Below are 55,690 nucleotides of genomic sequence, written 5' to 3'. Positions count from 1 at the left end.
TGGCCGTTTTGGGAATTGGTGCCGCTGCGCAGGACGCAACGATTATCGGCGAGGTCAAGAAGATCGACGAGAGCAGCGGCAGCATTACGCTGAAACAGGGTCCTGCTCCGAGCCTTGGCTTCAAGGAAGACATGACCCTGATCTATGACGTCAGGGATCGCGCGATGCTCAAGCAGGTCAAGGTCGGCGACACCGTCAAGTTCGAGGCAGAGAGCGGCGACGGCGGCTTCACGATCACGCGGATCCAGAAAGGCAGGTAGCCTGCGATGGAGTGGCAACCTTCTCGTGCCATTCAAGGGTCTGATCTTCTTCGCTGTGCCGGAAGCGGACATCGCCTGAAGGCGACTATTTTCTCGCCTATAAAAAGCGCTCGGACCGTACCAAGAGATTAGACACCGCGGCGGGATGCCACCTGCCACCTCGCGCAGACTTAATTGCTCGGCGGTTTAGTGCTTCCGCCATCGCTCGCAGCGTCGTGGCGCCTTCAGCTTGTATGGCCCGAACGACGGGGGCCAGTTGCTCAGCGAACGCGTCCGCACTCTCGATCAACGCGGCTCGACCAGAACAGCCCATTTTGGCATAGAATACGGAGATTGCCGGGATTGCAGTTCAAGTATTCCGCCTAAGTTGCACACCAACCGAAAAGGGACTCCGCGTTCAGCGGAGCCTTTTTTGTTGAGTAGCGATCGCGTCAGCTAGCAGGTCCCCTGCGTATCACGAACGGCTTGCAACTAAACGAGGCGGCATGACTGACCGATCAGTATATGGCTACACAATCAAATCATGAACCGCATGGTTATTGGCGTGCCCTGAGTGATCGTGCTGCGCTGAAAGATCAATAGCGTCAGCATCCTGGACTGGCACCGGTCCTTTGTGTCCGACAGCATGCTGACCATCTCCATGTGCTTTCCCGCTTCCATGGCCCAGCTGCTGTACGTGGAGAACGTCTGAAGAAGCATTGTCGGCGCCATTTTTGAAATGAAAGCAATCGCCGAGTTCGGTGCCAACTGCTGATTTGGCCTGACCGGCGCCATCGGAGGAAGCCGCGTCCTTTCCTGCAGACGCGGTGGCCCCTGTCGATAAGCTCATCCACCAGCCAAGCGACCACCCGCTCCGTGCCGCCATAAAGTTTCGGAGGGACGCTTTCGGCCAGGGGAGCAAGCTGGGCAACGCGCATGCAGCTATCCGATCATCCCAAATGCCGTTCGCATGGCGAACACGAGAGCCGCGGACAGGAGGTAAGAAATCGCGAGGAGCGTCCTATCAGGTCCAGCGCTGGCGGCAACAATCCGCTCGAGCAACCCTTCCAGCCGTCTCAACGTTCGTCCCCCGAAAGTCGCGCGAGGTAAGCCAATCCGAAGTTTGCAAGCTCTTGGACGTCACCTTCGCGCGCTTCCGGCCTCCTGGACAGATGACGCTCAAGCAGACAACGACGGTTGTCCGCGGCATCGATGCCATCATTGGTGGCCCGGAAGACGGACCAAGCGGTATCGACCGCATTTCGTAGGGAATCGTCGCCGGCCATCTCGAACTCCGGGTCACGGAAAGATGTGTTGTGATGTCAAACTCGGCTCCGTGACGAAGGTTTCCGCTTTTTCCCGAAACGATACCGAACGGCGTAGTCAGTTAGTCGAATAGTCCACCGAAGCTTTCAAGAGCACGACGAAGGGGGACGGTGACCGGCTGCAAAAGCATGCAGCCCCTCCTATGCAGCGCTCAGCGAGATAAGAATGCACGCATACAGAACCGCCATACTCAGTCCAACCATTCTAGCTTCGTACCGTCCGTCCATTCGGTCCACTTCCAATTGGCTTTCCAGCGAAGAAAAACTCAGACAGTAGTTTTACGTTCCTTTCGGGAACAAGTGGCAATTCTGCAGGTTCTCCAAAACGACAGGCAGCAACGGCCTGACACTATCGGAGGAGGATAGAATGAAGCTGAAGACACTTATCGTCGCCGCAGCCATGGCTGCAGTCGCCGCACCTGCGTTCGCGCAATCGTTCTACGTGGTGCAGGACGTCAAGACCAAGAAGTGCACCGTCACCGAAACGAAGCCGACTTCGACCGATGTGACCGTCGTCAGTGGCGACTCGGTCTACAAGACCAGGGCTGAAGCCGAAACCGGCATGAAAACCGTCAAGGTCTGCACTACTAACTGAAGAACCGATACGCGATTCTGCTTTTTGCGTATATAACCCGTATTGGAATGTCGGGTTCTTGGCGTGACACCTAAACACAGGTCAGGGTCATCCCGCCTACCCGCAAGGGCCCTGCCGGGCAATCCCGGTAGGGCCTTTTGCTACGTCAAAAGAGAGTGCGCGTCAGGAGAGCCAAATTCCCGACCATAAAAAGCCTTCAGCTCTGGAGAGCAGGTTAGCGATAGAGGAAGGATACCATGCTCCTCCGCGAGGGGACTTGATGCCTCGTCGATTGAATGCCTGAGCGATCGACCTGAGGGTCGTAGCCCCCTCCGAGCGGACCGCACGCAGAAGCGGCGCAAGTGTGATAGCCAGGTCATCGGCACTTTCGATTAGGGCGACCCTGCCGATAGAACCCCCTTCCGCCAGATTGCATGGATTACCCAGCACGGCCCCCGCAGCTCGTTTTGCCGCCAATGCAGCCTTGGTGCGCTCAGATATCAGCCGCCGCTCCTTCTCAGCCAGAGCCGCATAAAGATGCCGCATGAACGGGTCGGCATCCCTCCCAGTTCGGCGACCATGAACGGCACGCGCTGGGCCATCAGGCCCGCCACAAAGGCTACGTCGCGCGATAACCGATCAAGCTTGGCAACAACTACGCTGCACTTCGAAGCCTTCGCAGCGGCCAACGCTGCGGCCAACTGAGGGCGCCTGTCGAGGGCGTCACTCCTGTGCGGCCTCTTCCTGTTGCGGCGCGGGTTCGGGCGCAGGATCTGCTGCTTCCCATTCGCGCCGCCACGTCACGCCAATGCGGCCGTCGTCGAACTTCGTGCTCGACACGATGTCGAGCCCGTCGCTGCCGCCGAGCCGCTGCGCCGCTTCGTTGCGGCTGCCGTAGACCGCGCGCAAAGTGTTTTCCGTTCCGCCCTCGCCGGCTTCGATCGTGACGTAGGTTGTGGCTGATTGCTTCATATTTTCCCCCGATCAGGCGACTTCGAGCGTGCCCGCCGCGTTGATCCCGTTCGTGGTGGCGGCCGCAGCGGACGCTACTACCTGCAACGACAGCAAATCGCCCGCCACGACCGAAACGGTGTGCGTGAGATCCGAGGCGCTGATGGCCGCCCCGGTGATCGTGGCGGTAATGCCTGTCGCCACGCCGTTCTTGCGCAGCGTGATCGTCAGCGTCTGCGCGCCGCCCGGCGCGACGGCCGTTGCGAAGTAGAAGTTCTTCAGCGTCCCGGCTTGCGAGATCGGGAACTGAACGGTGTTTTCTGCGGTTGCTGCCGCGGCATGGCCGACGTAGCGGGTATCGCCGCCGTTGATGTTGAAGTTGGTGCTCGAAAAATGTACCGGCGACGGCAGCCCGACAGCCGTCCACGTATCTGTGGCGGTTCGCTTAATCCACCCGGCGCTGTTCAGCGCCTCGATCGCAGCGAGATCGTTCGTTAGCGCTAGCGTCGGATCGCCGCCAACGCCACCACCGTTTGTCACACCGATGCCGTTCGCCGGCCCCGTCAGCGTGCGGAACGCATAGGTGCTCGCGGCTGTGCGGGCCAAAATGCCGCTAGACGAGAAAGCCGTGAGCTTGTCGAGCATCGCGCCGCCAGGCGCACCGCCATCAACGAAGTTAGTGCCGTTACCGACGATGAAGTGATTGAGTGCGGCCGCACCCGCGATCTGGAAGCCTGTCGTGACATTCCACACGCCGGACGGGCTCAAACCGGCTGCGAAACTGTAACCGCCCCCGTTTACTTGGTAGTACCATTCAAGGAAGCCAGTCGGGCTCGCCGCGCCCTGCACAATCCGAACGTAAGCCGCAAAGTCGACCGTCTGAGACGATCCGCCGCTGTTGGTCGCCCAACCCGTACCACTCCAACGCGTTCGCGGCGAATATTGCTGAGCGCCGGGCGCCGCCGGCGTGGTGTTCTCGACAACGGCGCCGTCGACAGCCGCGGCGCCGATGCCGTCACGGGTGAACTGCCCGGTCTTGCCGACGAACGCTCCCTGCCATTTGACGCGGTTCGAAACCGTTGTGCGGATATCGATGTTCGAACTGTCGCTGACGAGCAGCGTCGAATTGATGCCCTCCGCGGCCGAGCCGGTGATCCTAACGCCGCGGCTGTTCGCAGTGCCGGTAAACGGCGCGCCGTTGTTCTCCGAATAGTAGCCGGGCGCTTCAAAATACTCGCAGTGATCGATGCGCACCGCGGCACCGCCGTGGTTCTGCGACAGCAAACCTGGCGCATAGACGTTCGCGTAATCGAACCACGCACCATCGCCGCTCGACAGCGAGTTCGCCTTGCAGTCGATAAGCGACATTGACTGGATGTTGTACGAACCGTCTCCGTCGTTGCCGTTGAACGAATAGTCGGTGATCGCGTTGCCGCTGAACGTCAGCCGCGCAAAGACGGCCTCGATAACGCCCCACGAAGGCGTCACGCCAGCGCCAGGGCAGTTGCCCTGCACGCACAGACCGCCCGTCTCGCCGGTCGCATTCGAGATCGTCAAGTCGCGGACGATCGGCATCCCGCCGGACGATGTCGCGCCGAAGCCGTGGATCTTGAGCGCATTCCCGCATAGCGAATTGGCATTCAGCCGCAGATTGGCGATCTCGAAGCCGAGCACGGCGCCGAGCGCTGGCGGATTGACGAGCTTGATAAGCCCTTCCGGAGAGGCGTTGCTGCCGAACGACCGGATGACACACTGAGTTTGACCGCCGGAGGGGCCGAGCAGGAACTGCGGCAGCGGGCAGACGGTGTACGGATAGAGGAAGGTCGCTGTCGACGCGAGATCCTGCGCGTGGCTGACGCGATACGTGCCGCTGCCGCCTTCCGTGCCCGTCAGTTGCTCGATCAGCGTCGTGCCGTTCACGGCGCCGACGATCGCAGAAGGCAAATAGACCTTGCCCGACGTAACGGTGACGACTGCGGTGTCGTCTGAGATCGAAACCGTGACCTCCGGCGACGTCACGGTCATGTCGACCGGCCCGACCGTCTGTGGCGACCCGTCGACGGTATACTGGCCGATGCCGCCCGCCGCCTTCCCGATGTCCGCAACGATCTTGCAGGCCGTCACCCCGACGCCGGTAATGGTCTGGCCGCGCGCCAGCGGAATCGTCGGCGTATTCGGCACCGTCAACGTGTTGCCGGAGATCGACGCGCCGTGCGCGATACCGCTCGTCCGATACTGATCGCCGAATTGCATTGGCGTGACCGAATACGCCGGGCCGGAAAGGAAGCGCAGGCCGTAACGGTTGGCGGCCGCGTATTCGGCCGCTGCTGCGATCGCAACCGTGTCGTTGCTCGTGCCGTTGCGCGTCGCATTGAACGGTGACTGGTCGGGCGTCGCGCCGAGCGTATTGTTGTTCTGCGCCGCAATCGCCAGCATCGTGCCGAGCGCGGTCATGTAGCGCTCGTTGTCGATACCCGTGACCGCATCCTCTTCGGTCGCCTTGATGGCGTTGTCCGGCGCGACGACGAGCCGGCCGTCCGAACGGATTGCGCCCTTGATGAAGGTCGTCCATTCCGTCAGGCTCGCGCGCAAACCGGCGAGATCGTTGTCGAGCTGGGTGCCGGGAAACGAATTGTTGGCCTGGCCTTGCTGGAAGCCGGTGTAACTGTAGTCGAGCGTATAAATTACCGGATAAGCCACGCGCCGCCCCCAAGAATGCTCGCCAGCGCGTGATCGAGTGGCACCGCAGGGATCGCCGATAAGGGGCTGTTGGCTTGGAAGGTGCCACAGCTGTAGGAGAGGACATTCAGGGGAGGATCGGCCATGAGGGATCACCGCGAGCCTAACGGCTCGTTTTGTTTTTCGGGGTGATCGGTCGCGAGCCGAATAGATATCGCTAGGCAGAACGTAATCTGATTTGACTAATATTTTCTTTCGTGCGGTCTGGCGCGCAACCCGTCAGATCGGTTCGCTACGATCGTGCTCGAAGGTGACGCGATTAGGCTGTGCCGAGCGCCCACGTTTTGGCCGCTCAGAAAGGCGGCGCCCGACTGATCGCACTTGACGGGTAATGAAGTACAATAGGCTCTGGGAGTTGGAAAAATCGCTAAGCCGCCGAGAAGCAAACGTTTGTGTGGCTCCGCGATATCCGGATGTATGTCATCGAAAGTTTGGTTGACGCACAATTTTGTATGGGTGTCCGGCGACGTTTCCGCTTACACGTTCGGGCCGTACCCAGGGGGGCGGGTCGCGGACCAGCCACCAGGCGGGCGCGTCGCCGCTGGCGCCAAGCGCCGCGGATCTCAGCATATCGGGTGCGAGCTGCCGCGCGAATCATTCCGCCTTAACTGCACACTGCGCCCTGCTCGGAGGCGCAACAGCAACCAGGCATGCATGGCCAAAGCTTGCAATTATGCCGGCCGGTATGCGCGAATGATTTGCGCCCGATCGCCAGCCCACCGCGGCAGCGGCGGCGCTAAAACGACCGAATGGCATATACTATGCCATTTCAGGCGTTGATATTGCTTGCGTTCGCCGACAACTTTGGGCGCGCCTTGCGCATTTCACGCGATTTGTGCGGCGCAATCACGTCGACATGAGGCTTCCCGCAAGAAAAAGGGCGCTTGTTAAGCGCCCCTTTCATTGCCCCTCGCCGCGGTCGAACTTAGGCGCCGCGGAGTATTTCTTCACACCGCGATCGAACCAGCCCGCTTTCCGTATGTTTGTGATGCACCAGTATTTCGTCCAAGCATTCGAGCACGTCTTCAAATCGGGACTCGGCGCGAGCTGCCCTAAGGTCGATCTCGATTGCGTCAACGAGGTTGAGAGCGCGGCGATCAATGTTGATCATCTGTAGCTTCCTTTCTGTGTCGCGTTCTAGGCGACAAAATATAACCCGGGGCTAGAAACACCAGCTACAGTTGGTCCTCGCACGTCTTTAGGCATTTGCCCTGGACATTCACGCCGAGACCCCGGATCAAAGGTTTGCGTTCCTGTTGCACGGGGTTTCTAGTCCCGCGCAAAGACGATACGGGGCGCTATTTGTGTATGTCAACGCACAGGTTGTAATGCGCGACATGATACAACTTTGGCTTTGACAGCGCTCATTCAACGTCGTTTCATGCGCGGCAGACGTTGAGTCCCGAGGGCAAATTATGCTGCAAAAGGTTTTGCTTGAGAGCGAAGCGGCTGAACTGTTGCGACGCGCGCCGTCGTACATCAAACGCATGCGGCTCGAGCGTCGGTTATCGTATTACAAGGGCCGGCCGGTGACGATCTCCGAAAAAGATCTGCAAATATTTGTTGCCAGCGCCAAGGTCAGGCGCTTCCGGCTGCCGCAAGTCGAGATCAAACGCAACGTAGAGCCCACGAGACCAACTCCTCAGTTTTACTATGCACCGGAGAATGCGGCAGTCCGCCCCTTCAAGCTTCTCACAATCAAGGAAGCTGCCGAAAAATTTGAACGCAAACCGCGCGCGATCCGATACCTTTGCATGGCTGGGCACATTCCTTACATCCTGGGCCGGCCGCCGTTGATCGACGAAAGCGACCTAGCATCTTACCTAGAAGCGCGTCGCAAGGCTCGAGAGAAGTTTACGCCCCCGCCAGCCGATACACCGGAAGGCCGCGCTTTCATCGAAGCCCGGGCGCGGAAGAAGATCCGTCTGAGACGACTGAGGCAATCCATGGCTGGAATTATGCGCGACATCGCGGCCCGGAAGGCGGCTGGAACGTACAAGCCTGGGGGCTTGTCCAAGCGCAAGCCACGCAAGAAATGAGTTTCTAAAAGGCGTGGCAAATTTTCTATTATTGAAGAAATTTTCCATGAGAACTTTGATCTGCCTTGCCCTTATAGCTTGCTTCGTAGCTTGGCTGAATTTTCCTCTCTACTATTTTGTTTGGGGCCCGACGTACGCGAGGCTTCCCCAACACATTCGAATGTCGGCCTCATTCAGCAAGCCAGAGTGCGAATCGCTGGCACAGGATTTTCATCGAGTGGCCCCGAACAGCGGGGTGTTCTGCGAGCGCGTTCCTAGATGGAAGCATTTGTGGAATCTCGCGTTGAACGTCACGTACCAACTTACCGAATTGATGGAACCCAGTAGGCGCTAATCGAAAATGTTTCGTTCGGCCGGCAACATATCGGTTTCCCCTCCTCGTTCTGCGTTCGCCAAGGCGGATTTGGCCTTTTCGTAAGCACGCGACAGTTCTGCGGGTGTCATTTGAGCGAGATCTTTCTCACCGGCAGGATCGTGATTCACGAAAAAGCCCGCAGCGCGAAGCAGCGAGTTCACCGCTGACGCTTTCGCCGCGGCAGGCGCTTTAGGATCGTCGCAAAGCTTCATTGCGGTTTTAACCGCTTTTGCCGCGCCCGTTGTTCGCAAACGATGCAGAAGCTCTTCACGGATGTCCAGTTCGTTCATCCCGTCGAATTCGTCGTTTTCGTCTTCGTCGTCGATCATCCAAATACCCCTTTGTCGGCCTCGATTCGGGCTTCCAACTCGGCAAGCCTTGCCCTGGCAATGCTCAACGCGTCGCGGATCTGAAGCGTTTCAGGGTCTGTCGTCGCCTGAGAAGCCCCCTGAGCGACTAAACGGCGAAGATCCGCGTTCTGGCGCGCCCTCTCGCGTTCGGCGCTCCTCGCGGCCTTGGAAAGGCCAGAGCGATGCGTTCGGTGCCACTCGTCATACGCGGCCCGAGCTTCCGGCGACAGATTGGCCAGCCTTGCAGCCCGCTTCGCCGCGCGTCGTTCTAGGTCGCGCAGCTTTCGATTGAATTTGGCCTCGTCGGCGGGATATTGAACGACATGCCATTGTCGGCCGCTCGGCGTCTTACCGCCATGTATGCCGCAGCGGCCATTTTTCATGGCGGGATTCGCACATGGCTTTCCGTCACGCTTACGCTTGGCGCCGCAGCGCGGCGCGCTCCTGAACTTGCGCAGGTTGGCTTTTGCGCTCTGGCGGGCAATCTCACGAAACGTGCCTGACTTGCGCCACTGATCGAGCTGCGAGGTTTTGCGCCGGCGCGCCATCAGCACCACCCCGCCGATAGGGGCCGATAAAGTATGCCGCGCGCTTCTCTGATCGAGCCTTGATTTCGGCCTCGCTCGCGACCCCAAAACACCAAGGGAGGAAGGCCCGCAGCCACAAGGCGGCGTGCGCCGGGCCTTCCCCCGTAGGGGTGGGACTTTGCAATTCGACTTTGCAGAGCTTTGCAAGCCTGAAAACATTGAACTTTGCAGAGCTTTGCAACACTTTGCCGATTGGAGCTTTGCAACGACTTTGCAATCGACCGAAAATAACGTGGATTCAGATACTTATCTGGGGTCATTGCAAAGTGGATGGGGGACTTTGCAAAGCGCCGGCAGGGGACTTTGCAATTCGAGCCTGTCGCGCCCGCGTATGTCTGAACAGCATACATCCTGATTGCTCCTAATCGAAAACCGCGGCTGGTTGTTCAGCGGTGGGCGGCGGAGCGATCTTCTCCGGCACAACGACATACCCGTGGACCGCCCGCCCGTGCTCGGTGCTGCCGACACGCTGTTCTCGAATGGCCTCGCGGCGTTCCAAGTTGCGTATCGCAGCCACCACCTTGTCGTCAGGAAAAGGTGCGAACCCTTCGGGGTCGAGACCGCGCAGGACCTTGACCGCGTAGTATTGACTGTTCGACGCCATGCTCAGCCGCTCATTCGGGTACGCCATTAACACCGAGACGACGGCCCGCTCGGCAGCCTCGCCTATGCTCACGACCTCCGGAGCGGCCGCTGTACCATCCCGTTGAGCAGCCGGCTGCGAGCCGGCCAGCATTTCGAACGCTCCACGATTGTAGCGCACGATCAATTGCGAGCCCTTCGGCCCGTAGTTGGACTTACGACCTTCGAGCACGCGCGTGTTGCCGCCCTCGGCGCCTTTGGGGTGCTTTAAGTACAGTCGAGACCTGACGGCGTTGTTCCACGCGGTCGACCCAGACGTGCCCTCGCCTGACTGCTTTCCTGCTACGGAAGGATGACCGAGGGCGAGCACCGTGGCGCCGATCTCTTTTCCCAAGCGCCCCAAGACGCCCTTCACGAAGGCGTTCACTTGCACCCGGTCGATTTCGGAGCCGGCGTAGACATCCGCAATCGTATCAACGATGACGACACCCGCGTCAAACTCCTTCGCCGCAGCGACTAGTTGATGCCACACGGGCTGCAGCTTTAGGGCGCCTGTCTGACGATCCCACAACGCGAACACGTTGTCAGAATGCTTGCGGCAAATGAAGCGGAGGCCGGTCAGCTCAGTAAAGTCCACGCCGAGCGCGCGGTTGATGTCGATCTGCCGGCGAAGCAACTCATCTTCACTATCTTCGCAGAAGAAGCCCATGACCCGCGACGGTTGCGTGGCCTGGCCCAGCCACGGCCGTCCCGTTGCGGCACATGTGGCAAATTGCATCGCAAGCAGCGATTTGCCGACACCGCCGTCGCCGTAAAGCAACGTCACTTCGTCCTTTGGCATCCAGCCGTCGACGATCCATTCTCGCGGCCGCGCTTGTTGCCCCGACCAGGCGGTGGGGTCGATTATGATCAGCGGCTCAACTTCCCGCGCGGTGGTCGCCGGGGCAAGCGGTGGCGCGAACAGGCTTTGAGGCTCGTCAGGGACTTCATCGAACCACAGGTCGACGCGGCGAAAATCTTTTGGCGCGTGCTGCTCCGCCAGCTCGTATATTTTTGACGCGCCCACGCGAAACGGAGGCTTGAACCTCTTCCACTCCGCTTCGATGTAATCCGGGGTGTTGCCTGGCTCGACCGGCTTGCCGTTTTCGGTCCAGCGCGCCGACCATTCGGAGAAGATTTCAAACGCCTCTTCGGGGTGGTCCTGGAGCGCGCCTTTGATCGCATAGCCGAAGTCGCGCCAGCTTTCGCGCGTCGAAAATGCTTCGCTCGTATTCGGTGTGGCCGTCACGGCCTTGCGAACCGTTTCGAGATCACCCTTGAGAGATTTTTGATCGACCGTTGTAGTCGCCCCCTCGGTGACGATCGGCTTGGCCGCCGGCAAAATGGAGCGCAGTTCGTTCAGTAGGTCGACGAGTTGCTGCGGCGTGAAGACCGGAAGCTGGTTGAACGGAACGAGCGGGAAAGGCCAAGTGTATATCTTGTCGGTTTTCGGGTGCAGGCCGGCGAATACTGCCTGGCGGCCTTCGGTGAGGATCTCGACGCGTTCGTTGTCGCCGAAATCGAGCCTGACATACTTCATCGGGCCTGTAATGCGGCACAGATAGCCCGCCTTTGGATAGTTTCCAATTCTACAAGGTAGCTTTCCTAGCTTCTGCGCGGTGATTGTGAGGATCAGTCCGGCATGAGTCTTGTTGAGCGTGTCAGCGTCGATAAACGCGAGGCCGAAGCCCATCTTGACTCCAATGCTTGCGCCCATGCGCTGCCAGCGCGCGAGATCATCGAGCGTTGTTTCGTGCTTGATCCAATCGAATGATCTCCACTTTCCGTCAGTGCCGCAAACTCCTGGCGTTTTGCCACGACCGTCTTGCGTCGTGTCGATCCGCTTGAATAACGTAGAGTGCTCGCTGATCTCCACCTTCGGCGGAATTATTGGAAGCAGGTTGCGATAACCAAGTTGCCACAGAGCCTCAAAAGTGAGCGGCATTATGATTGGGGCGTTCATTGCAAATTCCTAGGCGCAGCCGGCAACGTGGCCGGACGCACGAGCCCAAGCAGGCCATGGGAAAACGGCGGCGCGGACGCGACACTTCAGGCGCTTTCGCGTGGTGCCCGCGGAATCTATCGCGATAGCGATGACGGGTACTTCACCGCTAACCGCGAGTTGGGCCAGCTTGGCTCTGAACTCCGGGCAGAGGAATAGAATGCCGCCAACAGATGCGGTTGCTTGGTTATTCCATGCTGGAACGCCACGTCGAAAGCTTTTGCGAGCTCGACGACTCCATTCAGCCCAGCCGTGACAGACGGCTTCGGAAAGCTGCTTCTCGGTGACAGGCAACGCGCATACCACCAAAGCCTGCGCGATCTCGTCGACGCGCAACTCCGTTAGCAACACTCGATCGCCCCACTGCGTGTCGCCTACTGCGATGACGACGCGCTCTCGGTCGACGGCAAATAGCTTGTCATACCGTGGCTGAGCCATGGTCGCATCGATATGCCGTCCGATTTTCTCGAACACCGGCATCAAGCCAGCCAACTGCTGTCTGTAAGGTTCGCAAGCCGTACGAATGGCGCTCAGACCTGGGCCTCCAATCGAGCCCGGTGTGCGCTTCGGAGCGGTTAACTTGGACAGCCGACACGCGTCATTCTGCAATGAGGTCTTCACTGCTGAGGCCGCTTAGCTGTGCGAAGCTCGTGCGATCTCTTTGCGTCTAGCGCGCGCTTGTTCGCCGCGCCTTCGCGGGGTCCAAGCCTTCGCGGTGTTCAGCAGCAGGATCAAGCTTTCCGTGGCAACCAACGTTCGACCGCCAAACTCGCGCAACGTCAATTTGCCTTCGTCTGCAAAGCGATACAGCGTTGCCGGCGACACGCCAGCGATCTCAGCGGCGATTTTGAGCTGGAGCATCGGCCGATCGCGCCAAGGCGTGTATTCGTGGGACGAAGACGGTGCGCTTACTGCACTAACCTGGTTACGAGTCACGGGATTTGCACTCCTGAAGAGGGAGACAAGACTTGTCGCTTCAGGCACACATCAACTCAGGCAAATCAGGCAAATCGCGACCCCGAACTTATCTTCTAGAATCTCTATATTGTCAATAACGTGTTGAAAACACTGGATGAAATGGCATACAAACGACATACTGCGGCGCCGAATTTCCTTTGATCCTTGAGCGCTTTGCGCACACTGCCGCTACTCAGCGGCCTGCAAATTAACGGACGTTAGCGCGATTATTGAACGGCGCGTAATGTCCTCTGTGACTTCGACGATATACGCGGCGTAATGCTTTTCGATCATCTCGACCGAAGTGTCGTGCAGAGCGGCCACGAGCCGTACAGGAAGATTCTTTTTCAGGGCGCGAACAATAGAGCTGTGACGCAGCGAATACATCACGGCGCCCGCCGGCAAGCGCGCTCTATGAACCACCGCCGCCCACTGCTCTTCAGCCTCGTAGGCCTGCCCCAGCGGCCGGAGCCGATCGCGTTCCCATTCTAGCCGCCCCTTTCGCTTGTAAGCCCAACGCCGAAGCAAAAACTCATCTGGCGATCGACGACAGATCCGTATCAAGGCGCCTATCGTTTCGCGCCCAACAGGTACCGCGATATCAGGCTTTGCTTTCCTGCTTCGTCCCTTCTTCGAAGCTGGCACCATGATCCGCGACTGTGCTTTTTGCACGCTTCGCACTTTCATAGCGCCAAGCTGCGAATAGCGCGCTCCGGTCACGGCCAGGAGCAAGACAACATACCCGAAGTCCTCGTCGACTTCGAACGCTGCACTCACGGCAGCCCTTACCTGTTGATCGGTCAACAGGACCTTCGGGGCCGAGGCCTCTTCGATTTCGACCGCTCGCGTTCCGAGTTTTATCTCAAGCGACAGAGAGGCCGGCAACTCGCGTCGATGTTTCTCGACTGCGCGGTTAAGTGCCGCCCGAAGATCGTTCTGCAATCGGTTAATGGAAGTCTTCGCAAGATCCCAAGGCAGGCCCTCTCGCCAAACGTCAAAATCCGCAACGCGTAGCTTGGAAAGACGGATGCTGCTGAACTTCTCATTTGCAAGAACGTGGAGATCGAGACGGCTCTTTGCGTTGCCGCCGGTCGACTTCGAACGCGCCTCTCGGTACGAGATATAGTTGATGACCGCCGATTTGACGGTAGGCGCCTTTGCAAGCGGGTCGGTCCCATCTTTGTTGTCAGCGATTTCGGCCTGCTGTTTCGCCCACGTCAGAGCGGCAGCGGAGGCAGCAGCAAATGAGAGCGCCCCAAACGGCGCGTCGCGATCATCTGCAACACCAAGACGCTCTTCGACCCGCACGCCGTCGAGCGCGAACTTCGCAATCCAAGAGCCCGGGCCTCGCGCGGGCTTTCGATAGCCGAGACTGACGCCGCCGCGGCCGCCCGAGATACCTTGCCAAAAGGGATTTTTACGCGAGCTTAGCCTTGCACGTTTTGCCGCGGTGTCGATATTGTACACGCGTCCCCTCATCCCACATAGGGTCCCACACATAGGCCAATGATGACCAGGATGTCAGTGAAAGGAAAGCGCTTCGTTTCAATATGTTATAGTCATCCCGGACATCCATGAGTGGCGTCCTTTTGCTCTCCGAAGGCAAAGGTCACACGTTCGAATCGTGTCGGGTGCGCCATCGATCAGCCGCCGGCCATACGCTTCCGACATCACCTTCTCCTTCCAGCATCGAGTGACCCTGAATGGCTGACGCCGACCTCGTAACCGTGATCCGTCAAACCGCAAAGGTTCAGAGCAAGACCCTGATGGAGGCTGCCAGGAAGCAGCACGGCCAGTTGATGGCAAAGGCAGCTTCCGCCAAGAGCAAGGAAGCCAAGGCGCGGTTCAAGCTGATGGCCAAAAGCACCATGGAGCATGCAACCGCAACCGCAAAACGATTGCGGAATTCGGCGGAAAACGCCGCCGACAGTTATGCGCGGGCGGTCAAGAAGGCGCTGGACGTGCCGGCCAAGAAGCCCGCCAAGGCGAAAGAGGATTGATCCTCGGCCCGCTTGTTTGAGCATGATTTCCGCGCAAACGCTTCGCGTTTGACACAGGGAAAACCGGTTCCCACTTTCCGGATCATGCTCTATCGCAACAGCAACTCCTTCAGCTTCATCACCGCGCTGTCCGGCGTGGTGAGCACCGGTCTTCCCGCCACCTCAGCCACCTGTGCCGCCGCGGGCGCCATGCTGTATTGGGCGAGCGCGATCAGGTCGCAGTCGCGCAAATCCTTCGACGCCTCGATGACAATGCGGTCATGCTCCGCCCGGTCGCCGCGATCGAGCGCGGCGAGTGCACCTTCGGCCAATTTCGGAACGATCTCGATGAACGCCGGAAATTCCCCCGGCATCGACGCAAGGGTCGGCGCGAAGGTCGAGAGCAGGCCGACCTTGCGGCCCTTTGCAGCAGCCTGCTCGATCATCGCCTCGTTCGGCTTCAGCACCAGCATCGGCGCCCGTTCGCGGGCAACGGCCTCGATGCAGGGTCCGAAGGCCGAGCAGGTGAACAGGATCGCATCCGAGCCGGTGCCGGCCGCATAGCGCCCGAGCTTTTGGAAGCGCCCGGTCATCGCGTCCGTGAGCGCGCCATCGCGCGCCAGATCGGCCGACAGGCTGTCGTCGAGCAGGTTCATCAGGCGCGCGTCGGGCCACAGTCTTGCGAAGGAGGCCTCGATCGGCATGATCGAATGTTTCAGGGCGTGGATCAGGGTGATGCGCATGCTGCTTAGTCTGGTGGCGATGACGTTGGTGTCAACCCTGCCTTTTGTGACCGCTGAGGCACGTCATGAGCGCATTCGTCATCTGATCGGTTAACGACTCCCGGTTGCGTCAGCAGGGTAGAAACCCGTAAGATGCAGCCATAGGGTTGAGGGCGGGTCATGTTCAAGTCGATTGTCGCATCGTGTCTTTTTCAGATCGCCATTGTCACGGTTGCATACGCGGCGGGACCGTTCGGCACGATCCGTGTCGGAAACTGGATTGGCGGGGCCTATACCGACGACAACGGAGCGTTCTCGCACTGCGCCGCCGGCTCCGATTACGCCAGCGGCGTATCGCTGATCGTGGGGCGGAATGCGAACAATGGCTGGCTGCTGGGTTTTGGCAGCCCGCGGTTCAATTTCACCAAGGGCAGCACCACTCCGATCGACGTCACCTTCGACGGCCAGTCGCAGGCGCGGCTGTTTGCGACCGCCAATTCGCCGTCGCTCACCACCGCCATCCTGCCGCCGAACGTCGCGCGTGACTTTCAGAAAGCCAGCCTGATGGTGGCGGTGGCCGGCGGCACGCCCTTGCAATTCAACCTGACTTCGACGGCCCCATTGCTTGCGGCGCTCGCCAATTGCGTCACAAGGGTCAAGGCTGACGGCATCGCAAAGGCCGGCGACTTCAGCGCCGCAAAACCGGTGGCAGCGAAGCCGGCCGATACGCCTGATGCAGCGGGATCGGGAAAGCCGAAGACTTATGGCAAGACCGGCACGGGTTTCGCGATCAGCGCCAACGGGCATGTCGTCACCAACCATCACGTGGTCGACGGCTGCACCGGCGACATCAAGGGCAACCTGACCGGCGAAGCGCCGATCAACCTGCGGCTCGTGTCGGGCGATGAAACCAATGATCTTGCCTTGCTGCAAGCGCCGGCAGGCTCGTTCAAGGAGTTTGCGAAGATCCGGGAACGCTCGATCCGCTCCGGCGATTCCGTCGTCGCGATCGGCTTTCCCTACCACGGCCTGCTGACGTCGGACTTTACGGTGACGACCGGCATCGTGAGTTCGCTGAGCGGCCTGTTCAACAACACCCGCTTCCTCCAGATCAGCGCCGCGGTCCAGCCCGGCAACAGCGGCGGGCCGCTGCTGGACACCAACGGTCAGGTCGTCGGCATGGTCGCGGCAAAGATCAACGCGCTGAAGATTGCCAGGGCCACCGGCGATATTCCGGAAAACATCAATTTCGCGATCAAGACCGGCGCGATACGCGACTTCCTCGACAACAGCGTCGTTCCCTATCAGGTCGCGGAACCGAAGGGCGAGATGAAGACGCCCGAAATCGCCGGCGCGGCGCGCGCCTTTACGCTTCTCATTTCCTGCACCGCGACCGAGAAGACCGCGAGCGCCAAGCGCTGACGCCGCCGCGTCGCGGATCGGCCACGGCCTGTCACGCCGCCTGTCTTGTGCCGACCGGCCGCTCCGGCCGGGAGGACGACATCGATTCCTCCTCGCCATCCTGCGGCGCGCCCCAGAACTCGGCGACGGTCGGGCCGTTCACGGTCAGTCGATCGAGCAGGAAGCCGAGGATTTCGTGCGGCCAGACGCGGCGCCCCATCTGGGTGTACCAGCGCATCGCGTGACGCAGGCCGGCATCGCGCTGGAACAACACCCGCCAGATCGCCTTCGGCCGGCATTGCAGCACCATCTCGGTGAACTTGAACCAGAGCAGCACGCGCCAGGGCGGCATGTGCCGCGTTGCCAGCACCTGATGCTTGTAGTCCCAGCGCCGGCGGTCGGTCTGGATCACCCGGCGCTGCGCGGCCAGCCTGAAATACGGCGTCCAGCGGTGCGGCGTGACGTACAGCAGTTGAACCTGATCGGGGTCATACGACAGTAGCTGACGCAATCCACGCCAGTGGTCGCGGTCGGTTTCTTCCTCGAAGCCGACCACCCAGGTCGCCATCGAGAGAATGCCGTGTTGGCGCATCAGGCGGATGGCCTCGCGGTCGGTCGTGGTGGTGGCGCCCTTGCGGATCAGCTCCAGCGTCTTCTCGTCGGTGCTTTCCATGCCGAGCAGGAAACGCTGCCAGCCTGCTTTCTTGTAGAGGTGCAGGATATCGGCATCGCGCACGATGTCGTCGGCGCGGGTCGAGCCGACCAGGATCAGGTCGACATTTTCCGCGATCAGCGCTTCGAGGAAGGCCTTCCAGGCCTTCTTCGAGACAGTCGGATTCTCGTCGGCGAAATTGATTACCTTGACGCCGTGCTCGCGGTGAAGACGCGCCAGCTCCTTGGCAAAGCGGACAGGATCGCGGTGCCGCCACCGGGTCCAGAAGCCGCGCTGGCCGCAATAGTTGCACAGATGCGGACAGCCGCGCGAGAACTGCACCACCGCCGCACGCAGGCCGCCCCAGTAGCTGTATCTGCCATGATCGATCAGCTCCCAGCCGATCCGGTAAGCGTCGAGATCGCGGATGACAGCCGCCGGCCGCGTCGCGCGCGGCCCGTTGGCGTCGCGATAGGCGATACCGTCGACGCCGGCGAGGCCGTGACCGAACTCCAGGGCGCGCATCAGGCGGCGGGCGGTTTCCTCGCCCTCTCCGCGCACGATGGCGGTGATGTAGGGCTCACCGGCGAGAATCTCGCGCCAATGATAGGTGGGAAACACGCCTCCATACACGATCAGCGTCTGCGGCAGCGTTGCGGCGATGGCGGAGGCGATCTCGGCGATCACGGGATGACCGGAGGTCGAGCCGGAATGGCCGAACAGCACGGCATCGGGGCGGAACGCGATCGTCTGTGCGACGATGTCTTGCTTCGGCATCGGCCCGAACTCGCCATCGATCAGCCGGACTTCGTGGCCGTCGTCGATCAACGGACCTCCGATCGCGAGCAATCCGAGCGGCGGCAGGTGATCGTCGGGAATGCGGCTGCCAATCGCAGGATGCGGCACATTGATGAGGAGGATGCGCATCGACGGATGCTCCCGCGGCTACAGGCTCGGAACGTCGGCGGAGGCGATCGCCCGCAGACCGCCAAAGCGGCGCTCGCGGCGATGGAAGCTGCTCAGCGCTTCAGCCAGATCGTCCGCGCAAAATTCCGGCCACATCCGGTCGGTGAAGTGCAGTTCGGCGTAGGCGCTTTCCCAGAGCAGGAAGTCCGACAGCCGTTTCTCGCCACTGGTCCGGATGACGAGATCAACGTCGCGCAAGCCGGCCTCGCCGGTGATGAGTTGAGCGAGCTTCTCGCGGGTGAGATCGGCCGTGCCCGCGGCCTTGACGGCAGCATTCAGGATTGCGTCACGCGCCGAATAGTCGATCGCGATGCGAAGATGCAATGCGTCGCCAGCGGCGGTAGTGGTTTCGGCATCGCCGATCGCTTGCGCCAGTCCGCCGGGAAGCCGGTCGCGGCGGCCGATCACGGTCAGGCGCACGCCGTTACGCGCGAGGCTGTCGATCTCTTTGTCGAGATAGGAGCGCAGCAGAGCCATCAGCCCGCTCACTTCGGCCGGCGGCCGGCGCCAGTTGTCGCTGGAGAACGCATAGAGCGTCAGCGTACCGACGCCTTGATCGGGCGCGGCCTCGACGACGCGGCGGATCGCCTCGACGCCCGCCTCATGGCCGCGCAGGCGCGACAGGCCCCGCCGCGTCGCCCATCGTCCGTTACCGTCCATGATAATGCCGACATGCAGGCGCGCGTTCAGTTTGGAAGATAGATTACTTTGCATTGCAAAGTCTCCGATCAAAAAAGGAGTTGGTCAGGTCGGCAGGATGCCCAGGCGTACCGACCGCGCGTCTTCCTTGCCCGCAGCCTTGGCGGCGTCGCGCACAAGGCGTTCGAGCACGGCGAGATAATCCAGGAACCGGCGGCGGCCAGCCTTGGTCAGGCGGCAACTGGTGTGTGGACGGTTGCCTTCATAGCCTTTGATCACGTCGACAAGGCCCGCTTCCTGTAGCACCTGCAAATGCCGACTGAGATTGCCGTCGGTGAGGCCGCAGAGCTGCTTGAGGTCGGCAAAGCTGAGGCCTTTTGGATGCGCCATCAGGGAGGTCATCAGTCCCAGCCGTGCTTTCTCGTGAATCACGCGGTCAAGCCCGTCATAAGAGAAAGGCGCATTGCCGCTTTCAGTCTTCGGCATCGTCATCTCCCGAGGCAAAGTGCAAAAGCGCCGCCATCAGCAATTGTCCAACCGCAAACGGCAAGCCCATCGTCCACGGCGACAGCGCATGAGTCTGGCTCGCCAGCAGCAGCACGACGAAACCCGCGACAAAGTACCAGGCGCCGGCCAGCGCCACCGTCCGCGGCAGCGAGCGCACCGACGCGAAAATCCCGAGACCGACCAGAAGCTGCCAGAAGCCGGGCAGCATCCACAGCGTTTCCGGCGCGATTTTCCAGAGCATGAAGGCCAGTAAGGCGCCCGCGACGCCAGCGGGCAGGAACTGCCCAACCGCCTGATAGACCATCGCGTCGGCCAGGCCGGAATGATGCCGCTGCGACCGCGCTCGCATCTCTACCCAAATCAAGATCGTGGACAGCAGGGCCGCGGCAGCCCAGGTCGCGAGGAACGTGAGAGGTTCAGAGGTCGGATCGGCGAGCCACTGATATTGCAGGGCGGCGGTCAGCAAAGCGACGCCGCCGGTCGCCGCAACTGTCGCCGGGCCGTAGCCGCGAAACGCGGTGCCAGCCGCAATCTGGCTGCGGATAGCAAGGATATCGTCCAGGGCCTTGTCGAGATCGCGCATCGGCGCTCCTAGCTTTGTATTGCAAAGCATACGGAGACGCAAAGTCGAAGCAAGCCGAGAATTTCAGGTATTTTCTTGCAGATCTTGTGCAGCCGCCGCGGCAAGCGCGGCAGCGCGTGCAACGGTGTGACGCCGCGGCGGGCTTACACCTTCACCAGGTTCGTAAAGCCGCCGTAGATCATCCGCTTGGAGTCGAACGGCGACTTCTGTCCGGTCATCATCTTTGCGAGGCGCGGATCCTTCATCACCTTGGCATTGATCTTGTCGCGCTGGGCGCGCGACTTGTAGGTGATCCAGGCGAACACCACGGTCTCGTTCGGCTTGCGCTTGACCGCACGCGGAAACGAGGTGAGCTTGCCGACCTTGACGTCATCGGCGACCCATTCGCGATAATCCAGCGCGCCGTATCCGCGCCAGATCTTTCCGCAAGCGGTCGATAGTTTGCGATAGGCGGCGATGTTCTTCTTGGGAACCGCGACGATGAAGCCGTCGACATAGGCCATGCTTTATCCTTCTTGCTGTTCTGCCGTCATTGCGAGCGGCAGCAAGATGCCTGATCCGGTGCAGGTTGGTACTGGTCACGTAGCCGCACCCAATCCATCGGATAGGGCAGGCCCTCCTCATGACGCCCGAGCGGCGTCAGGTCGAGATAGTGATAAGCGGCGTTCATCATGTCGAGGCCGCGCGCGAAACACGAATAGGTGTGAAAGATCGCACCCTGCCCGTCGCGATAGAACACGCTGATGCCGGGCGCCTCCTCGCCGCCAAAACCGCTGGTGCCGAAATTGTAGCGCTGATGGCCGTCCTTGATCTCGTCCGATGTAAACGAGACCGCAAAGTCATAGTTGAAATCGCTTCCGCCCGACGAGAACCAGTCGAACGTCCAGCCCATCCGACGCTTGAACGCCTCGAGTTTTGCCAGCGGCGCACGCGAGACCGCGACCATGGCGGTGTCGCGGGCGGCCAGATGCGGGATCATGCGCTCGAACCCGTCGGCCCAGAACGAGCAGCTCTCGCAGGCGGCGTCCCAGTCGGGCGCGAACATGAAATGCTGCACCACGAGCTGGCTCTGGCCCTTGAACAGATCTGCGAGCGAGGCCTTGCCGCGCGGCCCATCGAACACATAGTCCTTGTCGACCTTGACCCATGGCAGCGCGCGGCGCTCCTCGTTCAGCCGTTCGCGGGCGCGGGTGAATTCCTTCTCATGCGCCAGATGGGCTTTGCGGGCGGCGAGCCATTCCTCACGCGAGACGACGTTGTGCGGTTGCATGGGCGGCTCCTCCCCTCAGGCGAGATAGTTTTCCAGGCTGCCGAAAAGCTGGATCCAGCCGCGCTCGTGATTGTCGCGCGCGCTCTGGTCGAAGAACTGCTCGTGGTGGAAGGTGAGCAGCGTCGCGGCGCCGTCGGGCTTGAGCTCGATCCTGACCAGCGACTCGCGCTCGGGCGTCGAATGCCAGGCCCAGCTGAACTCGAGGCGCCGGTTCGGCACCACCTCGCGGTAGACGCCGCCGACCTCGGAATATTCACCGCTCTCGTGCACAAAGCTGATGCGGTAGCGGCCGCCGACGCGCACATCCATCTCGGCCTTGAGCGTGCCGGGCTTGATTTTGGACGGCCCGAACCACTGCACTAGTTTTTCCGGCTCCGCCCAGGCGGCGTAGACTTTTTCGATCGATGCGTTGAACCGGCGCGTGAGGGTGAGGCTTGGCCGGTTGGCAAGGCCTGTATCGGCTGCGGCGCGGGATGGGTTGGCCATGGGTTTTCCTCCACAAAGGCGGCAAGGCGGTCGAGGTTTTCGGACCAGAAGCGCGCGTAGCGATTGAGCCATTCCATCGCCTGCTCCATCGGTCGTGCGGTCAGCCGGCAGGAGACCACGCGGCCGGCTTTTTCACGCGTCACAAGGCCCGCATCCGACAGCACGTCGAGGTGCTTCATGATCGCGGGCAGCGACATCGCGAAGGGTTTGGCCAGTTCGCTCACCGAAATGGCGTTCCGCTCGCCGAGCCGCGCCAGCAAGGCACGCCGGGTCGGGTCGGAAAGCGCGGCAAAGGTGCGGTCGAGCGTGTCTTCCTGATACTTAACCATGTGGTTTAGTATAGAGAGGGCCGGCCTGGAGTCAAGCCGACAGGCCCACAAATGCGTGAAGGCCCGCCGCCTTTCGGCAACGGGCCTTTTTCAGTTGCGCCGATCGCGACCGGCCCGGCGAAACGTCAGATCAATAGTCTCTATGGTACCGGATGCGCGGCTGCTGCCGCGCAAAGGCGACACGCGGATTGATATTGCAGTAGAGGGCGCGTCCTGAAGCACTCGCCTGGCATTGGGCATAGGTCTGGTAGGAACAGTCGCCGGGAACGCCGATGCCGCGGCCTTGCAGGCAGTAGGGATAGTCATAAGCCGCGGCCGGCGCGGAGCCGGCCACGCTTGCGACGCCGGCTGCTGCCAGCGTCATCATTGCGAACATTATCTTGCGCATGCCTTTTCTCCTTTGAGAGCGTGTCGCCTTGACCGCAAAACAACACGCAGCATGAGAAGGTTCCGTGAGCTAGGTCACGGTCTATTCTACCTTCTGGATGCCGGCACCCTCGATCACTTTTTTCCACTTTTCCGTTTCCGCGACGATCATGGCGCCGAACGCCTCGGGCGTGCCGATCAGCGGCTCGCCACCGAGCTCGGTCAGGCGCGCCTTGATCGCCGGTTCGGCCAGCACCGCGTTGACCTCCTTGTTGAGCTTTTCGATGATTTCCTTAGGCGTGTTCTTCGGCGCGCCCATGCCGAACAGCGCGCTTGCCTCGTAGCCCGGAATGGTGTCGGCGAGCACCGGCACGTCGGGCAGCAGCGGAGACTTCGCCGTCGAGGTGACCGCCAGCGCCCGCAGGGATCCGGAACGGATGTGCTGGAGCACGGAGGGCATATTGTCGAAGATCACCTGGACCTGGCCGGCGATCAGGTCGGTCAGCGCCGGCGCCGCGCCGCGGTAGGGCACATGCTGCATCTTGGCGCCCGACATCGCCATGAACATTTCGCCGGACAGATGCACCGAGGTGCCATTACCGGACGAGGCGAGATTCACCTTGCCGGGATTGGCCTTCACATAGGCGATGAACTCGGCAACGGTTTTTGCCGGCACGTCCTTGTTGACGGTCATCACGTTCGGCACGCGGTTGAACGCCGCAACCGGCGCGACGTCGCGAGGGACATTGAACTTGAGGTTGGCGTAGAGCGAGGTGTTGATGTAGTTCGCCGGGTTCACCAGCAACAGCGTGTAGCCGTCGGGCTCGGCATTGATGACCGACTCGGTGGCGATGTTGTTGCCGGCGCCGGGCTTGTTCTCGATCACGAATTGCTGGCCGAGTCTTTCCGACAGGCGCTGGCCGATCAGGCGCGCGATGATGTCGGTAGCGCCTCCGGGCGGATAGCCGACCACCCATTTCACCGGCCGGGTTGGATAATCCAGCGCCATCGCGCTGCCGAGCGGGGCTGCGGCCGCGACCGAGAGCGCGAACAGGCCAATGGCGGAACGGCGTGAAATCATGAAATTTTCTCCCTGCGAACCGGATGCGAGGCCCGGCCCTTGTCTGTTGAATTCGCAACGCGCGGCGTTGTAACAAACCTCCTTAGGGGCGGCCAGTGCGACAGAACGGCCGAAGGCCACGACGAAAGGATAAGCCATGTCCGTGAAGGTTAATGCGCTCGATCATCTCGTGATCAACGTCGCGGACGTGGAGCGTTCGGCAAAATGGTACGCAACCATTTTGGGCATGGAGATCCGGGTGTTCGATCCCGGCCCGGGCAAGACGCCGCGGACTTCTCTCGTATTCGGCAACCAGAAGATCAATGTGCGGCCGCGTGACGCCGACAAGGTGGAATGGTTCACCGCCGACCACGAGACCCCCGGCAGCGACGATCTGTGCTTCCTCACGTCGAGCACGCCGGAACAGGTGGTGGCGCATCTTCGGGCGAATGGCGTGAAGATCGAGGAAGGCCCGGCGGCCAAGCAGGGCGCCCGCGGCACGCTGCGCTCGGTCTACTGCCGCGACCCTGATGGAAGTTTGATCGAGATTTCATCGTATGAGGGGGAAGCGTAGCCTCTCCTCCGTCATTGCGAGGAGCGCAGCGACGAAGCAATCCAGCTTTCTTGTCGCGGCGCAGGAAGCTGGATTGCTTCGCTTCGCTCGCAATGACGCCGAGGGATTTGCCCCCCGCGCGATCCAATGGCAAAACTGTTTCCACAAGATCAAAAGCGGCCAGCAAGGCTGCGCGGGAGGAAACATGAGCTATTCACAGCCGGCGCCGGGCATCGTCGGACCGTTTGCCGGGCTTGACGTGCCGTGGCTGCTGCGGATGCGGGCCGAGACGCGGAAGGAGCATCCGTTCCTGATCTGGGCGCCGTTCGACGCGCCCTCGCGAAAATGGTCTTATGGCGAATTCCATGAGCGGGTGGGCGCGCTCGCCGCCGGGCTTGCGAAGCGCGGCATCAGGCCGGGCGAATATGTGCTGATCCATCTCGACAATTGCATCGAGGCGATGCTGGCCTGGTTCGCCTGCGTCGAGCTGGGTGCCATCGCGGTAACCACCAACACGCGCTCGGCCGCCGCCGAGATGGAGTATTTTGCCGGACATTGCGGCGCAGTCGCTGCGATCACGCAGCCGGCCTATGCCGAACTGGTCGCGGCGAGCTGCAAGGGCCTGCGCTGGATGGCGGTGATTTCGCATGACGCGGGCGCAGCACCCGCGAGCGCGCCCTCGCGCGGCGACAGTTTTGAATCGCTGTTTGCGGATAGTGCCGACCGGCCGCGGCGGGCGATCGATCCCTTCGCGCCGTGCAGCGTACAATATACTTCCGGCACGACGTCGCGGCCGAAGGCGGTGCTGTGGACGCATGCCAACGCGCTGTGGGGCGCCAAGATCAATGCCGCGCATGAGGATTTGCATCATGGCGACGTGCACCAGACCTATCTGCCGCTGTTCCACACCAACGCCCTGGCCTATTCGATGCTGGCGACGCTATGGGTCGGCGCTTCTTGCGTGATCCAGCCGCGGTTTTCCGCCAGCCGGTTCTGGCCGACGGCGCTGGAGCACGGCTCGACCTGGACCTCGACCATTCCCTTCTGCATGAAGGCGCTGCTCGAGCACGAAGTGCCGAGGCACCACCAATTCCGGCTCTGGGGCACCGCCATCAACGAGCCGCCGGCGTTCGCTGCATTCGGCATCAAGATGATCGGCTGGTGGGGCATGACCGAGACCATCACCCACGGCATCGTCGGCGAGGTCGACCAGCCGAACATCCCGATGTCGGTCGGCCGCGCCGCACCGGAATATTCGATCCGCATCACCGGTGACGACGGCACGCCGACGAACGTCGGCGACACCGGCAATCTCCTGATCAAGGGTATTCCCGGCCTGTCGCTGTTTGCCGAATATCTGCACAACGAAAAGGCGACGCGCGAAAGTTTTGACGAGCACGGCTATTTCATCACCGGCGACCGCGTCACGATGCTGGAGAACGGCTTCATCAGGTTCGGCGACCGCGCCAAGGACATGCTGAAGGTCGGCGGCGAGAATGTCGCGGCGTCCGAGATCGAGCAGGTGATCGCCGTCGTCCCCGGCGTGCGCGAGGCCGCCGTGGTGGCCAAGAAGCATCCGATGCTGGACGAGGTGCCGGTCGTCTTCATCATCCCGCAGGACGGCGTCGCAAGGCTGCCGGCCAATCTGCACGACACCGTGATGGCCGCCTGCAAAAGCTCGCTCGCCGACTTCAAGGTGCCGCGCGAGATCCGCTTCGTCGACGACATGCCGCGCTCCACGCTGGAGAAGGTGGCGAAGGCGGAGCTGCGGAAGATGCTGGGGTGATGCGCTCGCGCCAATCTCTCCTCCGTCATTGCGAGCCAACGGGTCGCGCGAACGCGCGCCCGATGACAGGCTCCGCGAAGCAATCCAGCTTTGCCGCACCAAGAAAGCTGGATTGCTTCGTCGCTTCGCTCCTCGCAATGACGGCGGAGGGGCCTGCGCTTAATAATGCCCGAAGGCCACCGGGCGAAACGCCTGTAGGAGGTGCTTGTCGAGTTTGCCGTCCATCTTCTCCATTTCGGAGAACGCCTTCACATGGGTGAATTGCAGGCGGTAGGCGCGCTTCTCCACCAAAGCGGCGTAGATATCGACGATCGTGGTCAGGCGTACGATGTCGCTGATCTGGCTGCCGGAGAGGCCGTTCGGATAGCCGGTGCCGTCGAGGAATTCGTGATGGTGCAGGATGACGTCGAGCATTTCCGGCGGGAATCCGCCTTGGGCCGAGAGCGCGTCATAGCCACGGCGCGGATGCTCGCGAATGACGGCTTTTTCCTCCTCGGTTAGGTCGCCCGGCTTGTCGAGGATCTCGACCGGCATGAACGCCTTGCCGACGTCATGCAGCAGCGCCGCACGCGCGAGCCGGCGCTGGTCGTCCTCGCGCATGCCGAGATGCTGGGCGAACGACACGGCAAAACCCGTGACGAACAGGCAATGGCGATAGGTTTCGTTGTGATGGCAGCCGACCGTGGTCAGCCATTCCCGCAGTGAAGAATGCCTGATCGCTTTCAGGATCTTGTTCTCGGCGGCGACGATGTCGTCGAACTTCAGCGGCTCGCCGGCCGGCAGCTTTTCAAAAATCTTGACCATCACGGCGTGCGCGGCCTCGACGCCGCGGTTCAGCGCCTTGCCGCGGTCGGTCTCGTCATAGCCGCTGGAATCCGGGAACGCCGCGCGGACGCGCTGCATGATGGCCTTGGCGTCGAACGGGCGCGAGATCGTGTCGGTGGCGCCGAGCGCCCAGGCCTGCATGGTGGCGTGATGCAGTGCATCGGCCAGCACGAACAGCCGCGGCGTCTCGCGATAGGCCTGCTTGCTCAGCTTGTTGCGCACGAGCTGCACGCTCTCCGGCGAGCGCAGGTTGATGTCGACCACGACGCCCGACAGCCCGGTGGGCGCATCGGGAATATCCGATGTGGCGACCGTCTCGACCTGGCCGAGGTTCTGCAAGATGCTGGCGAGCTCGACGCTCTGATCGCTGCGGTCCGATGCCAGCAGCAGGCGGCGTTTGGTCGAAGTGTTGTTGGCGGAAGCGGACATGGATCCTCGGGGCGCGTAGCCGACGGCGTGAGCGATGCCTGACGCTACCTGAGGAGGTGTTCCCTTGTGCTTAAGGGAGATGATGAACGGAGATGCAGCGCGGTCGTTAGAATTTTAAGGATCGCCGCCGCCACACACACGGCCGTCATCATCCGCGAAGGCGGATGATCCAGTATCCCAGAGGCCGTTGTTGCCTGAACGAGAGGCCGCGGCGTACTGGATGCCCGCCGGAGCCTGTCATCGGGCGCGCATTCGCGCGACCCGTTGGCGGGGCATGACGAGGAGTGTGGGCGACACTCCCCGCACAAAAAAATCCGCCGGAGAACGTCTCCGGCGGATCGTTGTTATCAGCCTTCGAGGCGCCCTACGCCTTCATGCCCGCCTTCACCGCTTCCGCCGTGATCGGCAGCGCGCGCACGCGGGCACCGCAGGCGTTGAAGATGGCATTGCCGATCGCCGGCGCGACCACCGTCACCGCCGGCTCGCCGACGCCGGTCGGCTTGTCGCCATTGGCGATGACGTTGACCGCGACTTCCGGCATCTGGCTCATCCGCAGCGGCGTGTAGGTGTCGAAGTTGGTCTGCTCGATGCCGCCGTCCTTCAGCGTCGCCTTCTCATACATGGCGAGCGAAAGGCCCCACAGCGCCGCGCCCTCGACCTGGGCGCGGATATTGTCGGGATGCACCTGCATGCCGACATCGGTGGCGACCGTCAGCTTCTTGACCTTGACTTCACCGGACGGCGCCACCGCGACATGGGCTACACACGCGGTCCAGCTCGCGGTCGCACGCTCCTGTGAGGAGACGCAGGCCACGCCCATGCCCTCGCCCTTCGGCAGCTTGACCGTGCCGTAGCCGGCCATGCCCATCGCGGCGAGCAGGGTGTTGCGCAGCTTTTGCGCGCCGCCGTCGTTCTTGCCCTTGCCGTCCAGCATCGCAATCCGGTACAGCGCCGGATCCTTGCCGGACGCATGAGCAAGCTCGTCGATCATGCTTTCGACCGCCCAGAACGTCCAGCCCGGCGCGACCGAGCGCAACTGGCCGGACGGGGTGGCGTTGTGCGCCATCTCGTTCTTGATCGCGCGGACATTGTGATTGGGCACGGAGTAGAAGAAGTCTGCGCCATTCACGGTGAACGCGTCGAGCGGGCCCTTCTTGTCGACCGAGGGCGACAGGAAGTCGGGAATCCCCCAGCGCGCGGTCGGCCAGGCCGAGACCACGTCATGGTTGAGCGCGACCAGCTTGCCGTCGCCGTCGAGCCCGGCCTTGACCTTTTGATAGGTGAGCGGGCGCGAATAATCCATGGTCATGTCGTTTTCGCGGCTGTAGATCACCTTGACCGGCTTGCCGACGGCCTTTGCCGCCTGCACCGCCGGCACCATCATGTCGGCGTCCAGACGCCGGCCGAAGCCGCCGCCCAGCCACATCTGGTGCATCACCACGAATTTCGGATCGATCCCGGCGGCACCCGCCGCGATCGCGCCAGTGCGGGTCGCGAACTGGTTGCCGGAATAGATATGCAGGATGTCGCCCTTGAACTCCGCGGTGGCGTTCATCGGCTCGAGCGGCGCGTGAATGTTGATGTTGGTGGTGTATTCCGCCTCCATCACCTTGGCGGCCGTGCCGAGGGCGGCGGCCGTATCGCCGTCCTTGACGAAGAACTGGCCGGAATCGTCGAGCGCCTGTAGCCGTTTCGCCTCGGCGAGCAGCGACTCGCTCGACAGCTTTGCGTTCGGCCCGTTGTCGTAGGTGATCTTGAGCGCCTCCGCCGCTTTCGCCGCGTTGGCATAGGTGTTGGCGACCGCCACCACCCAGCCGGTGGTACTGCCGGTCTTGTCGTCCAGCGCGATCGCCTTGATGAAGCCCGGCACTTTTTTCGCGGCGCTGTCATCGACCGACTTCACGGTGGCGCCGTAGCGCACCGGCGGCGTCACCACCTTGCCGTAGGCCATGCCCGGCAGCATCACGTCGATGCCGTATTTTGCCGTGCCGTTGGTCTTGGAGGGGATGTCGAGCTGCGGCACCGAGACGCCGATCATGGTGTATTGATCCGGCGTCTTCAGCTTGATGGCCTTGAGCTCATCCGGCGTGAAGGTCTTGGTCGCCTTGCCGCTCTTGACGACATCGGCAAAGCTCATCTGCTTCTTCGACTTCGGATGCGAGATCGTGGAATCGCGCACCACGAGTTCGCCTGCCGGCACGCCCATCGCGGCGCTGGCGGCCTCGGTCAATGCAATGCGTCCCGCAGCACCGGCGCGGCTCATCGCATCGAAATTCATCATGGTCGACCAGCTTCCGCCGGTGATCTGCGCACCGAGCACGGGGTCGTTGAACTTCGGATCATTCGAGGCGAGCTGCACCCGCATGTCCTTCCAGTTGGCGCCGAGCTCCTCGCAGACGATCTGCGCCATGGTGGAGGCGATGTGCTGGCCCATGTCGGCCTTGCCGCAGGTCACGGTGACGAGGCCATCCGGCGCGATCGAATACCAGACACTGGGATCGAATTTGGACGGCGCGGCGAGCGCCTGGTCCGCTCCCAACAGGCCGGGAACGGCCGAATAGCCGAGCGCGAGACCGGCGGCGGCGGACGTGCCGACGAGAAACGAGCGGCGGCTGAGATCGGTGGCTTGATTTTCGGCTGGCTTCACGTGCTTGTTCATGTGGGCCTCCGCTCGGTGCCGGCGTTGGACGCGGTGCGCATGTCGGCAGCGGCGCGCATGATCGCCTTCTGGATGCGCGAATAGGTCATGCAGCGGCAGAGATTGCCGTCCATATGCGCGACCACTTCTTCTTTGGTCGGATTGGAATTCTTGGCAAGCAGGGAAGCTGCCTGCATGATCTGGCCGGACTGGCAGTAGCCGCATTGCGGCACCTGCTCGAGGATCCACGCCTTTTGCAGCGGATGATCGCCCTTGGGGCTGAGCCCTTCGATCGTGGTGATCTTTTTTCCGACGGCATCGCCGAGCAAGGTCTGACAGGAGCGCACCGCTTCGCCGTTGAGATGGACCGTGCAGGCGCCGCAGAGGCCCGCACCGCAACCGAACTTCGTGCCGGTCATCTGTAACTGTTCCCGGATGACCCAAAGCAGCGGCGTATCGTTGGCCGCTTCGACGGACATATTCCGCCCGTTGATATTAAGGTTGGGCATTTCCTCTCCCCTTCCGGTGTCGGATGCCGCTTACGGCGGCAACTCACGTTCGGGATGGCTGGCGGCCCACCGGGTAAGCGGCCAGTTGGCCGCGGAGCATGATCCCGTTTCCGACTAGAGGCAATTCAATTTGGAATCGGTCGAAGAGAATAAAATTTTGACGGCTGACCTTGTGCGTTGCGGCAAGCCCTTGTCACAGGTGTGTCAATGCAATGTTCTGGGGTGGGCGGCCTCCTACATTTGCGCATTTCCCAACCGCCGAGGGATCGCGGTATGCTCGAAGCAACCGCTGAAAATGCCGAGGAAGGGCCAAGGGAAACACGATGCCAAAACTCAATCGTGACGGGGTCGACATCTACTATGAGGTGCATGGCAGCGGACCGCCGCTGATCCTGACCCATGGCTACTCGTCGACCTCTGCGATGTGGCAGGGCCAGATCGCCGCGCTATCGAAGCATTACAAGCTCGTGCTTTGGGACATGCGCGGCCATGGCCAATCCGATTATCCGGAAAATCCGGCGCTCTATAGCGAGGCGCTGACGGTCGCGGACATCGCCGCGCTGCTCGACGCGGCCGACGCCGACAAGGCGATCGTCGGCGGGCTTTCGCTCGGCGGCTACATGTCGCTGGCGTTTTATCGCACGCACCCCGAGCGCGTGCGCGCGCTGCTGATCATCGATACCGGCCCCGGTTTCAAGAAGGACGATGCGCGCGATGCCTGGAACAAGCGCGCGCATGAGACCGCCGACCGGTTCGACCGCGAGGGGCTTGCGGTGCTGAAGTCGCTGAGCGCCGAGCGCGCCAGCGTGACCCATCGCGACGCCACCGGGCTGGCGCGGGCGGCGCGCGGCATGCTGACCCAGCGCGACGCCAGCGTGATGGAGATATTGCCCCACATCAAGGTGCCGTCGCTGGTCGTGGTCGGCGCCGACGACACGCCGTTCCTCGCCGCTTCCGATTACATGGCCGCGAAAATTCCTGGCGCGGAGAAGGTCGTGATCCCCGCGGCCGGTCACGCCGCCAATATCGACCAGCCAAAGGCATTCAACGACGCAGTGGTGTCGTTCCTCGATAGACTCGATACGAGACAGCAGCAGAAGGCGGCGTCATGAAAATCATCGCCGCCGTTTCCTTGTTGCTGACCGCCGTGGCGACACAAGCGGGCGCGCAAGGCCTGCCGCCGATCGGCGGCCCCTACCCGCCACCATTCACCGAAACCCTGTCAAACAACATTCCGCTGTCCTTTGGCATGGACGCGCAAGCAGCCGCCACCGCGCTCGGCGTGCCGCTGAATTACGTCCGCGGCCGTCCGGGCGACGAAATCTTTCTCGCCTTCCGCGACGTCGGCGGCAGCGGGCTGTTCTTCAAGAAGGACCGGCTCTATCTGCAATTCCGCAAAGGACGCCTGGCCGGCTGGAAGGGCGACTGGGGCCACAACTGGATGTGGCAGTAGCTTCCTCATCTCTTAGACAATTCGTGCAACACCCAACAAGGAATGGATGAGCCGTGGGACAAGATATCACGCTGACTGCATCGGATGGATTCAAGCTGGGCGCCTATCGCGCCGATCCCACGGGCAGCCCAAAAGGAGCCATCGTGGTGATCCAGGAAATTTTTGGCGTCAATCACCACATCCGCTCGGTCACCGATCGGCTTGCGAAGGAAGGCTATGTCGCGATCGCGCCGTCGATCTTCGACCGCACCGAGCCGAATTTCCAGACCGGCTATTCGCCCGACGAAATCGCCAATGCGCGGAAATTCATCGCCAATCCCGACTTTCCGGCGATGCTGCGCGACACCCAAGCCGCGATCGATGCCGTCAAGGGCGTGGGCCCGGTCGGCATCATCGGCTTTTGTCTGGGCGGCAGCATCGCCTATGCGGCGGCAACCAAACTATCCGGGCTTTCCGCCGCGGTCGGCTACTACGGCGGCGTGATCGTGCGCTTTGCCGACGACAAGCCGACCGTGCCGACGCAATTGCATTTCGGCGAGAAGGATGCCGGCATCCCCCTGACCGATGTCGAGACCATCAAGTCGAAGCGGCCGGAGGTCGAGGTGTTCATCTATCCCGGCGCGCAGCACGGCTTTCACTGCGACGAGCGCGCCAGCTACGACAAGGCGAGCGCCGACATTGCCTGGCCGCGCAGCATGGAATTTTTTGCGAAACACTTGAAGAAATAGGCCGCGGCAAACTCCCTCTCCTCGTCATTCCGGGGCGCGCGAAGCACGAGCCCGGAATCCATACTCACGATCGTGGCTATGGATTCCGGGCCCGCGCCAAGAGGCGCGTCCCGGAATGACGGAGAGAGCGTTGCTTAGAACCAGCGCTCGCCGACCACCACGGTGTCGCCCGGGCTGATCGGCGTGCCCGGCGGCACGACAAAGCGGCCGGTGCCGGAAGCATCGGTGTGCGTCACCGTAACGCTGTCCCGCCGCGCGCGCGGAGAATAGCCGCCAGCGATCGCGATGGCGCTTTCGGCGGTCATGTTCGGAACGTATGGATACTGGCCCGGCGCCTGCACTTCACCAAGGATGAAGAACGGACGGTACGCCTCGACCTCCACCGCCACGGAAGGCTCGCGGATAAAGCCGTTGCGCAGGCGTGCGGCGATTTCCGCCGCGAGCCTTGCGGGCGTGCGGCCGCGCGCGGGAACCGAGCCGATCAAGGGCATGGTGATCGAACCTGCGGCATCGATGGCATAGGTATTGGTCAGGCCTTCCTGGCCGTAGACCACCACGCGCAGCCTGTCGCCGGCGTCGAGATGATAGGCGGAGTCGTATTGCACCGGTGCTGGCGCGGCGTAAGCGACCGGCGGCGGAGCGGCGGCGTAAACAACCGGCCGGGATTGTGAGGCAAAGGCGCCACGAAGCGCGCTGATGGCGCCACCGCCGGAGGAATCCACGACAACGGGCGCCGGCGCAACCGGCGGGCCATAGGCGATGGAATCGAGATCGGCGGGCGGAGCCACGGCGACTGGCGCGACCGAGCGCATGCAGCCCGACAGCGCGAGCGCAGCCGCAACAGCAACGATCGGCAGTCGAAACACGCGCAAAACCGGCACCTGGGCCATCCCTTGAAGCGAGACAGCCCTAGTCTTGCACCGGTTATGGTTAACAAATGGTTTTTGGGAGGCTGGACCATGTCATGCCCGGCCTTGTGCCGGGCATCCACGTCTTGCGAGCCACGCTGCAAGGAAGAAGGTGGATGGCCGGGTCAAGCCCGGCCATGACGATGAGTCGTCACGCACTCACGCCGACGCCGATCGGGCACGACACGCCGGTGCCGCCAAGTCCGCAATAGCCGGCCGGATTCTTGGCGAGGTATTGCTGATGGTAGTCCTCGGCGAAGTAGAATGGACCCGCCGGCGCGATCTCGGTGGTGATGGCGCCGTATCGTTTCGCGGCGAGCGCCTTCTCGTACATCGCTTTCGACTCCGCGGCGGCTTTCGCCTGCGCATCGCTGAACGTGTAGATCGCCGAGCGATATTGCGTGCCGATATCGTTGCCCTGACGCATGCCCTGCGTCGGATCGTGATTTTCCCAGAACGTCTTCAGCAGCTTTTCGTAAGAGATTTTCTTCGGATCGAACACGACCAGCACTACTTCAGTGTGACCGGTGCGGCCCGAGCAGACCTCTTCATAGGTCGGGTTCGGCGTGTGACCGCCGGCATAGCCGACCGCAGTCGTGAAGATGCCGTCGCCCAGTTCCCAGAATTTTCGCTCGGCGCCCCAGAAACAGCCGAGCGCGAACACAGCCTGTTCGAGGCCTTCGGGATAAGGCGGCTGCAACTGGCGGCCGTTGACGAAATGATGCTTGGCGGTCGGGATCGGCGCGGTGCGGCCCGGCAATGCCTCGGACGCGCTCGGGATGGCGTTGGACTTTCGCATGAACAACATGGATTGCCTCCAGGCGGGAAATCGGCTGAGGCCGGAACTGCCTCAGCGAATGACATCTATATATGTCTTTACGCCGCCGATGGCAGTGCCGTTACGGTGAAGCCGGCGCCTGTTCAGTCGCGGGAATAGCCAATCAACGGCTTGCTCGGCCGGAACAGGATCATCAGCAAAATCCCCAGTACGCCCATGACGGCGAACACCGGCTGGTCCAGAAGCACCTTGACGACGCTGTCCCAGAGCCAGGGCACATGGGCCTCGACCCAGGCGCGGAATGCCTGCTGGCTGCTCTGATGGATATCGTTCCAGAACTGGCCGAAACGGGTGAACTTCAGGTTCTGGTCGGCCACCCAGCGGGCGCCGTCATAGACCACGAAGATGAATCCGCCGGCCAGCAGCAATAGCCCCACAAGTCGGAAGAAACCGCGGATCATGTCCCACCCTGATAATGCGCCCGCCCCGCGCCGGCCTCAGCCATTACCGGGGGGACCGCAGAAATTCAACCTCATCAGCAGTTTATCAGCCCTATATGGCGGCCATTCGGTCGGCCCCAAGGGGCCCCGGGAGGGTCCGGAAAGCGTTGACGGTGCAGGGCTCGCCCTCTATAAGACCGGCAATGGCGGCGGGCGCAATCCCGCCGCCGCTGTTCTTTGAGCGGCGCCGTCCCCGAGAGCCCATTTGCTCCGGCCATGGCATTCTCCAGAGAACACCCGGAAACATATCAGCGTCGATCACTGGATTGAACGGCCAGGGCGAGGGAGCCCGGCCAGCCGCGGTCGGTCACTGCCGAAGGATATTTGAGAAGATGGCCAATACGAGTTCCGCCAAGAAGGCGACCCGCAAGATTGCCCGCCGCACCGTCGTCAACAAGGCGCGCCGGACCAAGTTGCGCGGCGCCGTCCGCACCGTCGAGGAAGCGATCAAGAGCGGCGACCGCGAGGCGGCGCTGAAGGCGATGAAGAATGCCGAGCCCGAACTGATGCAGGCCGCGCAGCGCCGCATCATTCACAAGAACAATGCGAGCCGGAAAGTTTCGCGGCTGACGCACCAGATCGCCAAGCTCGCCAAGTGAGATGCAAGTGAGCTGACTGAAGCGTGAGCTGACTGAGAAAGTCGGCTGACAGAAAAAGTTATTCGTCAAAGGCCCGGCATCGTCCGGGCCTTTTTCTTTTGTGACACGTCGCTTTGTGACACGGCGTGTCTCTTTGTCCGATTGCTGGGCGAGGCAAGCCGTGTCATATTTCCTGCGTCCGTATTTTTCCGGAACGTCACGAGCGGAATTTTTCCGACGCGCTTTCGCTTTGCGCCGACGTTCTGAGCAGATGCGAAAAGCCATTGTACGGCAGGCATAAGTTGGAGCCAGGCGGTAGTTTTGCGGGACAAGGGTTACCCTCAAAAACAATCGCGAAAAACTTCGACTCGCTAATCACTTATCCACATAGCGCCAGCAAGCATTTCGAAAAGCACCTCTTGCTGCCGCAACCTTGATGATTTTGTGAAAATTTTTTGCGACTGCGCTCAGGTTTGTCATGTGCGCGAATCTGTACGGTGATTCAAAAACTTGAGTTCGCGCTTCGCATTGCAACGCCGCAACACTAACCGAAGAGTCGCCGCGCTGTTCGATTCAACGGATTGTCAGCGATGACCAATGTTGTATCACTACATGGCTCGCGGCGCCCCAAGCTCTCCAGACCAGCGCGGTTAGAGAACCAAGGGTGGACGCGCAGATCGGCGGCGGTGTGCGCGTAGCGACGCTTTCAAAAGCGGTGCTGAGTTCGTAACTCATAGCAATATGAGAACGGTTGTTCTGTGTCTAAATTTCTCAGACGTAACGCGCAAGGTTTCGCGCGCTCCGGACAAGGGGAAAACCGGCACCGGTCAACATCAGCAGCGGGGAACGCGTAGCCTGCAAGCGGGTTGACGAGAACTGACCGAGGTCCGCGGCGTAGCGGCCCGAGCATTCAGGTGTTCGGAAGCGCGGATCGAGGTTCGAACCAGCAGCGACACGAAGAACCGCCGCGACCAGTCGCGGCGGGAGGGGGAGGTAGTAATGCTTTACGGAATCAGCACTGCATTGAACCAAATGCAAATTTCGAACGACGCCGTATTGGACAACTACGACTCCAGCGCCACTGAATTCTTCACGCCGTCTCCGGACACGCCTTCGAGTACGCGCTGACCTCGCGAGGCTTCTTCTTTTCCGAGCTTGTGACCTGACGCGGCGTTTTCGCCGAACGATGACTCACGTCCCGGAACAGGAAGCTTCGTTGGAGGTCGCGCTTGGCAGGAAACCTGCACGGCAATTTCGCTGGCAACATTACTCTTTGAGAAAAGTTATCGAGCAATGACAAACACGGAACAGGATCGTTGGTCGCGGGTAAAGGGCAGGCTTCGTTCGAGCGTGGGGGAAGACGTCTACACCAGCTGGTTTGCGCGCATGGATCTGGAAGGCGTGCAGGACGAGAGCGTACGTCTCTCGGTTCCCACCCGTTTCCTCAAGAGCTGGATCCAGGCGCATTATGTGGAGCGCGTGCTCTCGGCCTGGCAGGCCGAGATGCCGGAAGTCCATCGTATCGACCTCACCGTGCGCACCGCAATGCGCTGCGCCACGCCGGCGAAAGAGGCGGCGGCGCCGCTGGAAGCGCGCCGTGTCGAGCGGACTGACAGCCGTCCGGCGTCGGAACTGCGCGCCAATGCGATCGCGCCGGTCTCGGCCAGCCATGACGCACTCGGCGGCTCGCCGCTCGACCCGCGCCTGACCTTCGGCAGCTTTGTCGTCGGACGTTCCAACACGCTGGCCCATGCCGCGGCTCGCCAGGTCGCCGAGGGACGGCGCGGCGATCCCGTGATGTTCAATCCGCTCTACATCCATGCCGGCGTCGGCCTCGGCAAGACGCATCTGTTGCAGGCGGTGACCTGGGCCGGCAACTCGGGCAGCGAGCGCAAGGTGCTGTATCTCACGGCCGAAAAATTCATGTACGGCTTTGTCGCCGCGCTGAAGACGCAGACGGCGCTCGCCTTCAAGGAAGCGCTGCGCGGCATCGACGTGCTCGTGATCGACGATTTGCAGTTCCTGCAAGGCAAGTCGACGCAGGCCGAGTTCTGCCACACGCTGAACGCGCTGATCGATGCCGGCCGTCAGGTCGTGATCGCGGCCGACCGCCCGCCGTCGGATCTGGAAAGCCTGGATGACCGCGTGCGCTCGCGCCTTGCGGGCGGCCTCGTGGTCGAGATGGGTTCGCTCGGCGAGGAGCTGCGGCTCGGCATCTTGAAGTCGCGCGTCGCGGCGGCGCGCGCCCATCACGCGAGCTTCGACGTGCCCGACCAGGTGCTGGATTATCTGGCGCGCGCCATCACCCATAATGGCCGCGACCTCGAAGGCGCGATCAATCGCCTGCTGGCGCATTCCAAGCTCAACAACCAGCCGGTGACGCTGGAAATGGCCGAGCGCGAAGTGCGTGACCTGATCCGTCCGCAGGAGCCGAAGCGGATCAAGATCGAGGACATCCAGCGCGTGGTGGCACGGCAATACAATGTCAGCCGCTCCGACCTGCTGTCCTCACGCCGCACGGCCAATGTGGTGCGTCCGCGCCAGGTCGCAATGTATCTGGCCAAGACGCTCACCTTGCGCTCGCTGCCCGAGATCGGCCGGCGCTTTGGCGGCCGCGATCACACCACGGTGCTGCATGCCGTGCGCAAGATCGAGGCACTGGTTGCCAAGGACACCGCGCTGTCCGAAGAGGTGGAATCGCTGAAGCGCCAGTTGCAGGAATGACCTTGTTCCGGCCCTTTCCTTGCGCGGGAGGGCCGGCAAAATCTCCCGTAAAACGTGGGGAACGGGTTTCCCCTCCCTTGCGCTTGGCCCCCATCCGCGCCACCTTGCGGTCCCCCCGCTGGTTTGGTCAAATCCGTAACTGACCGGGCTTTTCGGGTCTCAAACGCCGCGGCGCGCCTTCCGGCCGCCCCGGCTTTTCCATCTCTGGGGATCGGGCGGATATTGCTATGAAGGTTACCGTCGAGCGCGCGCAACTCCTGAAATCGCTCGGCCACGTCCACCGCGTGGTCGAACGCCGCAACACTATCCCGATCCTCGGCAACGTGCTGATCCGCGCCGAGAGCGCAAAGCTGTCCCTGAAGGCGACGGACCTCGACCTTGAGGTCACGGAAACGCTGGCCGCGGAGACCGGAACCGGCGGCTCGACCACCGTGCCGGCGCACATGTTCTACGATATCGTCCGCAAATTGCCCGATGGTTCGCAGATCGTGCTGGAAGCCGACGGCGACCGCTCGGTGATGGCGATCCGCGCCGGCCGCTCCCGCTTCACGCTACAGACCTTGCCGGAAAGCGATTTTCCGGATCTTGCCGCCGGCGACATGACGCATTCGTTTTCGCTGCCTGCCTCCGACATCAAGCGGCTGATCGACCGCACGCAGTTCGCGATCTCGACCGAAGAGACGCGCTATTATCTCAACGGCATCTATCTGCACTCGGCCGGCAGCGCCAAGACGACGACCTTGCGCGGTGTTGCCACCGACGGCCACCGCCTCGCCCAGATCGACCTCGCCCTGCCGAAGGGCGCCACCGGCATGCCCGGCGTGATCGTCCCGCGCAAGACCGTCGGCGAAGTGCAGCGCCTGATCGAGGACAATGAAGCGGAAGTTCAGGTCGAGCTGTCGCAGGGAAAAATCCGCTTCACCATCGGCAATGTGGTTTTGACCTCAAAGCTGATCGACGGCACCTTTCCTGACTATGGCCGGGTCATTCCGCAGAACAACGACAAGGAACTGGTCGTCGACAAGAAGGATTTCGAGGCCGCGGTTGACCGCGTCTCCACCATCTCCAGCGAGCGCGGCCGCGCGGTAAAACTGGCGCTGTCGAGCGGCAAGCTTGTGCTGTCGGTGAACAACCCGGATTCCGGCAGCGCCACCGAAGAGCTCGAGGTCGAATACGCTTCCGACGCGCTCGATATCGGCTTCAACTCACGCTATCTGCTCGACATCGCCGCCCAGATCGAGGGCGAGGTGGCCGTGCTCCGGCTCGCCGATCCCGGCTCGCCGACACTGGTGCAGGACAAGGACAGCAAGGGCGCACTCTACGTGCTGATGCCGATGCGGGTGTGATAAACCGCGACACACGCGCAGACCTTCCCTCTCCCCTTGTGGGAGAGGGTGGCGCCTCGCGAAGCGAGGTGACGGGTGAGGGGTTCGCGCCGCAAACGCCAAACCATCGGCCTGTCGCAAAACGCATCCGCAAGTTCGCAAAAAAAGATGCGGCACGAGCCAATGGATGCTGAAGCCGCAATGTGGCGTCTCCTCCGCGACCGGCGCCTTGCGGCATTCAAGTTTCGTCGCCAAGTCCCGTTCCAGAATTACAGTCTCGACTTCGTCTGCTTCTCCAAGCGATTCGTCGTCGAGATCGACGGCAGCCAGCACGCCGACTCCCGGCGAGACATGGTCAGGGAAACCGCGTTGATTGCCGAGGGTTTCGAGATAGCGCGTTACTGGAACAATGATGTCCTGCAACCCACGTCTGTTCTGGAGGATATTCTCTCAAAGCTCGCCGAGCGGTGAGAACCCCTCACCCGTCGCCTCGCTTCGCGAGGCGCCACCCTCTCCCACAAGGGGAGAGGGGAAGAAAGCCCGGCAATGACGAGTTAGCATGACCCCCTCCCGCATTCACCGCCTGTCGCTGACGCATTTCCGCAATTATCGCGCGGGGACCGTGAACGCGCACGGCGACCTGGTGGCGCTGGTCGGGCCGAATGGTGCGGGCAAGACCAACTGCCTGGAGGCGATCTCGTTTCTCTCGCCCGGGCGCGGGCTGCGGCGGGCGACGCTGGAGGATGTCGCCGACAATCAGGGCAACGGGTCCTGGGCGGTGTCGGCCGAAGTCGAGGGCGCGCTCGGGCTCGCGACGCTCGGCACAGGCATCGATGCGCCCGCGGGCGAGGCCAACGGCACCAGCCGCCGCTGCCGCATCGACCGCGAGCCGGTCGGTTCGGCCACCGCATTCGGCGATCACTTGCGCATGGTGTGGCTGACGCCGGCGATGGACGGACTGTTCCTTGGCGCGGCATCCGACCGGCGGCGGTTCTTCGACCGGCTGGTGCTGGCGATCGACAGCGATCATACCGGCCGCGTCTCCGCACTGGAGCGCTCCTTGCGCTCGCGCAACCGGCTGCTCGAAGTGCGCAATTACGACGACCACTGGTGCGATGCGATCGAGCGCGAGACCGCGGAGCTTGCGGTTGCGGTAGCGGCAACGCGCAGCCAGACCCTGACGAGGCTCGCCGCGATGCTGCGCACGCGCGGCGAAGCCTCCGCATTCCCGTCCGCCGAGATCGCGCTCGACGGCTGGATGGAGAACGCACTTGTTTCCGAGCCCGCGACCGCGGTCGAGGACCGCTATCGCGATATCCTGCGCGGCAACCGCGCGCGCGATGCCGCCGCGGGCCGCACGCTGGATGGCCCGCATACCACCGATCTCAAGGTGACCTACGCGCCGAAAAACATGCCGGCGCGCGACGCCTCGACCGGCGAGCAAAAAGCGCTGCTGATCGGCCTCGTGCTGGCCCATGCGAGCCTCGTCGCCGAGATGACCGGCATCGTTCCGCTGCTGTTGCTCGACGAGGTCGTGGCCCACCTTGATCCGAACCGCAGAAGAGCGCTGTTCGATGAACTGCAAAAACTTGGGGCGCAGGTCTGGATGACCGGCGCCGATCCTGCCGCCTTCGCCGACATCGGCACGTCGGGCGAAATCTTCGACGTCGAGTCGGGAAAGATCAGCCGGCGCGGCTGAAGCAGCTTACGGCTTGTTGCCAAGCAGCCGCTCGATGATCGCCTCGACCAGAAAGGTTGATCCGCCTTCCGTGAGATGGATCTGATCGCTGGTCGAGATACTGGCGGCGCCCTCGCCCGTTCGCGTCAGGCAGCCTTCCGCGTCGCACAGCACCTCGCGCGCCGAAATGAATTCAGCCCCCAACGGAACCAGTTTTTCGCGCAACACGGCTTCAAATCCATCGGGCGCGATGTCGCCCTTGAAGTGCATGGGCACCAGCGTGTGGCGCAGCATGTAGTAGCGCAAGACTTCATTGGGCAGTCCGCGCCGCCAGAATGGCACGCCGCCCAGCACGACCACGCGGGCGCCGGTCTGCTTCAACAGGGCGACGGTTTTGCCGACCTCGTCCATGTGCTCCTGCCAGGTGCCGTGCAGCAGCACGATTTCCGGCTTCAGGTCGCGGGCGATCGCAAGCACCTTGTCGTTGACGGTCCGGCAGTTCGGATTGCCCGCGATGTCGGCGCCGACAGCGGGAATGCAGGAGCTTGCAGTGAATTGCGCGATGCCAAAGCTTCTCGTTTCCTGCGCCTTGCGCAGGCCCGGCAACAGCGCGGCCGCCGTCGAATCGCCCCACACGAGCACAAGAGGCCGCCGGCTTCGCTCGGCGCAATTTTCGGCAAACGACGTCTCGCGGCTGAGGTCGAGCAGGCACTGGTGATATCGCCAGGCCGGCAGTTGCGCAGGAACGCCGGCGAGGCTGCGGATTTCCGCCGGCAGCCGGAAATCGAAGCCGCGGCCCCAGACCACGGCGCCGCCGGCCACGCCAACCAGCACCATCGCTGCGCAGAGGCCAGCGATCTTGCGCGTGCTCGGCTTGCCGAAGCGGATCGGCCTTTCGACAAAGTAGTAAGTGGCCCATGCCAGCGGCACGGTCAGCAGCAGGATCAATTCGCGCTCGATCAGGGTCAGCGGTGCGAATTTGATTTGGGCAAGGAATACGAGAAGCGGCCAATGCCACAGATAGAGCGGATAGCTGATCAATCCGATCCATACGAAGGCCGGGTTCGCCAATAGCTTTCGGCAAAGCCACGACGACGGCGCCGACAACAATAGCGCCGTACCGACCACGGGCAGCAGCGCCCACCAGCCGGGGAATGCGCTGTGGCTGTCGAGCAGCATCGCCGCCGCCGCGACCATCGCCGCGCCGAGCCAGGCGCGCCAGTTGCTGGCCGTGACGCTCTGGCTGACACTGTCCCACCGGCAGGCAAGCACGGCACCGGCCAACAGCTCGAAGGCACGGGTGAAGGGCAGGTAGAAGGTAGCGACCGGATTCGATCCGATCAGCGCGACGTTGAGCGCAAAGGACGCAACGCCAAGGCTGGCTGCGACGGTCACAACCGACAGCCGCATCCGCGCGGCCAACATCAGGATCGGCGGCCAGAACAGGTAAAACTGCTCCTCGATGCCGAGCGACCACAGATGCAGCAGCGGCTTCTTCGCGGATTCGACGTCGAAGTAACCCGACTGCAACAGCAGCGCGATGTTGGCAAGGAACGCGGCGCTGGCAAAGACATCGCTGCCCAGTTGCGCAAACGCCGCCGGCAGCATCCACAGCCAGCCCAATAGCAGCACGGCGCAAAGCACCACGACCAGCGCCGGAAAAATCCGCCTGACACGCCTGACGTAGAAGGTCAGCAGGCCAAAGCGCTGCTGTTCCAGTTCGCGCGCGATGATGCCGGTGATCAGGAAACCCGAGATGACGAAGAACACGTCGACGCCGACAAATCCGCCCGGCATCGCCGGCGGGAAGGCGTGAAAGTTCAGCACCAGCATCACGGCAATGGCGCGCAGGCCGTCGACATCGGGCCGGTATTGAGCTGACGGCAAGGACAATAGCGGCCAATCCTGCGAGCGGGAGGCGGCACGGAAGGCGCCGCGCCGCCTCTCTAGCAGGTCTTTTGCGCTCTGCCATTCACGGGCTCTCCGGCACCCAAAACTCGACCCCGGAGGAACATGGATTCGCTTGCCGAATCGCCCTTTTTTGGCGACGCGGAATCGGCCTCCGGCGGCCTTGAAACAGGGACAAAAAACCCTATTTATTCAAGAAGTTGTGGATCGATAGATTGCGCTAGGCGCAATGCTTCTTTCATGGCACAAATAGCTGAATCAGCGCCTCGTTTTGCGCCGCTGATTCGGACCATCCTCGAAGGCCTCACATGACAGAACCTGCGCGGCAAACCCCTGCCGACACCGACCATTCCATCCCTGTTGAATATGGCGCGGAATCGATCCGGGTTCTGAAGGGGCTGGATGCCGTCCGCAAGCGGCCGGGCATGTATATCGGCGATACCGATGACGGTTCCGGCCTGCATCACATGGTCTATGAAGTCGTCGACAATGCGATCGACGAGGCGCTGGCAGGCCACGCCAGTGCGGTGGAAGTGATCCTCAACGCCGACAATTCCGTCACCGTGCGCGACGACGGCCGCGGCATTCCCGTCGGCATCCACAAGGGCGAAGGCATCTCGGCGGCCGAGGTCATCATGACCCAGCTCCACGCCGGTGGTAAATTCGACCAGAATTCCTACAAGGTATCCGGTGGCCTGCACGGCGTCGGTGTCTCCGTCGTCAACGCGCTGTCGAGCAAATTGCAGCTTCGGGTCTGGCGCGACGGCAAGGAGCATTTCATCGAGTTCGCCCATGGCGATGCGGTCGCGCCGCTGACTGTGGTCGGCGACGCCAACGGCAAGCGCGGCACGGAGGTGACCTTCCTCGCCTCCACCGAAACCTTCACCAATGTCGAATATGATTTCGCGACGCTGGAACACCGGCTGCGCGAGCTCGCCTTCCTCAATTCCGGCGTCAACATCGTGCTGTCGGACCAGCGCCACGCGGTCGAGAAGCGCGAGGCGATGCGCTATGAGGGCGGCGTCGAGGAGTTCGTGAAATATCTCGACCGCAACAAGAAGGCGATCGTGCCGGCGCCGATCATGGTGCGTTCGGAAGCCAACGGCATCGCCGTCGAGGCGGCGCTGTGGTGGAACGACAGCTACCATGAAAACGTGCTCTGCTTCACCAACAACATCCCGCAACGTGACGGCGGCACCCATCTCGCCGGCTTCCGCGGCGCGTTGACGCGCCAGGTCAACGGCTATGCCGAAGCCAACGCCAAGCGCGAGAAGATCGCGCTGACCGGCGACGATTGCCGCGAAGGCCTCACCGCCGTGCTGTCGGTGAAGGTGCCCGATCCAAAGTTCTCGTCGCAGACCAAGGACAAGCTGGTGTCCTCGGAAGTACGCCCCGTGGTCGAAAACGTCATCAACGAGGCGCTCGCGGCCTGGTTCGAGGAACATCCGACGGAAGCCAAGACCATCGTCACCAAGGTGGTGGAGGCGGCCGCCGCTCGCGAAGCCGCGCGCAAGGCGCGCGAATTGACGCGACGCAAGGGTGCGCTCGACTACGCTTCATTGCCCGGCAAGCTCGCCGACTGCCAGGAAAAGGACCCGGCGAAGTCAGAACTGTTCATCGTCGAGGGCGACTCGGCCGGCGGCAGCGCGAAGCAGGGCCGCAACCGCGAATTCCAGGCGGTGCTGCCGCTGCGCGGAAAAATCCTCAATGTCGAGCGCGCGCGCTTTGACAAGATGCTGAGCTCCGAGCAGATCGGCACGCTGATCACCGCGCTCGGCACCGGCATCGGCCGCGAGGATTTCGATCTCTCGAAGCTGCGCTATCACAAGATCATCCTGATGACCGACGCCGACGTCGACGGCGCGCATATCCGCACACTGCTGCTGACCTTCTTCTTCCGGCAAATGCCGGAGCTGATCGACGGCGGCTACCTCTATATCGCGCAGCCGCCGCTCTACAAGGTGGTGCGCGGCAAGTCCGAGCAGTATCTGAAGGACGAGCGCGCGCTGGAAGACTATCTGATCGACACCGGCCTCGATGACTGCGTCTTCCACCTCGCCGCCGGCGATCAACGCACCGGCCGCGACCTGAGGTCGCTGGTCGACGACGCGCGCGTCATCCGCAACGTGCTGAACAATTTGCACAGCCGCTATAACCGCAAGGTGATCGAGCAGGCCGCGATCGCGGGCGTGCTCAGCCCCAGGATCACCAGCGACACCAACACCGCAAACGCGGCTGCCGACTACATCGCAAAGCGCCTCGATTCGCAGGCCGATGAGGCCGAGCGCGGCTGGACCGGCCGCTTCACCGAGGGCGAAGGGTTCTTCTTCGAGCGGACCGTGCGCGGCGTAAAGGACGTCGCCATCATCGATGCGGCGCTGCTCGGCTCGGCCGACGCGCGCAAGCTCGACGAATACGCGGCGAGGCTTCAGGAAGCCTATCCGCGGCCGGGCACGCTCCGCCGCAAGGACAGCGAGACCGTCATCCACGGCCCGATAGGCCTGTTCGAGGCGGTGACGGAGACCGCCCGCAAGGGCGTGCAGTTGCAGCGCTACAAAGGCCTCGGCGAGATGAACCCGGACCAGCTCTGGGAAACCACACTCGATACCAACGAACGCTCGCTGCTACAGGTGAAGGTCAAGGAGGTCGACGAGGCCGACGATATCTTCACCAAACTGATGGGCGATGTGGTAGAACCGCGCCGCGAGTTCATCCAGGACAACTCGCTGACCGCCAACGTCGACGTATAAGGTAAGAGGAACATCCCGTGCCGCCCATTCAGTATATCGTTGAGGGCGGCAGGCGCCTCTCGGGCACGATCGAGCCGTCCGGCAACAAGAATTCGGCGCTGCCGATCATCGCGGCGGCGCTGCTCACCGAACATCCGGTGACGCTGGAGAACGTGCCGCGCATCCGCGACACCGAGACGCTGGTGGAACTGGTGCGCTCGGTCGGCGCATCAGCGGAATGGCAGGCGCGCAATACGCTGGCCATCCACGCCAGGGAAATTCGCGCCGCCGATCTCGATCCCGAACTGTGTGCGCGGATCCGCGCCTCGATCCTGCTGGCCGGACCGCTGCTTGCCCGTTGCGGCGAGGTGGCGTTGCCGCCGCCCGGCGGCGATGTGATCGGCCGGCGACGTCTCGATACTCACTTTCTCGCCTTCGAGCAGCTTGGCGCCACGGTCACCGCGACCCATCGGCTCGAATTCCGCGCTTCCCGCCTCAAAGGCGCCGACGTGTTCCTCGACGAGCCCAGCGTGACCGCGACCGAAAACGCGCTGGTCGCCGCGGTCGCCGCGCGCGGCACCACCTATTTGCGCAACGCCGCCTCCGAACCGCATGTGCAGGATCTCGCGCACTTCCTGGTCGCGCTCGGCGCCAGGATCGACGGCATCGGCACCAACACGATGGTGATCGAGGGCGGTTCGACGCTAGGTTCCGCGCATCACACGATCGGCCCCGACCACATCGAGGTCGGCTCGCTGATCGGGCTTGCCGCGGTGACACGCTCGCCGATCCGCATCGCGAAGGCCGGCGTCGAACATCTGCGTTCGATCCGCATGGGCTTCGAGCGTCTCGGCATCGTCTGCGGCGTCGAGGGCGACGATCTCGTCGTGCCCTCCAACCAGACCATGAAGATCCACGACGATTTCGGCGGCCACGTGCCGAAACTGGAAGACCAGCCCTGGCCGGCCTTCCCGGCCGACCTGATGTCGATCGCCATCGTCACCGCCACGCAGTGCGACGGCGTGATCCTGATGTTCGAGAAAATGTTCGAATCCCGGATGTTCTTCGTCGACAAGCTGATCGCGATGGGCGGCCGCATCGTATTGTGCGACCCGCATCGCGCGATCGTCGCAGGTCCGAGCCGGCTGCGCGGCTCGGTGATGACCTCGCCCGACATCCGCGCCGGCATGGCCATGCTGCTCGCCGCCGTCTGCGCCGAGGGCACGTCGACCATCAACAACGCCGACCAGATCGAACGCGGCTACGAGCGCATCGAGGAGCGGCTGAACGCGCTCGGCGCCAGGATCAAGCGGGTGCCGGAACGGACGAAGTAGGCGCGAAGGCGTCGCGACGACAGCCAACTTTTCGGCCTATGCCGATGCTAGTGTGCCTCCATGACTTCTCTCGACAAAGTCGAACCGGCGTCGATCGACCGGTCCGCAAGGGCAACACCCGGCAATCATGTTGCCATCGAGCTGCGCGAGACGCTGCGGCTCGCTTTGCCGATGGCGCTTACCCAGCTCGGGCAGATCGCGATGATGACGACCGACCTTGCGCTGGTCGGACGGCTGGGCGATCAGGCGGTGGCAGCTGCGGCGCTGGCCTCGACGGTGTATTTCGTCAGTTTCACGGTCGGCATGGGGCTGGTTTCGGCCGTGTCGCCGCTGGCGGCGCAGGCGTTCGGCGCGCGCAACCCGCGGATGGTGCGGCGCGCGCTGCGTGTCGGATTGTGGGCGGCACTTTTGATCTCGCTGCCGATGCTGGCGTTCCCGCTGCGCGGCGAGCAGATCCTGCTGGCGCTCGGCCAGGCGCCGGCCAGCGTGCATCTGGCACAGCAATACCTGTTCGGGCTGGCGTGGGGCATCGCGCCGGCGCTGTGGTTCATTGCGATCCGCGGCTTCATGGGCGCGGTCAATCGCCCGGAGCCTGTCCTGTGGATCACGCTGGCGGCAATCCCGGCCAATGGCGTGCTGGTGTATCTGTTGATCCACGGCGCGTGGGGTCTGCCGCGGCTCGAACTGTTCGGCGCAGGGCTCGCCACCTCCCTCGTCAATGTCGGCTCGGTGCTGGCGGCGCTGTGGTTCGTGATCCGGCGGCGGCCGTTCCGGAAATATCACGCGTTCGGCCGCATCTGGCGGATCGACTGGAGCCTGATGCGAAAACTCGTCATCGTCGGCGCGCCGATCTCGATCTCGCTCCTGCTGGAGTACGGCCTGTTCGGCGCCGCCGGGCTGCTGATGGGCGTGATCAGCACCACCGCGCTCGCCGCCCACCAGATCGCGCTCCAGGTCACCGCCATCCTGTTCATGGTGCCGCTTGGCATCAGCATGGCGGCAACGGTGCGCGTCGGTCACGCGGTCGGACGCAACGACGCCGACGGCGTCAGGCGCGCCGGATTTGTCGCCATCCTGCTCGGCATTGCTCTGGTGGCAGCGCTGACACTCGCGGTGATCGCAAGCCGCGACGGGATTGCGCATCTGTTTTTCGGTGCGGCTGCCGACGGCGCGGGCGCGGCCATCAGCCTCGTCGAGACGCTGCTCGTGATCGGCGCCACCTTCTTCATCGCCGATGGAATCCAGACCATCGCGGCCGGTGCGCTGCGCGGCATGAACGATACGCGGGTGCCGCTCCTGTTCGCCGTGGTCAGCTACTGGCTGATCGGATTTGCCAGCGCCTGGTGGCTGGCCTTTTCGACGCCGCTCGGCGCGCGCGGCGTCTGGATCGGTCTTTCCATCGGCACCGCCGTCTATGCCGCGCTGCTGGTGTGGCGGTTCGATCTGCTGTCGAAGCGAATGGCAATCCATGAAGGTCGATGAGATCGAGCCCGACATCGATTTGGGCGCACTGCTACCCGGTGCGCAATTCGCCGACGCCTGGCGTATCGCCGTCGACCACGCGGCGTTCGATGCGCGCCGCGCCGCCGAGCGGACGATCGGGCGGCAGCCGCGCTGGGCCCGCGCGCTGTTGGTACTACGAAACATTCTGGTCACGCCGTTCGGCCTGAAAACATCGGGCGCGGGCGAGGCCGGACCAGGGGCGACACGGGACATGATCGGCATCTTTCCCGTCGTCAGCGAGACGCCGCAGCGTCTGGTCGCCGGCTTCAACGACCGCCACCTCGATTTTCGCGTCGTGGTCGATGTCGCGCGCGCGGGCAGCCTACAGACCATCACCGCAACCACGCTGGTGCTGACCCACAACCGGCTTGGACGAGCCTATCTGGCGATCATCCTGCCGTTTCACCGACTGATCGTCCGGGCCATGATGCGCCAGATCGCGGCATAGCCGCGAGAAGCGATCCATTCCGGAAGCCGCCAACCTAGGCGTGCAGCAAAATTTCATCTAGCCTGCCTACGATACGGGCGGAACAGCACAGCCGCTGGAGGTTGATGTGAGTTCGAAGGACAAGGCGAACCCACCCCGCCATGTGCTGCTGTTCAGCGGCCACATGATCGATGCTGCCGATCGCAGGGAGCCGCGGTTTCCGGCGGGCAAGGAAGGCAGCGTGGCGGATGCAATTGCTGCGCTGCTCGACACCGCCGATGTATCCGCCGGCCCGAACGATCTGGCGATCTGCGGCGGGGCTTGCGGAGGCGACCTGCTGTTCGCCGAGGCTTGCCTCGCGCGCGGCACGGCGCTCGAAATGTATATTGGTTTCGACGAGAACACCTTTCTGGCTGATTCCGTCGATTTCGCCAATGCCGGCTGGCGCAGCCGTTTTCTCAAGGCCAGGAGCAGGAGCATATTGCATGTTGCGCCCGATGAGCTCGGCCCGCTGCCTTCCGGCGCCGATCCGTACGAGCGCAATAATCTCTGGATGCTGGAGCGCGCCATGCGCTTCGGGCCCGCGAAGTTGATCTTCATCTGCCTCTGGAACGGCGAGGGCGGCGACGGCCCCGGCGGAACGAAGCATCTCATGGAGGAGGCCAGGAGGAATTCCGCACCGGTCTACTGGCTCGACATTCGCAAGCTGTGAAGACAGTTGGCCTGTCCTGAAATCGAGGCGGCGGGCGGCAATATTGAGCTTGCCCGCCGTCTACGTCGATTGATCCTCTGTACCCGCTGTGGTCCGTGGCACTTCGGACCATTCCACGGCGCAGCGATCGAGATCGCACAAATTCTGGCGCATCTGCTCGAGCGAGAATCCGAGCGCGAAGAAGCGCTCGGCTACTTCGCCCGGCTGCCCGCGGATCAGGCCCTCGCTACGCACCGCCGCCACCTCGCCGGCATAGCGTTCCAGGGCCGCATGGACCGGCGCAATTGCCGGCGCGCCGGCACCCGCACGCAAGGCAGCCGCCACCGCGCGCATATAGTGGGCGATCGCCTTGCTGACCTCGGACAAGGGACCGGCAAGCCGCACCTGCACATCCAGGGGCAACGGCACCACGGTCGCACGCCCGATCATCACGACGTCGTGGCGCAGGCGCAGGATCGTCCGCAGCAATGGACCGGTGTCCGGTCCTGACGACAGATGCGCGGCGCGTTCCCGTTCCGCTTCAGCGCCGGTTGCGTTCAGTCCGACCAGCGCCGTGCCGATACCGTCCTGGATACGATGCAGGGCGTCATTGTCGCGGCCACGCGTCAGGCCCGCCAGCAATTCGACAAAGGCGTCCGCAATCAATTCCAGCAGTCGCGCCGCATTGACGCGGATCTGGCTGACGGCCCGCGATGGCAGCACCAGGAAGGAAACGGCAAGCCCGGTCAACGCGCCGACGGTGACCTCCATGACCCGATCGATGGCTGAATCCAGCGGATTGGACTGGTGCATGGCCGGCAGCAGCAGCACGATCACGGCCGTGACGGTGGCGGAACTCAGGCTGGGATTGATGGCCGCGATGAAAGCCAGCGGTGTGACCGCCAGCACCAGCAGCGCCAGCAAACCGCCCTCGCCGGAATGCGGGATCAGGACCGCGATGGCGCCGCCGTAGATCGCACCACCGATCGTACCGAGCATATAGTCGCGGGTCGCCTTCAGCGAACGCCCGACGCTCATCTGGGTGACGATCAGCGATGTCAGCACGGCCCATAGCGGCAGCATCAAATGCAGCGCGACCGCGATCATATAGGCAGCGACCGCCGCAACGGCGATCCGGATCGCGAGCGCCAGTTGCGTCTTCCGGGCCCGGAGCGAGCCAAGCGTGCGCTTGGAGAGAGCCATCATGTGCCGCATCCAGAATTGGCCGACCGAAGCGCTTGGTAAGTGAGGGCCAGCATAGCTGATACCCGCGGCCGGGAGGCGGCTTGAAAGGAGAAATCAGGCCGCCTAACTTGCGCGCCAAACGAGGAAACACGATGGCCAACGAAACCGCAACGCTCGCAGCCTATGTCGCCGACCTGAAATTCGAGGACATTCCGCCGGAGGTCCTGGAGCGCGCCAAGGTGCTGACGCTCGACTTCCTCGGCAGCGCGATCCGGGCAAGGCGGGATGCGGAATCCACTCCCTCGTTGCTGAAAATGCTGGAAGCGCTGGCGCTCGACGGCAAGGGTGAATCCACCGTATTCGGCGACAGCAAGACCTGGACGCCGGCGGTGGCGGCGCTGCTCAACGGCGCGCTCGGCCATTCCCTCGATTTCGACGACACGCATGCGGATTCCTCGCTGCATCCGAGCGCGCCGGTGGTGCCTGCCGCATTCGCGGTCGGCGAGATGGTTGGCGCCTCCGGCCGTGAGGTGCTGACCGCCATCGTTGCAGGCTATGAAGTCTGCTGCCGGCTCGGCAACGCACTCGACCCGACCTCGCATTACAAAAAGGGATTTCACCCGACCGCGACCGCGGGCACCTATGGCGCCGCCGCGGCGGCCGGAAAACTGTTCGGGCTTTCGCAAGCGCAGCTCATCTCGGCGTTCGGCGTTTCCGGCAGCCAGGCCGCAGGCTCGCTGCAATTTTTGGTCAACGGCGCCTGGAACAAGCGCTATCAGGTCGGCGCCGCTGCCATGAACGGCGTGATCGCCGCAACGCTGGCGCGCAATGAATTCATCGGTTCGACTCAATCCGTCGAAGGCAAGCACGGCCTGCTGGTCGGCTACAGCGACGATGCGCATCCCGACAAGGCGACCGCCGGGCTCGGCAAGATCTACGAGACCATGAAGATCGGCGTGAAGCCGTATCCGAGCTGCCGCTACACCCACGCCGCGCTCGATGCGCTGATCGCGATGCGGCGCGAGCACAATCTGACACCGGACCAGATCAAGCGGGTCGAGGTCGGTCTGCACCGCAACGGCATCACGCTGACGGGCGACGCCGCCACCAAACGCCATCCGAGCTCGATCGTCGGCGGACAGTTCTCGATGTTCTTCACCGGCGCCGTCGCGCTCGACCAGGGCAGCTTTGGCTGGGACGATTATGAGCGCCTTGGCGATGCGGCCGTCGATGCGCTCGCCGACAAGTTCGACGTGGTGCAGGACGACCGGCTCGAGATCGGCCGGACCCATCCGTTCGGCGCGCGCGTCTCGATCACCACCGATGACGGCGTGCATGAGCGGCTCTATGCCGATCCCTCGGGCGAACCGAACTCGTTCCCGGACGCGCGAGCGATGCAGCAGAAATTTCTGACGCTGGCCCGCCCGGTGCTGAACGGACGCGCCGATCAGCTTGCCGATGCGATCCTGTCGCTCGAACGGTTCGACCGGGTCGAGAAGGCCACGCAGCTCGGACGGCAATAGCTTCAGTTTTTGCCCTTCCACGTCGCGCGCCGCGTTACCCATAGCCCGGCGAGACGGCCGAACAGATCGATCTCGCCTTCCAGCTTCGCCCCGAGCCGCCGCGCCACGCTCTGCGACGGCGCATTCTCCGCCTCGATGCAATGGACCATGTAATCGGTTTCGAAGGTGGCGAACACCCAGTCGATCGAGGCGACCGCAGCCTCCAGCGCATAACCCTTGCCGCGAAACTCTTTTGCGATGCCCCAGCCGACCTCGAAATCGGGCCAGCCCGGCGGCGACCACGGCCCGACGCGGCCGACATATCTGCCGCTCGCCTTCTCCTCGACCGCGAACATGCCGAAGCCATGCAGCGCCCAGTGTCCCGTCATCACGGCGGCATTGCGCCATCCGGCGAGCTCGGTGACGACCGGCTTGCCGTCGGCGGCAATGAAGCGCGCGGTGCCGGGATCTGACAGCATCGCGGTGTTCGCGGCGATATCGGAGGCGCGCCATCGGCGGAGGATGAGACGTTCGGTCTCGATCCCCGGCCAATCATGCTGCGGCAGCGTGCCGCCCTTCTTCAATGGAGGGATCATGCTTTTCGCCCTTCATCCCGACTGCACTTGCTTACCGCCGTCATTGCGAGGAGCCCGCGACAAAAATTGCGAAGCAATTTTGCGCTGGAGCGACGACGCAATCCAGCTTTCTTTGTGCGGCAAAGCTGGATTGCTTCGCTTCCGCCTTCGCTCTTCGAGCTACGGCGGACAAGTCGCTCGCAATGACGATTTCTGCTATCATCCTGGCCAAACGCAAGGAGTTCCTCATGAGCTGGCAACCCTCCAACGATCCCGTGCTCGGCGATCCCATGTCCTGCGACGCGCTCGATCTCGTCATCGTGCCGCGCACGCGCGACCTCGGCGACGGATTTGCGGTGCGGCGCGCGCTGCCGCATGGCAAGCGGCAGATGGTCGGGCCGTTCATCTTTTTCGATCATTTCGGCCCGGTGCAGTTTCTGGCCGGCAGGGGCATGGACGTGCGGCCGCATCCGCATATCGGGCTCGCCACCGTCACCTATCTGTTCGACGGCAGCATCATGCACCGTGACAGCGAAGGCAACATCCAGGAGATCCAGCCCGGCGCGATGAATTTGATGACGGCCGGCCGCGGCATCGCCCATTCGGAACGGACGCCCGACGTGCAGCGGCGCGACGGCCAGAAAATGCTGGGGCTGCAAAGCTGGATCGCGCTGCCGGCCGGCAGGGAAGAGATCGCGCCGTCGTTCCAGCACTATGCCGCCGAGAATCTTCCGACGGTGAAGGAGAGCGGCTTTACGGCACGTATCATCGCAGGGAGCTCCTTCGGCGTAACATCGCCCGTCAGCATGGTTTCGCCCTGGTTCTACACCGAAGTGACGGCGCAGGCGGGCACCAGCGTGCCGCTCGATGCGGACCATGAAGAGCGCGCGATCTACCTGGTCGACGGCGAAGTCGAGATCGCGAACGAGCGTTACGAGGGACCAAAGCTGCTGATCTTCCGGCCGGGCGACCGCATCACCGTGAAGGCGGTTCGGTCGACGCGCATGATGTTCCTGGGCGGCGACGCGCTGGAGGGCCCGCGGCATATCTGGTGGAATTTCGTCTCCTCCAGCAAGGAACGCATCGAACAGGCCAAACAGGACTGGAAAACCGGCCGTTTTGCCGCGGTTCCCCAGGAACATGAGTTCATTCCGCTGCCGGAGTGAGCTAATCACCCTCTCCTGCCCCGTCGCGCGCGCCCGCGGGCGCACAGCCGTTGAAAGCATGACCTGATGAACGCGATGCTCGCCAGCGATTTGCCCTTGCCCCGTATCGGACGCGGCAAGGTCCGCGACATCTACGCCGTTGGCGAAGACCGCGTGCTGCTGCTCACCACCGACCGCATCAGCGCCTTCGATGTCGTGATGGCGGAAACCATCCCGATGAAGGGCGCGGTGCTGACGCAGATTTCGGCCTGGTGGTTCAAGCGGCTCGAAGGCGTGGTGCCGCATCACATGATCAGCGCCGATGCGGATGCGATCATCGCCGAAGTGCCGGATCTCGCGCAGCATCGCGACGACATCGTTGGCCGCGCGATGCTGTGCAAGCGCACCACCGTGTTTCCGATCGAATGCGTGATCCGCGGCTACATCTCCGGCTCGGCGTGGAAGGAATATGCAGAGAGCGGGACGCTGGCGGGGGAGGAGCTGGCACCGGGCTTGACGGAAAGTGCAAAGCTCGACCCCATCATCTTCAGCCCGGCTACCAAGGCCGAGACCGGCCATGACGAGAACATCACGATCGACCGCGTGCGTGAAATCGTCGGAGACGAGGTCGGGCACAAGCTCGAGCAGATGGCGCGCACGGTCTATACGCTCGGCGAAAAAATCGCCCGCGAGCAGGGCATCATCATCGCCGACACCAAGTTCGAGTTCGGCCGCGCCGGCGACGACCGCATCATTCTGATCGACGAGGTGATGACGCCCGACAGTTCGCGCTTCTGGGCCGTCGACGCCTACAAGCCGGGCCAGCCGCAGCCGAGTTTCGACAAGCAGCCGCTGCGCGACTATCTCGACGCCGAGCGGAAAGCCGGCCGCTGGAACGGCGACGCCCCGCCACCGCCGCTGCCGCAGAGCGTGGTGGATGCGACCAGCAAGCGGTATCTCGAAGCGTATCGGCGGGTGACGGGGAGTGAGTTGAAGGTTTGAGGCGGGCGAAGACGTGGCGCGAACGTTGGCGCGCGGTTTCGCAAAGCCTACCGCCGTAATTGCCAGGAGCAAAGCGACAACCACGGTCGTCATGCCCCGCCACTCGGTCCGGCCTCCGGCCGGCCGAATGACAGGCTCCGGCGGGGCATCCAGTACGCCGCGGCGCTTCAGTTCTATCACTGGTGTCTCTGGAATACTGGATCCCCGCCTTCGCGGGGATGACGATTGAATGTGCGTTCGCGATCTCGCGACGCCATTCGCGCCCGAGTCTTTCAAAATTCGTCGCGCCTCCGAAGATAGAGGGCGCAGGGAATGCCGGGTGCGCGCTGCACCCGCGGTCTCGTGTGCGCTGCTTGCGCAACAAAAAGATGCACACGAGCATACAGGTGAGCGGAGAACACTCCGACATCCCCTGCGCAATGGCTTTACGGCTTATATCGCGCTCTCCCTGGTGAGCGGGCTTGTTGTCACCATCGCCGGCAGCATATGCCGCCGACTTAGCGCCAGCGTCGCGGCGCCAGGACCACACGACTTCGCCGTACGCCCTTGCTCAGTCGTCTGCTGAACAAGCGCGTCCA

The 55,690-nt window shown here is 62.7% G+C and carries 55 protein-coding genes and 2 pseudogenes (1 of these 57 cut by a window edge); 23 read left to right on the top strand and 34 right to left on the bottom strand.

What is annotated here, in order from left to right; genetic code table 11:
* A protein-coding gene (locus tag JQ628_RS23585; RefSeq protein ID WP_212225765.1) for a copper-binding protein crosses the window boundary here: on the top strand, window positions 1-260 show its 3' portion. Its footprint begins 40 nt before the window's first position; the window shows 260 of its 300 coding nt (coding positions 41-300); the start codon falls outside the window, past its left edge; it ends in the stop codon at window positions 258-260.
* A gap of 508 nt (window positions 261-768) precedes the next feature.
* On the opposite strand, the gene JQ628_RS23580 is transcribed toward JQ628_RS23585, so the two are convergent.
* From JQ628_RS23580 to JQ628_RS23575, 3 genes and pseudogenes are all read right to left on the bottom strand, one after another.
* A complete protein-coding gene (locus JQ628_RS23580) occupies window positions 769-1,089 on the bottom strand; it encodes a hypothetical protein (protein WP_212225762.1) in 321 nt (106 codons plus the stop codon).
* Window positions 1,061-1,177, bottom strand: a pseudogene (locus JQ628_RS34565) (glycosyltransferase family 4 protein); the annotation flags it as partial. The gene JQ628_RS23580 and the pseudogene JQ628_RS34565, both read right to left, overlap by 29 nt.
* A gap of 138 nt (window positions 1,178-1,315) precedes the next feature.
* The gene (locus JQ628_RS23575; RefSeq protein WP_212225760.1) at window positions 1,316-1,525 is read right to left on the bottom strand and encodes a hypothetical protein; all 210 of its coding nucleotides are present in this window, start codon (window positions 1,523-1,525) and stop codon (window positions 1,316-1,318) included.
* 406 nt (window positions 1,526-1,931) lie between these two features.
* Between JQ628_RS23575 and JQ628_RS23570 the strand changes: the two genes are divergently transcribed.
* Window positions 1,932-2,159, top strand: a complete 228-nt coding sequence (locus JQ628_RS23570) for a hypothetical protein (RefSeq protein WP_212225758.1) — start codon at window positions 1,932-1,934, stop codon at window positions 2,157-2,159.
* Between the two features lie 162 nt (window positions 2,160-2,321).
* Here JQ628_RS23570 and JQ628_RS34560 read toward each other — a convergent pair whose 3' ends face one another.
* The 5 genes from JQ628_RS34560 to JQ628_RS23550 form a co-directional block, all read right to left on the bottom strand.
* Window positions 2,322-2,684 (bottom strand): recombinase family protein, encoded by a 363-nt coding sequence (locus tag JQ628_RS34560; protein ID WP_249128296.1) that lies wholly within the window; start codon window positions 2,682-2,684, stop codon window positions 2,322-2,324.
* Window positions 2,639-2,839, bottom strand: a complete 201-nt coding sequence (locus JQ628_RS34555) for a hypothetical protein (RefSeq protein ID WP_249128327.1) — start codon at window positions 2,837-2,839, stop codon at window positions 2,639-2,641. The genes JQ628_RS34560 and JQ628_RS34555 overlap by 46 nt, the downstream gene beginning before the upstream one ends.
* A gap of 22 nt (window positions 2,840-2,861) precedes the next feature.
* Window positions 2,862-3,110 (bottom strand): hypothetical protein, encoded by a 249-nt coding sequence (locus tag JQ628_RS23560; RefSeq protein ID WP_212225756.1) that lies wholly within the window; start codon window positions 3,108-3,110, stop codon window positions 2,862-2,864.
* A 12-nt stretch (window positions 3,111-3,122) separates the two neighbouring features.
* Entirely contained in the window at window positions 3,123-5,789 is a 2,667-nt protein-coding gene (locus tag JQ628_RS23555) for a hypothetical protein (RefSeq protein ID WP_212225754.1), read from the bottom strand.
* Between the two features lie 964 nt (window positions 5,790-6,753).
* Window positions 6,754-6,939: a hypothetical protein gene (locus JQ628_RS23550; RefSeq protein WP_212225752.1), complete on the bottom strand. Its 186-nt coding sequence runs from the start codon at window positions 6,937-6,939 to the stop codon at window positions 6,754-6,756.
* A gap of 304 nt (window positions 6,940-7,243) precedes the next feature.
* Here JQ628_RS23550 and JQ628_RS23545 point away from each other — a divergent pair, with 304 nt between their 5' ends.
* The gene (locus JQ628_RS23545; protein ID WP_212225751.1) at window positions 7,244-7,867 is read left to right on the top strand and encodes a helix-turn-helix domain-containing protein; all 624 of its coding nucleotides are present in this window, start codon (window positions 7,244-7,246) and stop codon (window positions 7,865-7,867) included.
* Between the two features lie 330 nt (window positions 7,868-8,197).
* Here JQ628_RS23545 and JQ628_RS23540 read toward each other — a convergent pair whose 3' ends face one another.
* The 6 genes from JQ628_RS23540 to JQ628_RS23515 all read right to left on the bottom strand — a co-directional run bounded on the left by JQ628_RS23540 (window position 8,198) and on the right by JQ628_RS23515 (window position 14,206).
* Window positions 8,198-8,551 carry a hypothetical protein gene (locus tag JQ628_RS23540; protein ID WP_212225749.1) on the bottom strand — a complete coding sequence of 118 codons (354 nt, stop codon included), beginning with the start codon at window positions 8,549-8,551 and terminating at the stop codon, window positions 8,198-8,200.
* Window positions 8,548-9,120, bottom strand: a complete 573-nt coding sequence (locus JQ628_RS23535; protein WP_212225747.1) for an HGGxSTG domain-containing protein — start codon at window positions 9,118-9,120, stop codon at window positions 8,548-8,550. The genes JQ628_RS23540 and JQ628_RS23535 overlap by 4 nt, the downstream gene beginning before the upstream one ends.
* Before the next feature lie 400 nt (window positions 9,121-9,520).
* A complete protein-coding gene (locus JQ628_RS23530; protein ID WP_212225745.1) occupies window positions 9,521-11,743 on the bottom strand; it encodes an AAA family ATPase in 2,223 nt (740 codons plus the stop codon).
* A 9-nt stretch (window positions 11,744-11,752) separates the two neighbouring features.
* Entirely contained in the window at window positions 11,753-12,262 is a 510-nt protein-coding gene (locus JQ628_RS23525) for a hypothetical protein (protein ID WP_212225743.1), read from the bottom strand.
* 153 nt (window positions 12,263-12,415) lie between these two features.
* Window positions 12,416-12,643 (bottom strand): helix-turn-helix domain-containing protein, encoded by a 228-nt coding sequence (locus tag JQ628_RS23520; protein WP_212225741.1) that lies wholly within the window; start codon window positions 12,641-12,643, stop codon window positions 12,416-12,418.
* A gap of 285 nt (window positions 12,644-12,928) precedes the next feature.
* On the bottom strand, window positions 12,929-14,206 hold the full coding sequence (locus JQ628_RS23515; RefSeq protein WP_249128294.1) for an integrase: 1,278 nt from the start codon (window positions 14,204-14,206) through the stop codon (window positions 12,929-12,931).
* Between the two features lie 236 nt (window positions 14,207-14,442).
* Here JQ628_RS23515 and JQ628_RS23510 point away from each other — a divergent pair, with 236 nt between their 5' ends.
* Window positions 14,443-14,739: a hypothetical protein gene (locus tag JQ628_RS23510; protein WP_212225738.1), complete on the top strand. Its 297-nt coding sequence runs from the start codon at window positions 14,443-14,445 to the stop codon at window positions 14,737-14,739.
* An 89-nt stretch (window positions 14,740-14,828) separates the two neighbouring features.
* On the opposite strand, the gene JQ628_RS23505 is transcribed toward JQ628_RS23510, so the two are convergent.
* On the bottom strand, window positions 14,829-15,461 hold the full coding sequence (locus tag JQ628_RS23505) for an aspartate/glutamate racemase family protein (RefSeq protein WP_212225735.1): 633 nt from the start codon (window positions 15,459-15,461) through the stop codon (window positions 14,829-14,831).
* A 159-nt stretch (window positions 15,462-15,620) separates the two neighbouring features.
* Between JQ628_RS23505 and JQ628_RS23500 the strand changes: the two genes are divergently transcribed.
* Entirely contained in the window at window positions 15,621-16,862 is a 1,242-nt protein-coding gene (locus JQ628_RS23500) for a S1C family serine protease (protein WP_212225734.1), read from the top strand.
* Between the two features lie 31 nt (window positions 16,863-16,893).
* On the opposite strand, the gene bchE is transcribed toward JQ628_RS23500, so the two are convergent.
* The 10 genes from bchE to JQ628_RS23450 form a co-directional block, all read right to left on the bottom strand.
* The gene (gene bchE, locus JQ628_RS23495) at window positions 16,894-18,420 is read right to left on the bottom strand and encodes a magnesium-protoporphyrin IX monomethyl ester anaerobic oxidative cyclase (RefSeq protein ID WP_212225732.1); all 1,527 of its coding nucleotides are present in this window, start codon (window positions 18,418-18,420) and stop codon (window positions 16,894-16,896) included.
* Window positions 18,421-18,438: 18 nt separating this feature from the next.
* Window positions 18,439-19,173, bottom strand: a complete 735-nt coding sequence (locus JQ628_RS23490) for a di-trans,poly-cis-decaprenylcistransferase (protein WP_212225730.1) — start codon at window positions 19,171-19,173, stop codon at window positions 18,439-18,441.
* Between the two features lie 30 nt (window positions 19,174-19,203).
* The gene (locus JQ628_RS23485) at window positions 19,204-19,584 is read right to left on the bottom strand and encodes a winged helix-turn-helix domain-containing protein (RefSeq protein ID WP_212225728.1); all 381 of its coding nucleotides are present in this window, start codon (window positions 19,582-19,584) and stop codon (window positions 19,204-19,206) included.
* Window positions 19,571-20,188 carry a hypothetical protein gene (locus JQ628_RS23480; RefSeq protein ID WP_212225726.1) on the bottom strand — a complete coding sequence of 206 codons (618 nt, stop codon included), beginning with the start codon at window positions 20,186-20,188 and terminating at the stop codon, window positions 19,571-19,573. Before JQ628_RS23480 ends, JQ628_RS23485 begins: the two co-directional genes overlap by 14 nt.
* A gap of 143 nt (window positions 20,189-20,331) precedes the next feature.
* Window positions 20,332-20,691 (bottom strand): DUF1428 domain-containing protein, encoded by a 360-nt coding sequence (locus JQ628_RS23475; RefSeq protein WP_212225724.1) that lies wholly within the window; start codon window positions 20,689-20,691, stop codon window positions 20,332-20,334.
* Between the two features lie 26 nt (window positions 20,692-20,717).
* Entirely contained in the window at window positions 20,718-21,458 is a 741-nt protein-coding gene (locus tag JQ628_RS23470; protein ID WP_212225722.1) for a DUF899 domain-containing protein, read from the bottom strand.
* 15 nt (window positions 21,459-21,473) lie between these two features.
* On the bottom strand, window positions 21,474-21,860 hold the full coding sequence (locus JQ628_RS23465; RefSeq protein ID WP_212225948.1) for an SRPBCC family protein: 387 nt from the start codon (window positions 21,858-21,860) through the stop codon (window positions 21,474-21,476).
* Entirely contained in the window at window positions 21,818-22,273 is a 456-nt protein-coding gene (locus JQ628_RS23460; protein WP_212225719.1) for an ArsR/SmtB family transcription factor, read from the bottom strand. The genes JQ628_RS23465 and JQ628_RS23460 overlap by 43 nt, the downstream gene beginning before the upstream one ends.
* Window positions 22,274-22,403: 130 nt before the next feature.
* A complete protein-coding gene (locus JQ628_RS23455; RefSeq protein ID WP_212225718.1) occupies window positions 22,404-22,661 on the bottom strand; it encodes a DUF3551 domain-containing protein in 258 nt (85 codons plus the stop codon).
* A gap of 81 nt (window positions 22,662-22,742) precedes the next feature.
* Window positions 22,743-23,720, bottom strand: coding sequence for a Bug family tripartite tricarboxylate transporter substrate binding protein (locus JQ628_RS23450; RefSeq protein ID WP_212225711.1), 978 nt, complete (start codon window positions 23,718-23,720; stop codon window positions 22,743-22,745).
* 136 nt (window positions 23,721-23,856) lie between these two features.
* On the opposite strand from JQ628_RS23450, the gene JQ628_RS23445 reads away from it, so the two are divergent.
* Window positions 23,857-24,273 (top strand): VOC family protein, encoded by a 417-nt coding sequence (locus tag JQ628_RS23445; protein WP_212225709.1) that lies wholly within the window; start codon window positions 23,857-23,859, stop codon window positions 24,271-24,273.
* 184 nt (window positions 24,274-24,457) lie between these two features.
* Window positions 24,458-26,038, top strand: coding sequence for an AMP-binding protein (locus JQ628_RS23440; protein ID WP_212225707.1), 1,581 nt, complete (start codon window positions 24,458-24,460; stop codon window positions 26,036-26,038).
* 159 nt (window positions 26,039-26,197) lie between these two features.
* Here the strand turns inward: JQ628_RS23440 and JQ628_RS23435 are convergent, their stop codons facing one another.
* The 3 genes from JQ628_RS23435 to JQ628_RS23425 form a co-directional block, all read right to left on the bottom strand.
* Window positions 26,198-27,292: an HD domain-containing phosphohydrolase gene (locus tag JQ628_RS23435; RefSeq protein WP_212225705.1), complete on the bottom strand. Its 1,095-nt coding sequence runs from the start codon at window positions 27,290-27,292 to the stop codon at window positions 26,198-26,200.
* Window positions 27,293-27,656: 364 nt separating this feature from the next.
* Window positions 27,657-29,951, bottom strand: coding sequence for a xanthine dehydrogenase family protein molybdopterin-binding subunit (locus JQ628_RS23430; RefSeq protein WP_212225700.1), 2,295 nt, complete (start codon window positions 29,949-29,951; stop codon window positions 27,657-27,659).
* Window positions 29,948-30,439, bottom strand: a complete 492-nt coding sequence (locus JQ628_RS23425) for a (2Fe-2S)-binding protein (protein WP_212225698.1) — start codon at window positions 30,437-30,439, stop codon at window positions 29,948-29,950. Before JQ628_RS23425 ends, JQ628_RS23430 begins: the two co-directional genes overlap by 4 nt.
* Before the next feature lie 323 nt (window positions 30,440-30,762).
* Here JQ628_RS23425 and JQ628_RS23420 point away from each other — a divergent pair, with 323 nt between their 5' ends.
* From JQ628_RS23420 to JQ628_RS23410, 3 genes are read left to right on the top strand one after another with little or no spacing between them, the layout of a single operon-like run.
* On the top strand, window positions 30,763-31,551 hold the full coding sequence (locus tag JQ628_RS23420; protein ID WP_212225692.1) for an alpha/beta fold hydrolase: 789 nt from the start codon (window positions 30,763-30,765) through the stop codon (window positions 31,549-31,551).
* Complete coding sequence (locus JQ628_RS23415) at window positions 31,548-31,892, top strand: hypothetical protein (RefSeq protein WP_212225691.1); 345 nt, start codon at window positions 31,548-31,550, stop codon at window positions 31,890-31,892. The genes JQ628_RS23420 and JQ628_RS23415 overlap by 4 nt, the downstream gene beginning before the upstream one ends.
* A 53-nt stretch (window positions 31,893-31,945) precedes the next feature.
* A complete protein-coding gene (locus tag JQ628_RS23410; protein ID WP_212225690.1) occupies window positions 31,946-32,620 on the top strand; it encodes a dienelactone hydrolase family protein in 675 nt (224 codons plus the stop codon).
* 134 nt (window positions 32,621-32,754) lie between these two features.
* Here the strand turns inward: JQ628_RS23410 and JQ628_RS23405 are convergent, their stop codons facing one another.
* The 3 genes from JQ628_RS23405 to JQ628_RS23395 form a co-directional block, all read right to left on the bottom strand.
* On the bottom strand, window positions 32,755-33,510 hold the full coding sequence (locus tag JQ628_RS23405; RefSeq protein WP_249128292.1) for a polysaccharide biosynthesis/export family protein: 756 nt from the start codon (window positions 33,508-33,510) through the stop codon (window positions 32,755-32,757).
* 169 nt (window positions 33,511-33,679) lie between these two features.
* On the bottom strand, window positions 33,680-34,336 hold the full coding sequence (msrA, locus tag JQ628_RS23400) for a peptide-methionine (S)-S-oxide reductase MsrA (RefSeq protein WP_212225687.1): 657 nt from the start codon (window positions 34,334-34,336) through the stop codon (window positions 33,680-33,682).
* A gap of 113 nt (window positions 34,337-34,449) precedes the next feature.
* The gene (locus tag JQ628_RS23395; protein ID WP_212225683.1) at window positions 34,450-34,767 is read right to left on the bottom strand and encodes a hypothetical protein; all 318 of its coding nucleotides are present in this window, start codon (window positions 34,765-34,767) and stop codon (window positions 34,450-34,452) included.
* A 371-nt stretch (window positions 34,768-35,138) separates the two neighbouring features.
* Here JQ628_RS23395 and rpsT point away from each other — a divergent pair, with 371 nt between their 5' ends.
* From rpsT to recF, 5 genes and pseudogenes are all read left to right on the top strand, one after another.
* Window positions 35,139-35,405 carry a 30S ribosomal protein S20 gene (rpsT, locus tag JQ628_RS23390; RefSeq protein ID WP_212225681.1) on the top strand — a complete coding sequence of 89 codons (267 nt, stop codon included), beginning with the start codon at window positions 35,139-35,141 and terminating at the stop codon, window positions 35,403-35,405.
* Between the two features lie 1,272 nt (window positions 35,406-36,677).
* On the top strand, window positions 36,678-38,108 hold the full coding sequence (gene dnaA, locus JQ628_RS23385; protein ID WP_212225679.1) for a chromosomal replication initiator protein DnaA: 1,431 nt from the start codon (window positions 36,678-36,680) through the stop codon (window positions 38,106-38,108).
* A 227-nt stretch (window positions 38,109-38,335) separates the two neighbouring features.
* Entirely contained in the window at window positions 38,336-39,454 is a 1,119-nt protein-coding gene (gene dnaN / locus JQ628_RS23380) for a DNA polymerase III subunit beta (protein ID WP_212225673.1), read from the top strand.
* A gap of 68 nt (window positions 39,455-39,522) precedes the next feature.
* Window positions 39,523-39,904: pseudogene (locus JQ628_RS23375) on the top strand (endonuclease domain-containing protein).
* Window positions 39,905-39,992: 88 nt separating this feature from the next.
* On the top strand, window positions 39,993-41,132 hold the full coding sequence (gene recF, locus JQ628_RS23370) for a DNA replication/repair protein RecF (protein ID WP_212225671.1): 1,140 nt from the start codon (window positions 39,993-39,995) through the stop codon (window positions 41,130-41,132).
* Window positions 41,133-41,138: 6 nt separating this feature from the next.
* Here recF and JQ628_RS23365 read toward each other — a convergent pair whose 3' ends face one another.
* Window positions 41,139-42,998, bottom strand: coding sequence for an acyltransferase family protein (locus tag JQ628_RS23365; protein WP_212225669.1), 1,860 nt, complete (start codon window positions 42,996-42,998; stop codon window positions 41,139-41,141).
* Window positions 42,999-43,327: 329 nt separating this feature from the next.
* On the opposite strand from JQ628_RS23365, the gene gyrB reads away from it, so the two are divergent.
* The 5 genes from gyrB to JQ628_RS23340 all read left to right on the top strand — a co-directional run bounded on the left by gyrB (window position 43,328) and on the right by JQ628_RS23340 (window position 49,724).
* Complete coding sequence (gyrB, locus tag JQ628_RS23360) at window positions 43,328-45,769, top strand: DNA topoisomerase (ATP-hydrolyzing) subunit B (protein WP_212225667.1); 2,442 nt, start codon at window positions 43,328-43,330, stop codon at window positions 45,767-45,769.
* Window positions 45,770-45,786: 17 nt separating this feature from the next.
* On the top strand, window positions 45,787-47,082 hold the full coding sequence (gene murA, locus JQ628_RS23355; RefSeq protein WP_212225666.1) for a UDP-N-acetylglucosamine 1-carboxyvinyltransferase: 1,296 nt from the start codon (window positions 45,787-45,789) through the stop codon (window positions 47,080-47,082).
* 60 nt (window positions 47,083-47,142) lie between these two features.
* Window positions 47,143-48,564: an MATE family efflux transporter gene (locus tag JQ628_RS23350; protein ID WP_212225665.1), complete on the top strand. Its 1,422-nt coding sequence runs from the start codon at window positions 47,143-47,145 to the stop codon at window positions 48,562-48,564.
* Entirely contained in the window at window positions 48,551-49,033 is a 483-nt protein-coding gene (locus JQ628_RS23345; RefSeq protein ID WP_212225664.1) for a DUF2867 domain-containing protein, read from the top strand. Before JQ628_RS23350 ends, JQ628_RS23345 begins: the two co-directional genes overlap by 14 nt.
* Before the next feature lie 106 nt (window positions 49,034-49,139).
* Entirely contained in the window at window positions 49,140-49,724 is a 585-nt protein-coding gene (locus JQ628_RS23340) for a hypothetical protein (RefSeq protein WP_349628108.1), read from the top strand.
* A gap of 60 nt (window positions 49,725-49,784) precedes the next feature.
* Here JQ628_RS23340 and JQ628_RS23335 read toward each other — a convergent pair whose 3' ends face one another.
* Window positions 49,785-50,906 (bottom strand): FUSC family protein, encoded by a 1,122-nt coding sequence (locus tag JQ628_RS23335; protein WP_212225938.1) that lies wholly within the window; start codon window positions 50,904-50,906, stop codon window positions 49,785-49,787.
* A 134-nt stretch (window positions 50,907-51,040) separates the two neighbouring features.
* Here JQ628_RS23335 and JQ628_RS23330 point away from each other — a divergent pair, with 134 nt between their 5' ends.
* Window positions 51,041-52,411, top strand: coding sequence for an MmgE/PrpD family protein (locus tag JQ628_RS23330; protein WP_212225663.1), 1,371 nt, complete (start codon window positions 51,041-51,043; stop codon window positions 52,409-52,411).
* Window positions 52,412-52,413: 2 nt separating this feature from the next.
* Here JQ628_RS23330 and JQ628_RS23325 read toward each other — a convergent pair whose 3' ends face one another.
* Window positions 52,414-52,986 (bottom strand): GNAT family N-acetyltransferase, encoded by a 573-nt coding sequence (locus tag JQ628_RS23325; protein ID WP_212225662.1) that lies wholly within the window; start codon window positions 52,984-52,986, stop codon window positions 52,414-52,416.
* A 227-nt stretch (window positions 52,987-53,213) separates the two neighbouring features.
* Between JQ628_RS23325 and JQ628_RS23320 the strand changes: the two genes are divergently transcribed.
* Window positions 53,214-54,131 carry a pirin family protein gene (locus JQ628_RS23320; RefSeq protein WP_212225661.1) on the top strand — a complete coding sequence of 306 codons (918 nt, stop codon included), beginning with the start codon at window positions 53,214-53,216 and terminating at the stop codon, window positions 54,129-54,131.
* A gap of 66 nt (window positions 54,132-54,197) precedes the next feature.
* A complete protein-coding gene (locus JQ628_RS23315) occupies window positions 54,198-55,112 on the top strand; it encodes a phosphoribosylaminoimidazolesuccinocarboxamide synthase (RefSeq protein ID WP_212225660.1) in 915 nt (304 codons plus the stop codon).
* The last annotated feature ends 578 nt before the right edge of the window (window positions 55,113-55,690 follow it).

The organism is Bradyrhizobium lablabi (genome assembly GCF_018129385.1).
Taxonomy (GTDB): Bacteria; Pseudomonadota; Alphaproteobacteria; order Rhizobiales; family Xanthobacteraceae; genus Bradyrhizobium; species Bradyrhizobium lablabi_C.
This window is presented reverse-complemented; position numbering and strand designations above follow the sequence as displayed.

What these genes read in the sequence shown, in the direction of transcription:
- JQ628_RS23580 (WP_212225762.1), bottom strand. Translation starts at nt 1,089, where the DNA reads ATGAGCTTATCGACAGGGGCCACCGCGTCTGCAGGAAAGGACGCGGCT.
- JQ628_RS23575 (WP_212225760.1), bottom strand. Translation starts at nt 1,525, where the DNA reads ATGGCCGGCGACGATTCCCTACGAAATGCGGTCGATACCGCTTGGTCC.
- JQ628_RS23570 (WP_212225758.1), top strand. Translation starts at nt 1,932, where the DNA reads ATGAAGCTGAAGACACTTATCGTCGCCGCAGCCATGGCTGCAGTCGCC.
- JQ628_RS34560 (WP_249128296.1), bottom strand. Translation starts at nt 2,684, where the DNA reads ATGCGGCATCTTTATGCGGCTCTGGCTGAGAAGGAGCGGCGGCTGATA.
- JQ628_RS23560 (WP_212225756.1), bottom strand. Translation starts at nt 3,110, where the DNA reads ATGAAGCAATCAGCCACAACCTACGTCACGATCGAAGCCGGCGAGGGC.
- JQ628_RS23550 (WP_212225752.1), bottom strand. Translation starts at nt 6,939, where the DNA reads ATGATCAACATTGATCGCCGCGCTCTCAACCTCGTTGACGCAATCGAG.
- JQ628_RS23545 (WP_212225751.1), top strand. Translation starts at nt 7,244, where the DNA reads ATGCTGCAAAAGGTTTTGCTTGAGAGCGAAGCGGCTGAACTGTTGCGA.
- JQ628_RS23540 (WP_212225749.1), bottom strand. Translation starts at nt 8,551, where the DNA reads ATGATCGACGACGAAGACGAAAACGACGAATTCGACGGGATGAACGAA.
- JQ628_RS23535 (WP_212225747.1), bottom strand. Translation starts at nt 9,120, where the DNA reads ATGGCGCGCCGGCGCAAAACCTCGCAGCTCGATCAGTGGCGCAAGTCA.
- JQ628_RS23530 (WP_212225745.1), bottom strand. Translation starts at nt 11,743, where the DNA reads ATGAACGCCCCAATCATAATGCCGCTCACTTTTGAGGCTCTGTGGCAA.
- JQ628_RS23525 (WP_212225743.1), bottom strand. Translation starts at nt 12,262, where the DNA reads ATGCCGGTGTTCGAGAAAATCGGACGGCATATCGATGCGACCATGGCT.
- JQ628_RS23520 (WP_212225741.1), bottom strand. Translation starts at nt 12,643, where the DNA reads ATGCTCCAGCTCAAAATCGCCGCTGAGATCGCTGGCGTGTCGCCGGCA.
- JQ628_RS23510 (WP_212225738.1), top strand. Translation starts at nt 14,443, where the DNA reads ATGGCTGACGCCGACCTCGTAACCGTGATCCGTCAAACCGCAAAGGTT.
- JQ628_RS23505 (WP_212225735.1), bottom strand. Translation starts at nt 15,461, where the DNA reads ATGCGCATCACCCTGATCCACGCCCTGAAACATTCGATCATGCCGATC.
- JQ628_RS23500 (WP_212225734.1), top strand. Translation starts at nt 15,621, where the DNA reads ATGTTCAAGTCGATTGTCGCATCGTGTCTTTTTCAGATCGCCATTGTC.
- bchE (WP_212225732.1), bottom strand. Translation starts at nt 18,420, where the DNA reads ATGCGCATCCTCCTCATCAATGTGCCGCATCCTGCGATTGGCAGCCGC.
- JQ628_RS23490 (WP_212225730.1), bottom strand. Translation starts at nt 19,173, where the DNA reads ATGCAAAGTAATCTATCTTCCAAACTGAACGCGCGCCTGCATGTCGGC.
- JQ628_RS23485 (WP_212225728.1), bottom strand. Translation starts at nt 19,584, where the DNA reads ATGCCGAAGACTGAAAGCGGCAATGCGCCTTTCTCTTATGACGGGCTT.
- JQ628_RS23480 (WP_212225726.1), bottom strand. Translation starts at nt 20,188, where the DNA reads ATGCGCGATCTCGACAAGGCCCTGGACGATATCCTTGCTATCCGCAGC.
- JQ628_RS23475 (WP_212225724.1), bottom strand. Translation starts at nt 20,691, where the DNA reads ATGGCCTATGTCGACGGCTTCATCGTCGCGGTTCCCAAGAAGAACATC.
- JQ628_RS23470 (WP_212225722.1), bottom strand. Translation starts at nt 21,458, where the DNA reads ATGCAACCGCACAACGTCGTCTCGCGTGAGGAATGGCTCGCCGCCCGC.
- JQ628_RS23460 (WP_212225719.1), bottom strand. Translation starts at nt 22,273, where the DNA reads ATGGTTAAGTATCAGGAAGACACGCTCGACCGCACCTTTGCCGCGCTT.
- JQ628_RS23455 (WP_212225718.1), bottom strand. Translation starts at nt 22,661, where the DNA reads ATGCGCAAGATAATGTTCGCAATGATGACGCTGGCAGCAGCCGGCGTC.
- JQ628_RS23450 (WP_212225711.1), bottom strand. Translation starts at nt 23,720, where the DNA reads ATGATTTCACGCCGTTCCGCCATTGGCCTGTTCGCGCTCTCGGTCGCG.
- JQ628_RS23445 (WP_212225709.1), top strand. Translation starts at nt 23,857, where the DNA reads ATGTCCGTGAAGGTTAATGCGCTCGATCATCTCGTGATCAACGTCGCG.
- JQ628_RS23440 (WP_212225707.1), top strand. Translation starts at nt 24,458, where the DNA reads ATGAGCTATTCACAGCCGGCGCCGGGCATCGTCGGACCGTTTGCCGGG.
- JQ628_RS23435 (WP_212225705.1), bottom strand. Translation starts at nt 27,292, where the DNA reads ATGTCCGCTTCCGCCAACAACACTTCGACCAAACGCCGCCTGCTGCTG.
- JQ628_RS23430 (WP_212225700.1), bottom strand. Translation starts at nt 29,951, where the DNA reads ATGAACAAGCACGTGAAGCCAGCCGAAAATCAAGCCACCGATCTCAGC.
- JQ628_RS23425 (WP_212225698.1), bottom strand. Translation starts at nt 30,439, where the DNA reads ATGCCCAACCTTAATATCAACGGGCGGAATATGTCCGTCGAAGCGGCC.
- JQ628_RS23420 (WP_212225692.1), top strand. Translation starts at nt 30,763, where the DNA reads ATGCCAAAACTCAATCGTGACGGGGTCGACATCTACTATGAGGTGCAT.
- JQ628_RS23415 (WP_212225691.1), top strand. Translation starts at nt 31,548, where the DNA reads ATGAAAATCATCGCCGCCGTTTCCTTGTTGCTGACCGCCGTGGCGACA.
- JQ628_RS23405 (WP_249128292.1), bottom strand. Translation starts at nt 33,510, where the DNA reads ATGGCCCAGGTGCCGGTTTTGCGCGTGTTTCGACTGCCGATCGTTGCT.
- msrA (WP_212225687.1), bottom strand. Translation starts at nt 34,336, where the DNA reads ATGTTGTTCATGCGAAAGTCCAACGCCATCCCGAGCGCGTCCGAGGCA.
- JQ628_RS23395 (WP_212225683.1), bottom strand. Translation starts at nt 34,767, where the DNA reads ATGATCCGCGGTTTCTTCCGACTTGTGGGGCTATTGCTGCTGGCCGGC.
- rpsT (WP_212225681.1), top strand. Translation starts at nt 35,139, where the DNA reads ATGGCCAATACGAGTTCCGCCAAGAAGGCGACCCGCAAGATTGCCCGC.
- dnaA (WP_212225679.1), top strand. Translation starts at nt 36,678, where the DNA reads ATGACAAACACGGAACAGGATCGTTGGTCGCGGGTAAAGGGCAGGCTT.
- dnaN (WP_212225673.1), top strand. Translation starts at nt 38,336, where the DNA reads ATGAAGGTTACCGTCGAGCGCGCGCAACTCCTGAAATCGCTCGGCCAC.
- recF (WP_212225671.1), top strand. Translation starts at nt 39,993, where the DNA reads ATGACCCCCTCCCGCATTCACCGCCTGTCGCTGACGCATTTCCGCAAT.
- gyrB (WP_212225667.1), top strand. Translation starts at nt 43,328, where the DNA reads ATGACAGAACCTGCGCGGCAAACCCCTGCCGACACCGACCATTCCATC.
- JQ628_RS23350 (WP_212225665.1), top strand. Translation starts at nt 47,143, where the DNA reads ATGACTTCTCTCGACAAAGTCGAACCGGCGTCGATCGACCGGTCCGCA.
- JQ628_RS23345 (WP_212225664.1), top strand. Translation starts at nt 48,551, where the DNA reads ATGAAGGTCGATGAGATCGAGCCCGACATCGATTTGGGCGCACTGCTA.
- JQ628_RS23335 (WP_212225938.1), bottom strand. Translation starts at nt 50,906, where the DNA reads ATGGCTCTCTCCAAGCGCACGCTTGGCTCGCTCCGGGCCCGGAAGACG.
- JQ628_RS23330 (WP_212225663.1), top strand. Translation starts at nt 51,041, where the DNA reads ATGGCCAACGAAACCGCAACGCTCGCAGCCTATGTCGCCGACCTGAAA.
- JQ628_RS23325 (WP_212225662.1), bottom strand. Translation starts at nt 52,986, where the DNA reads ATGATCCCTCCATTGAAGAAGGGCGGCACGCTGCCGCAGCATGATTGG.
- JQ628_RS23320 (WP_212225661.1), top strand. Translation starts at nt 53,214, where the DNA reads ATGAGCTGGCAACCCTCCAACGATCCCGTGCTCGGCGATCCCATGTCC.
- JQ628_RS23315 (WP_212225660.1), top strand. Translation starts at nt 54,198, where the DNA reads ATGAACGCGATGCTCGCCAGCGATTTGCCCTTGCCCCGTATCGGACGC.